The 42,657-nt window shown below is 58.3% G+C and carries 48 protein-coding genes and 1 pseudogene; 29 read left to right on the forward strand and 20 right to left on the reverse strand.

Annotation, left to right across the window (positions count from 1 at the left end; all coding sequences use genetic code 11):
• From VGK14_RS06925 to VGK14_RS06955, 7 genes and pseudogenes are all read left to right on the forward strand, one after another.
• Nucleotides 1–166, forward strand: a pseudogene (locus VGK14_RS06925) (bifunctional 3,4-dihydroxy-2-butanone-4-phosphate synthase/GTP cyclohydrolase II); the annotation flags it as partial.
• A gap of 184 nt (nucleotides 167–350) precedes the next feature.
• Entirely contained in the window at nucleotides 351–911 is a 561-nt protein-coding gene (locus VGK14_RS06930) for a YqgE/AlgH family protein (protein WP_331508240.1), read from the forward strand.
• Between the two features lie 6 nt (nucleotides 912–917).
• Nucleotides 918–1,385 carry a Holliday junction resolvase RuvX gene (gene ruvX, locus VGK14_RS06935; RefSeq protein WP_331508241.1) on the forward strand — a complete coding sequence of 156 codons (468 nt, stop codon included), beginning with the start codon at nucleotides 918–920 and terminating at the stop codon, nucleotides 1,383–1,385.
• A complete protein-coding gene (gene pyrR, locus VGK14_RS06940; protein ID WP_331508244.1) occupies nucleotides 1,372–1,869 on the forward strand; it encodes a bifunctional pyr operon transcriptional regulator/uracil phosphoribosyltransferase PyrR in 498 nt (165 codons plus the stop codon). The genes ruvX and pyrR overlap by 14 nt, the downstream gene beginning before the upstream one ends.
• Entirely contained in the window at nucleotides 1,866–2,819 is a 954-nt protein-coding gene (locus VGK14_RS06945) for an aspartate carbamoyltransferase catalytic subunit (RefSeq protein ID WP_331508246.1), read from the forward strand. Before pyrR ends, VGK14_RS06945 begins: the two co-directional genes overlap by 4 nt.
• A 10-nt stretch (nucleotides 2,820–2,829) precedes the next feature.
• Entirely contained in the window at nucleotides 2,830–4,113 is a 1,284-nt protein-coding gene (locus VGK14_RS06950; protein ID WP_331508247.1) for a dihydroorotase, read from the forward strand.
• A gap of 37 nt (nucleotides 4,114–4,150) precedes the next feature.
• Entirely contained in the window at nucleotides 4,151–4,552 is a 402-nt protein-coding gene (locus VGK14_RS06955; protein WP_331508249.1) for a DUF3617 domain-containing protein, read from the forward strand.
• A gap of 46 nt (nucleotides 4,553–4,598) precedes the next feature.
• On the opposite strand, the gene VGK14_RS06960 is transcribed toward VGK14_RS06955, so the two are convergent.
• The 3 genes from VGK14_RS06960 to VGK14_RS06970 form a co-directional block, all read right to left on the reverse strand.
• Nucleotides 4,599–4,787 (reverse strand): hypothetical protein, encoded by a 189-nt coding sequence (locus VGK14_RS06960; RefSeq protein WP_331508250.1) that lies wholly within the window; start codon nucleotides 4,785–4,787, stop codon nucleotides 4,599–4,601.
• 413 nt (nucleotides 4,788–5,200) lie between these two features.
• Nucleotides 5,201–6,337, reverse strand: a complete 1,137-nt coding sequence (locus VGK14_RS06965; RefSeq protein ID WP_331508251.1) for a PilT/PilU family type 4a pilus ATPase — start codon at nucleotides 6,335–6,337, stop codon at nucleotides 5,201–5,203.
• An 85-nt stretch (nucleotides 6,338–6,422) separates the two neighbouring features.
• On the reverse strand, nucleotides 6,423–7,466 hold the full coding sequence (locus VGK14_RS06970) for a type IV pilus twitching motility protein PilT (protein WP_331508252.1): 1,044 nt from the start codon (nucleotides 7,464–7,466) through the stop codon (nucleotides 6,423–6,425).
• 52 nt (nucleotides 7,467–7,518) lie between these two features.
• Here VGK14_RS06970 and VGK14_RS06975 point away from each other — a divergent pair, with 52 nt between their 5' ends.
• Genes VGK14_RS06975 through VGK14_RS06995 form a run of 5 tightly spaced genes read left to right on the forward strand, consistent with a single transcriptional unit; the run spans nucleotide 7,519 to nucleotide 11,960 of the window.
• Complete coding sequence (locus tag VGK14_RS06975; RefSeq protein ID WP_331508253.1) at nucleotides 7,519–8,223, forward strand: YggS family pyridoxal phosphate-dependent enzyme; 705 nt, start codon at nucleotides 7,519–7,521, stop codon at nucleotides 8,221–8,223.
• Nucleotides 8,224–8,279: 56 nt separating this feature from the next.
• Nucleotides 8,280–9,089: a pyrroline-5-carboxylate reductase gene (gene proC, locus VGK14_RS06980; RefSeq protein WP_331508254.1), complete on the forward strand. Its 810-nt coding sequence runs from the start codon at nucleotides 8,280–8,282 to the stop codon at nucleotides 9,087–9,089.
• Complete coding sequence (locus tag VGK14_RS06985; RefSeq protein ID WP_331508255.1) at nucleotides 9,089–9,664, forward strand: YggT family protein; 576 nt, start codon at nucleotides 9,089–9,091, stop codon at nucleotides 9,662–9,664. The genes proC and VGK14_RS06985 overlap by 1 nt, the downstream gene beginning before the upstream one ends.
• 10 nt (nucleotides 9,665–9,674) lie before the next feature.
• Complete coding sequence (locus VGK14_RS06990; RefSeq protein WP_331508256.1) at nucleotides 9,675–9,968, forward strand: DUF167 family protein; 294 nt, start codon at nucleotides 9,675–9,677, stop codon at nucleotides 9,966–9,968.
• Nucleotides 9,969–9,971: 3 nt separating this feature from the next.
• Nucleotides 9,972–11,960, forward strand: a complete 1,989-nt coding sequence (locus VGK14_RS06995; RefSeq protein ID WP_331508257.1) for a dynamin family protein — start codon at nucleotides 9,972–9,974, stop codon at nucleotides 11,958–11,960.
• 24 nt (nucleotides 11,961–11,984) lie between these two features.
• On the opposite strand, the gene VGK14_RS07000 is transcribed toward VGK14_RS06995, so the two are convergent.
• From VGK14_RS07000 to VGK14_RS07020, 5 genes are all read right to left on the reverse strand, one after another.
• On the reverse strand, nucleotides 11,985–12,350 hold the full coding sequence (locus tag VGK14_RS07000) for a tautomerase family protein (RefSeq protein ID WP_331508258.1): 366 nt from the start codon (nucleotides 12,348–12,350) through the stop codon (nucleotides 11,985–11,987).
• 45 nt (nucleotides 12,351–12,395) lie between these two features.
• The gene (locus VGK14_RS07005; RefSeq protein ID WP_331508259.1) at nucleotides 12,396–12,809 is read right to left on the reverse strand and encodes an SgcJ/EcaC family oxidoreductase; all 414 of its coding nucleotides are present in this window, start codon (nucleotides 12,807–12,809) and stop codon (nucleotides 12,396–12,398) included.
• A gap of 151 nt (nucleotides 12,810–12,960) precedes the next feature.
• The gene (gene rng, locus VGK14_RS07010; protein WP_331508260.1) at nucleotides 12,961–14,409 is read right to left on the reverse strand and encodes a ribonuclease G; all 1,449 of its coding nucleotides are present in this window, start codon (nucleotides 14,407–14,409) and stop codon (nucleotides 12,961–12,963) included.
• A gap of 10 nt (nucleotides 14,410–14,419) precedes the next feature.
• Nucleotides 14,420–15,007: a Maf family protein gene (locus tag VGK14_RS07015; RefSeq protein ID WP_331508261.1), complete on the reverse strand. Its 588-nt coding sequence runs from the start codon at nucleotides 15,005–15,007 to the stop codon at nucleotides 14,420–14,422.
• Between the two features lie 68 nt (nucleotides 15,008–15,075).
• On the reverse strand, nucleotides 15,076–15,633 hold the full coding sequence (locus tag VGK14_RS07020) for a DJ-1 family glyoxalase III (RefSeq protein ID WP_331508262.1): 558 nt from the start codon (nucleotides 15,631–15,633) through the stop codon (nucleotides 15,076–15,078).
• Between the two features lie 60 nt (nucleotides 15,634–15,693).
• On the opposite strand from VGK14_RS07020, the gene VGK14_RS07025 reads away from it, so the two are divergent.
• Genes VGK14_RS07025 through mnmA form a run of 3 tightly spaced genes read left to right on the forward strand, consistent with a single transcriptional unit; the run spans nucleotide 15,694 to nucleotide 17,903 of the window.
• On the forward strand, nucleotides 15,694–16,329 hold the full coding sequence (locus VGK14_RS07025; RefSeq protein WP_331508263.1) for a MarC family protein: 636 nt from the start codon (nucleotides 15,694–15,696) through the stop codon (nucleotides 16,327–16,329).
• 34 nt (nucleotides 16,330–16,363) lie between these two features.
• Complete coding sequence (locus tag VGK14_RS07030) at nucleotides 16,364–16,807, forward strand: NUDIX hydrolase (RefSeq protein WP_331508264.1); 444 nt, start codon at nucleotides 16,364–16,366, stop codon at nucleotides 16,805–16,807.
• A gap of 19 nt (nucleotides 16,808–16,826) precedes the next feature.
• Complete coding sequence (mnmA, locus tag VGK14_RS07035) at nucleotides 16,827–17,903, forward strand: tRNA 2-thiouridine(34) synthase MnmA (RefSeq protein WP_331508265.1); 1,077 nt, start codon at nucleotides 16,827–16,829, stop codon at nucleotides 17,901–17,903.
• Nucleotides 17,904–17,915: 12 nt separating this feature from the next.
• On the opposite strand, the gene VGK14_RS07040 is transcribed toward mnmA, so the two are convergent.
• From VGK14_RS07040 to VGK14_RS07085, 10 genes are all read right to left on the reverse strand, one after another.
• On the reverse strand, nucleotides 17,916–18,287 hold the full coding sequence (locus tag VGK14_RS07040) for a Rap1a/Tai family immunity protein (protein ID WP_331508266.1): 372 nt from the start codon (nucleotides 18,285–18,287) through the stop codon (nucleotides 17,916–17,918).
• Between the two features lie 78 nt (nucleotides 18,288–18,365).
• The gene (locus tag VGK14_RS07045; protein ID WP_331508267.1) at nucleotides 18,366–19,151 is read right to left on the reverse strand and encodes a radical SAM protein; all 786 of its coding nucleotides are present in this window, start codon (nucleotides 19,149–19,151) and stop codon (nucleotides 18,366–18,368) included.
• Between the two features lie 100 nt (nucleotides 19,152–19,251).
• Complete coding sequence (gene tpiA / locus VGK14_RS07050; RefSeq protein ID WP_331508268.1) at nucleotides 19,252–20,016, reverse strand: triose-phosphate isomerase; 765 nt, start codon at nucleotides 20,014–20,016, stop codon at nucleotides 19,252–19,254.
• A 209-nt stretch (nucleotides 20,017–20,225) separates the two neighbouring features.
• Entirely contained in the window at nucleotides 20,226–20,783 is a 558-nt protein-coding gene (locus VGK14_RS07055) for a hypothetical protein (RefSeq protein WP_331508269.1), read from the reverse strand.
• Between the two features lie 177 nt (nucleotides 20,784–20,960).
• Nucleotides 20,961–22,286, reverse strand: coding sequence for an ATP-binding protein (locus VGK14_RS07060; protein WP_331508270.1), 1,326 nt, complete (start codon nucleotides 22,284–22,286; stop codon nucleotides 20,961–20,963).
• A complete protein-coding gene (locus VGK14_RS07065) occupies nucleotides 22,286–22,942 on the reverse strand; it encodes a response regulator transcription factor (protein WP_331508271.1) in 657 nt (218 codons plus the stop codon). Before VGK14_RS07065 ends, VGK14_RS07060 begins: the two co-directional genes overlap by 1 nt.
• A 9-nt stretch (nucleotides 22,943–22,951) precedes the next feature.
• A complete protein-coding gene (locus VGK14_RS07070) occupies nucleotides 22,952–23,467 on the reverse strand; it encodes a diheme cytochrome c (protein WP_331508272.1) in 516 nt (171 codons plus the stop codon).
• 11 nt (nucleotides 23,468–23,478) lie between these two features.
• Nucleotides 23,479–23,886 (reverse strand): DUF1924 domain-containing protein, encoded by a 408-nt coding sequence (locus tag VGK14_RS07075; RefSeq protein ID WP_331508273.1) that lies wholly within the window; start codon nucleotides 23,884–23,886, stop codon nucleotides 23,479–23,481.
• On the reverse strand, nucleotides 23,879–24,508 hold the full coding sequence (locus VGK14_RS07080) for a cytochrome b/b6 domain-containing protein (RefSeq protein ID WP_331508274.1): 630 nt from the start codon (nucleotides 24,506–24,508) through the stop codon (nucleotides 23,879–23,881). Before VGK14_RS07080 ends, VGK14_RS07075 begins: the two co-directional genes overlap by 8 nt.
• Before the next feature lie 167 nt (nucleotides 24,509–24,675).
• Entirely contained in the window at nucleotides 24,676–25,281 is a 606-nt protein-coding gene (locus tag VGK14_RS07085) for a glutathione S-transferase N-terminal domain-containing protein (protein ID WP_331508275.1), read from the reverse strand.
• 139 nt (nucleotides 25,282–25,420) lie between these two features.
• Between VGK14_RS07085 and nadC the strand changes: the two genes are divergently transcribed.
• Both nadC and VGK14_RS07095 read left to right on the forward strand, forming a co-directional pair.
• The gene (nadC, locus tag VGK14_RS07090) at nucleotides 25,421–26,254 is read left to right on the forward strand and encodes a carboxylating nicotinate-nucleotide diphosphorylase (protein WP_331508276.1); all 834 of its coding nucleotides are present in this window, start codon (nucleotides 25,421–25,423) and stop codon (nucleotides 26,252–26,254) included.
• Between the two features lie 91 nt (nucleotides 26,255–26,345).
• On the forward strand, nucleotides 26,346–28,127 hold the full coding sequence (locus tag VGK14_RS07095) for a GspE/PulE family protein (RefSeq protein WP_331508277.1): 1,782 nt from the start codon (nucleotides 26,346–26,348) through the stop codon (nucleotides 28,125–28,127).
• Between the two features lie 6 nt (nucleotides 28,128–28,133).
• On the opposite strand, the gene VGK14_RS07100 is transcribed toward VGK14_RS07095, so the two are convergent.
• Nucleotides 28,134–29,819: a putative bifunctional diguanylate cyclase/phosphodiesterase gene (locus VGK14_RS07100; RefSeq protein ID WP_331508278.1), complete on the reverse strand. Its 1,686-nt coding sequence runs from the start codon at nucleotides 29,817–29,819 to the stop codon at nucleotides 28,134–28,136.
• Between the two features lie 125 nt (nucleotides 29,820–29,944).
• On the opposite strand from VGK14_RS07100, the gene VGK14_RS07105 reads away from it, so the two are divergent.
• The 6 genes from VGK14_RS07105 (at nucleotide 29,945) to VGK14_RS07130 (ending at nucleotide 36,494) form a co-directional block, all read left to right on the forward strand.
• Nucleotides 29,945–31,657, forward strand: coding sequence for an acetolactate synthase 3 catalytic subunit (locus VGK14_RS07105; RefSeq protein ID WP_331508279.1), 1,713 nt, complete (start codon nucleotides 29,945–29,947; stop codon nucleotides 31,655–31,657).
• 1 nt (nucleotide 31,658) lies between these two features.
• Nucleotides 31,659–32,150, forward strand: coding sequence for an acetolactate synthase small subunit (ilvN, locus tag VGK14_RS07110; RefSeq protein ID WP_331508280.1), 492 nt, complete (start codon nucleotides 31,659–31,661; stop codon nucleotides 32,148–32,150).
• 95 nt (nucleotides 32,151–32,245) lie between these two features.
• Entirely contained in the window at nucleotides 32,246–33,262 is a 1,017-nt protein-coding gene (ilvC, locus tag VGK14_RS07115; RefSeq protein ID WP_331508281.1) for a ketol-acid reductoisomerase, read from the forward strand.
• 69 nt (nucleotides 33,263–33,331) lie between these two features.
• Nucleotides 33,332–33,970 (forward strand): phosphatidylserine decarboxylase, encoded by a 639-nt coding sequence (locus VGK14_RS07120; protein WP_331508282.1) that lies wholly within the window; start codon nucleotides 33,332–33,334, stop codon nucleotides 33,968–33,970.
• 18 nt (nucleotides 33,971–33,988) lie between these two features.
• The gene (locus VGK14_RS07125; protein WP_331508283.1) at nucleotides 33,989–35,401 is read left to right on the forward strand and encodes an MBOAT family O-acyltransferase; all 1,413 of its coding nucleotides are present in this window, start codon (nucleotides 33,989–33,991) and stop codon (nucleotides 35,399–35,401) included.
• Complete coding sequence (locus tag VGK14_RS07130) at nucleotides 35,367–36,494, forward strand: hypothetical protein (RefSeq protein ID WP_331508284.1); 1,128 nt, start codon at nucleotides 35,367–35,369, stop codon at nucleotides 36,492–36,494. Before VGK14_RS07125 ends, VGK14_RS07130 begins: the two co-directional genes overlap by 35 nt.
• Here VGK14_RS07130 and VGK14_RS07135 read toward each other — a convergent pair.
• Nucleotides 36,473–36,976, reverse strand: a complete 504-nt coding sequence (locus VGK14_RS07135) for an RNA pyrophosphohydrolase (protein WP_331508293.1) — start codon at nucleotides 36,974–36,976, stop codon at nucleotides 36,473–36,475. The two genes, VGK14_RS07130 and VGK14_RS07135, sit on opposite strands and share 22 nt — an antisense overlap.
• A gap of 139 nt (nucleotides 36,977–37,115) precedes the next feature.
• Here VGK14_RS07135 and VGK14_RS07140 point away from each other — a divergent pair, with 139 nt between their 5' ends.
• The 6 genes from VGK14_RS07140 to VGK14_RS07165 form a co-directional block, all read left to right on the forward strand.
• Nucleotides 37,116–38,090 carry a YncE family protein gene (locus VGK14_RS07140; RefSeq protein WP_331508285.1) on the forward strand — a complete coding sequence of 325 codons (975 nt, stop codon included), beginning with the start codon at nucleotides 37,116–37,118 and terminating at the stop codon, nucleotides 38,088–38,090.
• A 42-nt stretch (nucleotides 38,091–38,132) separates the two neighbouring features.
• Entirely contained in the window at nucleotides 38,133–38,669 is a 537-nt protein-coding gene (locus VGK14_RS07145; RefSeq protein ID WP_331508287.1) for an SRPBCC family protein, read from the forward strand.
• Between the two features lie 195 nt (nucleotides 38,670–38,864).
• Nucleotides 38,865–39,320, forward strand: coding sequence for a pilin (locus VGK14_RS07150; RefSeq protein WP_414691707.1), 456 nt, complete (start codon nucleotides 38,865–38,867; stop codon nucleotides 39,318–39,320).
• A gap of 121 nt (nucleotides 39,321–39,441) precedes the next feature.
• On the forward strand, nucleotides 39,442–41,421 hold the full coding sequence (locus VGK14_RS07155; RefSeq protein ID WP_331508289.1) for a hypothetical protein: 1,980 nt from the start codon (nucleotides 39,442–39,444) through the stop codon (nucleotides 41,419–41,421).
• Nucleotides 41,418–42,278 (forward strand): glycosyltransferase family 2 protein, encoded by an 861-nt coding sequence (locus tag VGK14_RS07160; protein WP_331508290.1) that lies wholly within the window; start codon nucleotides 41,418–41,420, stop codon nucleotides 42,276–42,278. Before VGK14_RS07155 ends, VGK14_RS07160 begins: the two co-directional genes overlap by 4 nt.
• Nucleotides 42,268–42,657, forward strand: a 390-nt coding sequence (locus VGK14_RS07165; protein WP_331508291.1) for a hypothetical protein, incomplete at its 3' end; no start/stop codon positions are given. The genes VGK14_RS07160 and VGK14_RS07165, both read left to right, overlap by 11 nt.

A 42,657-nucleotide genomic window follows, 5' to 3' on the forward strand; every position in this document is an offset into this window, starting at 1 on the left:
TGCCGACGAACCGGTGCGTGCCAAGCAGGAACTGCGCGACTACGGCATCGGCTCGCAGATTCTGCTGGATGTGGGAGTCAGGAAAATGCGCCTGCTTGCGGTGCCGCGCAAAATGCCGAGCATGGCGGGCTTCGGACTGGAGGTTTCGGGCTATCTGGAAAGGTGAGAAACTGTTTCAAAGATTACTGCGGAGGCCATCTGCGGCATGGGGTGTGATTGTATGTCGCGGCCACTCGAAATCCTCATGTGCTTCAATGCGTTTCGGTTTCTGTGTGGCATGCACCTTGCTCTGGCCTTTCTCGCGACACTTTATTTAACAGTTTCTGAGCTACAAATGGGATAATGAAAGTATGGAAAACGTCAACCTTACCGGACATTTTCTGATCGCCATGCCCGCCATGGAGGATCCCAATTTTGCCAAGTCCGTCGCCTACGTCTGCGAGCACAACGAAAACGGCGCGCTCGGCATCGTCATCAATCGTCCCATCGACATGAAGCTCGACGACCTGTTCGAGCAGATCAGTATAGACCTCGAAAACAAGACCCTGGGCGGGACTCCGGTGCATTTCGGCGGGCCGGTACAGGTCGACCGCGGCTTCGTGCTGCACCAGCCGATAGGGCAATGGCAATCTACTATCGCCGTTACCGGTGATACTGCGCTTACTACCTCCAAGGACGTGCTGGAAGCGGTCGCCCGCGGCGAAGGGCCGAACAAGCTGCTGGTCAGCCTGGGTTACACCGGCTGGTCGCCGGGCCAGCTGGAGCAGGAAATTTCGCAGAATGCCTGGCTGACGGTTCAGGCGGCGGACGACATCCTGTTCGATCTGCCCGCCGAAGAAAAACTGGTCGCGGCGATGAGCCTGCTGGGCGTCGATTTCGCCACGCTATCGGAACAGGCGGGCCATGCCTGACGCGGCTTGCTTCTCCCGGAACGGCGCTCGCCGCATGCCGAGTTGAATGGCGCCGTGCTAGCTTTCGACTTCGGAGAAAAACGCATCGGTGTCGCTGTCGGCGACATCACCGTCGGCATCGCCCATCCCTTGCAGACCGTTTCCGGTGAAAGCAACGACATCCGTTTTGCCGCGATAGCCGCGCTGATCAATGAATGGCAGCCGTCGCAACTGGTGGTCGGCTTGCCGCTGTACCTGGATGGCGGCGAGCACGAGTTGACCAGGTTGTCACGCAAGTTCGCCCGCAGGCTGGAAGGCCGCTTCGGCCTGCCCACGGTGATGGTGGACGAGCGCCTGAGTTCGGCCGAAGCCAGCCAGACGCTCAACGAGATCGGCATCCGCGGCCGCAACCAGAAAGCCATGCTGGACCAGGTGGCGGCGCAACGCATTCTGCAATCCTTTTTTGATGGCCAGGCCTCTTATGCAGCTACCTGACGCTGAACAGCTGGCCGGCACCCTGGCCGAGCAGATCCGCCCCCTGCTCGATGACGGTGCGGCGCTGGTCGGTATCCACAGCGGCGGCGCCTGGCTGGCGCAGCGCATCCGTGACCTGTGCGGCGCGGACGTCGCCCTGGGCATGCTGGATATTTCCCTCTATCGCGACGATTTCAGCCGCATCGGGCTGCATCCGCAGATCAAGCCGTCGCATATCCCCTTCGATGTCGAAAACCGGCATATCGTGCTGGTGGATGACGTGCTGTATACCGGCCGCACGATACGCGCGGCGATGAACGAGCTGTACGATTACGGCCGTCCGGCCCGTGTCACGTTGGCGGTGCTGGTCGACAGGGGAGGGCGCGAATTGCCGATAGAAGCGCAGGTCGTAGGCGCGTGCTTGCCGCTGACACCGCAACAAAACCTGCAACTGCTGCGCGACGAAGGCGGCAAACTGAGTCTTAAACTGTACGAGGGCGCATGAACAATCCGCAACTCACCAAAAACGGCGAACTGAAACACCTGCTCTCGATCGAAGGGTTGCCGAGAGCCATCCTCAACCATATTCTCGATACTGCGGAATCCTTCGTCGGCGTTGCCGAACGCGAGGTCAAGAAAGTGCCGCTGCTGCGCGGCAAGACGGTGTGCAACATCTTCTTCGAGAATAGCACGCGCACCCGCACCACCTTCGAAATTGCAGCCAAGCGGCTGTCCGCAGACGTGATCAACCTCAACGTCAATACCTCGTCGCAGTCCAAGGGCGAAACCATACTTGACACCGTCGATAACCTCATCGCGATGCACGCCGATATGTTCGTGGTACGCCACTCGCAGTCCGGTGCCGCGCATCTCATCGCGCGCCATGTGGCGCCGCACATCCATGTGATCAACGCCGGCGACGGCCGCCACGCGCATCCCACCCAGGGGCTGCTGGACGTGTTCACGATACGTCGCTACAAGCCCGAGATGCACAACCTGCGCGTGGCGATCGTCGGCGACGTGCTGCATTCGCGCGTAGCGCGTTCCGAAATCCATGCGCTGACCACGCTAGGCGTGCCGGAAGTGCGCGTGATCGGGCCGCAGACCTTGCTGCCGCAGGATGTCGAGCGGCTGGGGGTGCAGGTTTACCACGACATGCGTGCCGGCCTCAAGGATGTCGACGTGGTGATGATGCTGCGGCTGCAGAACGAGCGCATGAACGGGGCGTTGCTGCCCTCCGCGCAGGAATATTTCAAATGTTTCGGCCTCACGCCCGAGAAGCTGGCGCTGGCCCGGCCGGATGCGATCGTCATGCATCCGGGGCCGATGAACCGCGGCGTGGAAATCGACTCCGCGGTAGCCGACGGCGCACAATCGGTGATCCTGCCGCAGGTCACCTACGGCATCGCGGTGCGCATGGCCGTGATGAGCATACTTGCCGGCAATACGGAATGAAAAAACCAGAATGAAAATCCATATCAAGAACGGCCGCCTGATCGACCCCAGGAACGGCATCGACGCCGTGCGCGACATTTTCATTGCGGCCGGCAAGGTGGTCGGCATCGGCGGGGTGCCGGCTGATATGGCCGATTTTCATGCCAGCCAGACCATGGATGCCACCGGTCACATCGTCTGTCCCGGGCTGGTGGATTTGTCCGCGCGGCTGCGCGAGCCGGGTTTCGAATACAAGGCCACGCTGGAAAGCGAGCTGCGCGCAGCAGCCGCGGGCGGCGTGACCAGCCTGGCTTGCCCGCCGGACACCGACCCGGTGCTGGACGAGCCGGGGCTGGTAGAAATGCTTAAGCACCGCGCCAAACTGCTCAACCTGGCGCATGTCTATCCGCTGGGCGCGTTGACGCGCCAACTCGAAGGCAGGAACCTGACCGAGATGTGCGAATTGACGGATGCCGGCTGCGTCGGATTTTCGCATGGCGATGCCGCACTGACAGATACCTTGGTGCTGCGCCGCGCGATGCAGTATGCCGCCACATTCGGCTTTACCGTCTGGCTGCGCCCGGAAGACGCCTATTTGGCCAAAAACGGCGTCGCGCACGACGGCGAGGTAGCCGCTCGCTTGGGGTTGGCGGGCATCCCCGCCAGCGCGGAGACCATCGCGCTGGGGACGATACTGACGCTGGCCCGTGAAACCGGCGCACGCGTACATTTATGCCGCCTTTCCACCCGCGACGGCCTGGAAATGGTGCGGCAGGCGCGAAGCCAAGGGCTGGTGGTGAGTTGCGACATCGCCGTCAACCACCTGCACCTGACCGAGCACGACATCGGTTTTTTCGATGCGCATTGCCATTTGCGGCCGCCTCTGCGCACGCAGCGCGATCGCGATGCGTTGCGCCAGGGGTTGGCCGACGGGACGGTCGATGCCATCTGTTCCGATCATACGCCGGTGGACGACGACGCCAAGCTGGCGCCATTTGCCGAAAGCGAGCCCGGCGCTACCGGCCTGGAACTGTTGCTGCCGTTGACGCTCAAATGGGCACAGGAAGCCGGCGCATCGCTGCCGGATGCGCTGGCCCGGATTACCAGCGAACCGGCAGGCCTGCTGGGCATCGATGCCGGCCATTTGACGGTAGGCGCAGCTGCCGACCTGTGCATATTCGACCCGGAGCAATACTGGAAAGTGGAACACAAATCGCTGCAAAGCCAAGGTAAGAATACGCCATTCCTCGGCCTGGAACTGGCCGGAAAAGTACGCTGGACGCTGGTCGGTGGGCATGTGGTGCATCAGGCATAAGAACGGTTGCGGAAATTACCTGCAAAGGTATCTGCAATTGCTGGGCGTATGCCTGGCGCTAGGGATACCGTTTGCTGCATTTGCCGTCGATGCGCAGGAAGGACTGTGGGAAATTGGCCTCGTAATGCGCGTAGAAGGCAAAGATTACGGACCGTATACCCGCCAACAGTGCGTTACCAAGGCTGACGCGCAGGATCCGTCCCGATTGTTCGCCGAAACTACCGGTAGCTGCGAATATACCAACAAGCGTTATTTCGGCAGCCAGTTCAGTTTCAACGTGCGCTGCAATACAGACATTCCGCTTTCCGGTACCGGCCAGGTGGAGTACGGTGCCGATTGGGTCAAAGGCAATATGGCGCTGAGCGCGCAGGTTGCCGACGGCCCGTCGGTTGAAACCGCCAGCGAAATTTCCGGGAAACGGCTGGGCAAGTGCCAGTAACTATACATCTGCCGGGCCCGCGATCCGGCACCCGGCGCTTGCAGCATCAATGCAAATGCTGGTACCTGGTCTCGGAGTAGATATCCCATTTGGTCGAATTGCTGCCGGCCTTGAACTCCTGTAGCGCCCTGGTGTTGCCGGATAAATAATCGATCACCTTTTTATCCCAGATTTTCACCTGCGCAGGGATGGCTTCCAGAAAACTGGATAACAGCGCCAAGACTTCCTTTTGCATGATTTTCCCCTGATGCACTGCCGGAACCGCCGGGCAAACCTTTAGGTTGCCGGGCAATCCGGTGGTTGCCGATAGCCGCTCAATCGTGTTCGACATGGCAAGCAACGTCTCGATCGAGCTGAAGCCGGCGTTGCCGAGTAGTTGTTATCAATTTTCATGCCAGGATATGAAATGGCTTTACGACGCCATTACGGAGGAGGGAGTGGGAAAATGGTTGCGGGCATATACTGGTATACGCGCACCATGATGTGGCCTATGCACGGTTCTGCACAGTCACGCGCGACTGCGCATCTTCCCGGAAATGCCAATACGGATTGGCCTAGGCATTTGAGAGGATCAATTCAATAAGGTTTCTGACCCTGATTTTTTAATTTGTGCAGGAGCGCGCCAGTGTCGTCTGATAATTTAACGCACTACACAATATCCAGATGATCCAGTCCTGCCGATAGATCCTTGTTTTTGGCTTCCTGGCCGTAGAGCTTGACCTTGAGGCGCAGGTCGTTGACCGAATCGGCGTTGCGCAGCGCGTCTTCGAAGGAAATGTGGCCGCCTTCGTAGAGATCGAACAGCGCCTGGTCGAAAGTCTGCATGCCGAGTTCGCGGGATTTGGCGATGATTTCCTTGATTTCGTGCACTTCGCCCTTGAAGATCAGGTCCGAGATCAACGGCGAATTAAGCATGATTTCCATCGCCGCCACGCGTCCTTTGCTTTCCTTCTTCGGGATCAGGCGTTGCGAGATGAAGGCCTTGACGTTAAGCGAGAGGTCCATCAGCAATTGCTGGCGGCGTTCTTCGGGGAAGAAGTTGATGATGCGGTCCAGCGCCTGGTTGGTGCTATTGGCGTGCAGCGTGGCAAGGCACAAGTGGCCGGTTTCGGCGAAGGCAACGGCATAGTCCATCGTTTCGCGGTCGCGGATTTCGCCGATCAGGATCACGTCTGGCGCCTGGCGCAGCGTGTTTTTCAAGGCGGCGAACCAGTTGTCGGTATCGACGCCGACCTCGCGCTGGGTGATGATGCAGTTTTTGTGCTCGTGCACGAATTCGACCGGGTCTTCGATGGTAATGATGTGGCCGTAGCTGTTTTCGTTGCGGTAACCCACCATCGCCGCCAGCGAAGTCGATTTGCCGGAGCCGGTGCCGCCGACGAAGATCACCAGGCCGCGCTTGGTCATCGAGACTTCCTTCAGCACTTCCGGCAGCCCCAGCTCCTCGAATTTCGGAATCTTGGTGGCGATGGTGCGGAACACCAAGCCCGTCGATCCACGTTGCACGAAGGCGTTGACGCGGAAACGCGCGACGCCGGGCAGCGCGATCGCGAAATTGCACTCCTTGGTGGCGTCGAACTCGCTGGCCTGCTTGTCGTTCATGATCGAGCGCGCGATTTCCTTGCTCTGCTGCGCGGTCAGCGACTGGCTGGTGACCGGCGTCATCTTGCCGTCGATCTTCATCGCGGGCGGAAAGCCGGCGGTGATGAACAGGTCGGACGAGTTCTTTGCGATCATCATCCGCAGCAGATCGAATACGAATTTTTCAGCCTGGCCTTGATCCATGATGGATGTCCTCTAAATGATTAAACCGTCGATGAAACCCTGGGAAGCGGTGCTCATTGCGGCCTCCGCCGTCGGCTAATATGTCTTAGCCGACGAAAGTTTCCTTGTTGGCGGCTTTGGAGCGCGCTTCCGGCAGCGAGATGGCGTTCTTGCGCACCAGTTCGGTGAGGTTTTGGTCCAGTGTCTGCATGCCGATATTCTGGCCGGTCTGGATCGCCGAGTACATCTGCGCGATTTTGGCTTCGCGAATCAGGTTGCGGATCGCCGGCGTGCCGATCATGATCTCGTGCGCCGCGACGCGGCCGGAGCCGTCCTTGGTCTTGCACAGGGTTTGTGAGATCACTGCGCGCAGCGATTCCGACAGCATCGCCCGCACCATTTCCTTTTCGGCAGCCGGGAATACGTCCACGATACGGTCGACGGTTTTGGCCGCCGAACTGGTGTGCAGCGTGCCAAACACCAGGTGGCCGGTTTCGGCGGCGGTCAGCGCCAAGCGAATGGTTTCCAGATCGCGCATTTCCCCCACCAGAATCACGTCCGGGTCTTCACGCAGCGCGGAGCGAAGTGCGTTGGCAAACGACAGTGTATGCGGCCCCACTTCGCGCTGGTTGATCAGGCACTTCTTGGATTCGTGCACGAATTCGATCGGGTCTTCCACCGTGAGGATATGGCCGTACTCTTCCTCGTTGACGTAATTAACCATTGCCGCCAGCGTGGTGGATTTACCGGAACCGGTCGGCCCGGTCACCAGTACCATGCCGCGCGGGTTCTGGGCGATTTCCTTGAAAATCGGCGGACAGTTGAGCTGCTCCAGCGTCAGCACCTTGGAGGGAATGGTACGGAATACCGCACCGGCTCCCCGGTTCTGGTTGAAGGCGTTGACCCGGAAGCGCGCCAGGTTGGGGATTTCGAAGGAAAAGTCGCACTCCAGGTTTTCTTCGTAGAACTTGCGCTGGCCGTCGTTCATGATGTCGTACACCATGTCGTGCACCTGGCTGTGGTCCATCACCGGCACATTGATCTTGCGCACGTCGCCGTGCACGCGGATCAGCGGGGGCATGCCTGCCGACAGGTGCAGGTCTGAAGCCTTGTTCTTGACCGAAAAGGCCAGCAAGTCGGAAATATCCATGGAACCCCCTGTTATAATTTTGCGAAGAGACGCTAAAGACCGATGGCAGATTATGACAACAATTGCAAAGCGCATGCAAGCGATCCAGGGCCGCATCCGCGACGCTGCTGAAAGCGCAGGGCGCGCCCCGGAATCGGTGCAGTTGCTGGCGGTGAGCAAGACGCATGCGGCCGACGAGTTGCGGCTCGCGTTCGAGGCCGGGCAGCGTGCTTTTGGCGAAAGCTATCTGCAGGAAGCGCTGGACAAGATCGCCGTGTTGTCTAATCTTTTGATCGAATGGCATTTCATCGGCCCCATCCAGAGCAACAAGACGCGTCCCATTGCCGAGCATTTCGCCTGGGTGCATGGGGTGGATAGATTGAAAATCGCCCAGCGTCTGTCGGAGGCGCGCCCGACCGGGTTGCCGCCGCTCAACGTCTGTCTGCAGGTCAACGTCAGCGGCGAGGCCAGCAAAAGCGGCTGTACGCCCGATGCCGTGCCGACGCTGGCGCATGCCGTCGCCGCGCTGCCGCGCCTCCGGCTACGCGGCCTGATGACGATCCCCGAGCCGACAAACGACATTGCATTGCAACACCGGCAGTTTAGAATGCTGTCTGGGCTGCAGGAGGCGCTGAAACGCGAAGGCCTGGCGCTGGATACGCTGTCGATGGGGATGTCGGACGATTTTCCGGCGGCGATCGCGGAAGGCGCGACCATCGTGCGGCTGGGGACGGCCATTTTTGGGCAACGGCAAAATAAAACAGCTATGGAAGATTGAATAGGTTTGTAGCTGCTGCCACTTTCTCGCGGCAGTCGGGCAATTAAAAGGGCTTTATGAAAATATCATTCATCGGCGGCGGCAACATGGCGCGGGCCATTATCAGCGGACTGCTCTCCCGGGGTTGCGCGCCGGCGGATATCGTGGTTGTGGAAATGGACCGCGAGCGCCGCGTCGCCTTGAGTGAGGACTTCGGCATCAACGTCGCCGGCGAACTGCCGGCCGCGGCGCGGGCGGACGTGATCGTGCTTGCGGTCAAGCCGCAGCAGCTGCGCGACGTCGCGATCTTTCTCGGCAGCCTGCTCGATACGCAGCTGGTGGTTTCCATCGCCGCCGGCGTGCGCTGTTCCGACCTCGCGCGCTGGCTGGGCAATTATCGCGCCGTGGTGCGGGTGATGCCGAACACGCCGGCGCAGGTGCAGGCCGGCGTGTCGGCGCTGTATGCCGCGCCCGGCACCAGCGTCGAGCAGCGCCAGCAGGCCGGCGCATTACTGGGCGCGGTGGGGGCCTGCGTATGGCTGGAAGACGAGGCGCAGATGGATGCCGTTACCGCGATTTCCGGTAGCGGCCCGGCCTACGTATTCTATTTTCTCGAAGCGATGCAGCAGGCCGGCATCGAACTCGGCCTGGCCCCGGAGCAAACGCGCGTGCTGGCGATGCAGACTTTTCTCGGCGCGGCGCAACTCGCGCTCGGCAGCGAACACGATTTCGCCACCTTGCGCGCGCAGGTCACATCCAGGGGAGGCACCACCGAGCAGGCGATACTGTCGATGGAAGCCGGCAATGTGAAAGGAAATATCGTGCGGGCAATTCATGCTGCCGCGCATCGTTCTGTCGAACTAGGCGACATCCTGGGGGAAAATTAATGCTCGTTCAAGCCGCTATTTTTTTGCTCGATACCCTGCTGGGGCTGTTCACGCTCTGCGTGTTGTTGCGTTTTTACCTGCAGCTTGTCGGCGCGCCGTTCCATAATCCGATTTCGCAGACCATCGTAGCCTTCACCAATTTCATCGTGCGGCCGACACGGCGCATCGTCCCGGCGTTGGGCGGGCTGGACATGTCCACGCTGCTGCTGGCTTTTGTCGCGCAGCTGCTGTTGCAGATCGCCACGTTGTGGCTGCATGAATATCCGATCCTGCTGGCTTCCGGCGCCGCCTATGCGGCGATTATCGGCCTGGTGCTGATGTCGCTTCTCCGGCTTTCCGTCTATATATTCCTGTATGCGGTGCTGATCCAGGCGATCCTGAGCTGGGTCAGCCCCCACACCATGGCGGCGCCGGTGCTGGATAGCCTGACGCGGCCGCTGCTCAAGCCGTTGCGCCGGCGTTTCGGCACCGGCAGCGGCATAGATCTGTCGCCGCTGGTGGTGTTCCTGGTGGCCCAGCTGGTGCTGATGCTGGTCATCACGCCCGTCGAGCTTCAGCTGCAGCGTCTGCTGTGAGCGGTCGCCGATGAGTCCCAGCTGGTACGCGCTCAAGGATGACGGCTGCAAGCTGGTGCTCAACCTGCATATCCAGCCCAATGCCAGCCGCACCGAAGTGGCTGGCCTGCACGGCGACGCGCTGAAGATCAAGGTGGCGGCACCGCCGGCCGACCACCAGGCCAACGATAAGTTATTGGAGTTTCTGCGGAAATCATTTAAAGTCGGCAAAAATCAGGTGGTGCTCAGGCACGGCGAGCATGCGCGCCAGAAAGTGGTCGAAATCCTGGACCCTCCCTGTCCTCCGGAAACGTTGCTTGCATAAGGCATGATCAATCAGCTCGAAAAACAGATCGGCGATTACCGGCAATGGCGCGAGCAGATTGCCGCGGCCATCGCCGATTATCGCGACTGGCTGGATCTTGCCGGCGCATCGGACGCGCTGCAGGATCTGCGCCTGTACGACATGGCGGAATCGGTCAAGCACGACCGGCTGGTACTGGCGTTCGTCGCCGAATTCGCGCGCGGCAAGACCGAAACCATCAACGCGCTGTTTTTCTCCGATTACAAGACCCGGCTCTTGCCCTGCGATGCCGGCCGCACTACGATGTGTCCCACCGAAATCTTCTGGGATGCCAACGAAGAACCCTACGTCAAGCTGCTGCCGATCGAGACGCGCAAGAATGACGACAGCATCGCGCTCTTGAAGCGCACCCCGGCCGCCTGGACCAAGCTGCGGCTCGATACCAGCTCCGCCGACGCGATGCAGCAGGCTTTCCACGCGCTGGTGCAGCAAAAGGAAGTCAGCCTGGACGAAGCCCGCGCGCTGGGCCTGTGGGACGACCAGGACGTGATGATGGTGCAGTCCATGCAGAGCAAGGGCAAGGTGGACGTGCCCTTGTGGCGCCACGCGCTGATCAATTTTCCGCATCCGCTGCTGAAAAGCGGGCTGGTCATCCTCGACACGCCCGGCCTCAATACCCTGGGTACCGAGCCCGAGCTGACGATCAACATCATCCCCAGCGCGCATGCGGTGATCTTCCTGCTGGCGACCGATACCGGCGTCACCAAGTCGGACATGACCATCTGGACCAGCTTCATCCGCGACCGGACCAGCCGCAAGCTGGCGGTGCTCAACAAGATCGACATCCTGTGGGACGACCTCAAGAGCCCGCAGGAAGTGCAGGAGATGATCCAGTCGCAGATCGAGTCTACCGCGCGCCAGCTGAGCATCCCGGCCGGCGACGTATTCGCGATTTCCGCGCAGAAGGCGCTGCTGGCGCGGGTCAGGGGCGATGCTGCCTTGCTGGCGAAAAGCGGGATCGACAAACTGGAGCAGACGCTGGCGCAGAACGTCATCGCCGGCAAGCATGCGATCCTGCGTGGCACCATCCTGGCGGAAACCGGCAATATGGTGAAATCCTCGCGCAAGACTTTTCAGCAGCGCGTCGCCGCCAGCCGCGCGCAGCTGGCGGAGCTGAACGCGCTGCGCGGCAAGAACCGCGATGTGGTGCAGAAACTGCTCGACAAGGTCAGCGCAGATCGCCGCGTTTACGAGGAGTCGATCCGCACTTACACGCAATCCAACCAGAAAGTCACGCAGATGGGGGAGGTGCTGATGCAGCAACTCAGCATCAACCGGCTGGACCAGATGCTGGATGCGAGCCGCGAGGAAATCGGCGATTCATGGACTACGCACGGGCTCAACCGCAGCATGAAAAGGCTCATCCTGCAGACTACAGAACTGGCCGAAGGCATTACGCGGCAGGGACTGGAAATCAAGCAGCTGGGCGACGAACTTTACCAGCTGTTCCATACGCGCCATGGTTTCGAGGCACGCACGCCGCCCAGGCTCGATATGACCGGCTTCCATCAAAGCATGCAAGCGCTGGTCAGAACCACCGACGAATTCTGCGATGACCCGCTGAATGTGGTAACGGAAAAGCATTTCCTGATACGTAAATTCTTTTTCAGCCTGGTGGCGCAGGCGCGAGCAGTGTTCGAAGTCGCCCACCATGACGTCAATCTCTGGCTCAAGGGCCTGCTGGCTCCGCTCAAGCTACAAATCGCCGAGCACAAGACGCAGCTCGACAAGCGTACCGAAGCGCTGATGAATGTCCACGAAAATCTGGATTCGCTGCAGAAAAGCATCGCTGAAGTCGAAACGCAATACGCCACGCTGCAAAGCCAGAGCGCGGCTCTCGACCAGATATTGCTCAAACTGATGAAAGCCTCCCAGACGGGTGCGGTGGCCCCGGAGGCGGCTATCGCCGCCACCGAGGGGCCTGATCTGGGCATGGCGCCGCTGCTTGCCTGATCCGGGAAGCGAGTCTTATCCCGGTCAAGCGACGAACTGCGCTACCCCATCCCGAAAAGACCAGTCTATATCGTGGTTTTCGGTGATCGTGATCAGAACGTTGGCTGGGTCCATGCCCGGGTTTCGCGACAGGTTTTCTACAGTTTTTTGGTAAAAAGCCTGTTTTGACTTATTGGAGCGCCCGGCCCGCATCACCAGATGCAGCATTACGCGATCGCCATCCCGCGTCTGTAGTTGCAGACACTCGGAGTCGAGTTGGTGAATAATCTGGTAACGATCGTCATCCGGAAACCCCATCGTCTCGATCACGGCCGAGTTGATGCCATCGGCGACTGCCTTGATGTATTCCGGGGACTTCCCTTTCAGCAGCGAAATGGTCACTAATGGCATGGTCTTCCTTTCAGTTCCATTGATGCCATGGCCTACCGAATTGAATCAATTGGAAGCGTTCCAGACATGGGAGCGTGACAGCCATGTGCCGTTGGCCTGCTTTTCCAGCACACTCATCAGGATGCCGCCGAAAGAGGGCGTTCTTCCGTCTTTCTCAGCTCCGTTCGCGCTCCATCTTGCCACCTGATAGGCCAGACGATCATTGCCGCCAACTTCGATGATTTCGATGGCGTGATTATGTACGCCGTTGTCGATAAAGCTCTGGAACAGTTTTTCAATTTCTGCGCGGCCGACAAGGGTGTTGCCGTTGCCCGGCGATAATTTGGCATCTTCCGTATACAGCGCGGCAAGTGCGGCAGCGTTGCCGCTATTCAGGGCCTGATTCCATGTCGAATTGATCGATTCGATGGTTGATCGGATACCGCCGGATAAAGGGGAATTGCTCAAGGCATGGTTCATTTGGTTTCTTTCTCTGATCGAAATTAAAGTGGAGTAGGTACTCTTGGGTGAATGTAGTATGGCGCATTATAGTAAGGCGGCTAATTATATGCAAATACCAATTCAAATCTCGAATAAACGATGAGTACTTTTAAGCCCTTGGCGGCAATTGTTACATCAGCACGATATCGAACGTCTCCTGCCCGTACTGGGCTTCCACCTGCAGTGAAACCGGCTTGCCGATGAAGTCCGACAGCATTGCCAGCGCCTGCGACTCTTCGTCGAGGAACAGGTCGATGACCTTCTGCGAAGCCAGGATACGGTATTCGCGGGCATTGAACTGGCGCGACTCGCGTAATAATTCCCGTAAAATTTCATAACACACCGTCTGCGCAGTCTTGAGCTCGCCGCGGCCCAAGCAGCATGGGCAGGGCTCGCACAGGATATGCCCCAGGCTCTCCCGGGTGCGCTTGCGCGTCATTTCCACCAAACCCAAGCCGGAGAAGCCGTGGATACTGGTTCGCGCCCGGTCGCGCGCAACGGTTTTTTGCAGTTCCTCCAGTACGGCGGTGCGGTGGGTTGCGTCTTCCATGTCGATGAAATCGATAATGATGATGCCGCCGAGATTGCGCAGGCGCAACTGGCGCGCAATGGTCTGCGCTGCTTCCAGGTTGGTCTTGAAAATGGTGTCGGCCAGCGTGCGGCTGCCGACGAAGCTGCCGGTATTGACGTCTACCGTGGTCAGCGCCTCGGTCTGGTCGAAAATCAGGTAGCCGCCGGACTTGAGCTCGACTTTCCTGGATAGCGCTTTCTCGATTTCCGCTTCGATGCTATGCAGATCGAACAGCGGCCGTTCGCCCGGGTAATGCTCGATGCGTTCGAGCGCGGCACCGGCATAGCGCTGGGCAAAGTCCTGCATTTTCTGGAAAGTCTCGCGCGAATCGACTGCGATGCGCGAGGTGTCGTCGTTGAGAAAATCGCGCAGCACGCGCAGAGGCAGGCTCAAATCCTGGTAAATCAGCGAGCGGTTGCCGGCGCTGCGGCTGGTCTCGCGGATGTTGGTCCAGGCCTTGTGCAGGTAGTCGAGGTCGGCTATCAGTTCCGCATCGGTCGCGGTTTCCGCCATGGTGCGAATGATATAGCCACCGGCCGCATTATCCGGTAACAATTTCAGCAGGCGGTCGCGCAAGGCCTCGCGTTCGGCCTCGTTTTCGATCCGTTGCGAGACGCCGATGTGCTCCTGCTCCGGCAAATACACCAGAAAACGCCCGGCAATGCTGATCTGCGTGGTCAGCCGCGCGCCCTTGCTGCCGATGGGCTCCTTGATCACCTGCACCATCAGCGGCTGGCCTTCATGCAGCAATTCCTGAATCTGTTTTTCCTGGTTGGAGCCGAACTCCAGCAGATCGGCAATGTGCAGAAACGCCGCCCGCGTGAGTCCCACTTCGACGAAGGCCGACTGCATGCCCGGCAGCACGCGGCATACCTCGCCCTTGTAGATGTTGCCGACCAGCCCCAGCGAGCTGGTGCGTTCGACGTGCAGCTCCTGCACCACGCCTTGCTCCAGCACGGCGACGCGGGTTTCCTGCGGGGTGACGTTGATCAGTATTTCTTCACTCATGTTTTTCTCTTCACAGCACGTTCAATCCGGATTTTTTCAGCAACTGCGCCGTTTCATATACCGGCAATCCCATCACTCCGCTGAAACTGCCTTCGATACGGCGGATAAACGCACCGGCCAGGCCCTGGATGCCGTAGCCGCCGGCCTTGTCGCGCGGCTCGCCGCTGGCGACATAGGCGGCGATTTCGGCTGCGGAGAGCGGCGCGACTTCTACCTGGGTGCTGGAAATCGCCACCTCGATGCGGCCCCGATGGGCCAGCGCGATGCCGGTATGCACGGTATGCCAGCGGTCCGACATGCGGCGCAGCATCGCGCAGGCGTCCTCGTCGCGCTCCGGCTTGCCGAGGATTTCGCCGTCGGCGCAAACCGTGGTGTCCGCCGCCAGGATCGGCAGGTCAGGCAGGCCATCGGCCGCGATGCGCTCGGCGCAGGCCTCGGCCTTTTCCCGTGCCAGCCGCAGTACGTAATGCTCGGGCGCCTCGCCTGGATGCACCGATTCATCGACGTCGGAGGGCAGCACGTCGAACGCCACGCCGATCTGCCGTAGCAATTCGCCGCGGCGCGGCGAGCGGGAAGCGAGATAAATTTTTAGTGTCATATTTTTTGAACCGCGAGCAGCGCGGGGAAGTATTTTTTGGTTTTCGCTTTCCCCGTAGTTTCCGGGGGTTAATGGGTTTTTGGCCGCTGCAACTGCGCTTCCACCGCATCGCGCTTCGCCTTGCCCGCCAGCAATTCCACCAGCGTCAATGCAAAGTCCATCGCCGTGCCGGGACCGCGTGAAGTGGCGATGTTGCCGTCCACTACCACCGCGTCTTCGAGGTAAACATGCGAACCCGGAAGCTCGTCCAGCACGCCGGGGTAGCTGGTGGCGCGCTTGTTGTGCAGTACGCCGGCCGCGTGCAGGGCCATGGGCGCGGCGCAGATCGCCGTCACAAACTTGCCGGCAGCGGCCATGCGTTGCAGCAGGGCGATGACGCGGCTGTCGTTGTTCAGATGCTCCGAACCCGGCATGCCGCCCGGCAGCACGACCATGTCGTAATCCTTCTTCAAAGCTTCATCCAGCGTGACGTCCGGCAGCAGTACCGTGCCGCGGCTGGCGCGCACTGCGCCGCTGGCCAAGCCTGCGGTGGTGACTTCGATGCCGGCGCGGCGTAAGATGTCGATCACCGTCACGGCTTCGATTTCTTCGCATCCCGGTGCGAGGGGAACCAATACGCTAGCCATTTCCGCCTCCGTTTGTTAAAAGAGATTTTCGATACTAACCCATTCATTCGGGGCCATCAAATGATCGACTGGAACTACCTGTTCAAGATTGGCATCGCCTTGTTCGCCATCGTCAACGCGATTGGCAGCGTGCCGGTGTTTATCAGCGCTACCGATGGCTGGCCGGACGCGGCGCGCGCTCATGTCGCCCGCACGATCGCGTTGACGGTGTTCACGGTGCTCACGCTGTCGGTGTTCATCGGCGACCGGTTGCTGGATTTTTTCGGCATCAGCGTCGCCTCGTTCCAGGTCGGCGGCGGCATCCTGCTGTTGCTGATCGCCATTTCGATGATGCACGCCAAACAAAGTGGCGCGCGCCAGACGGAGGAAGAGGCGCAAGCCGCTGCCGAGCGCGAAGCGGTCGCCATCGTGCCATTGAGCATCCCCTTGCTGGCCGGCCCCGGTGCCATCAGCAGCATGATTATCGCCGCCGAGCGTAGCGGCGGCTTCTGGGGCCATCTGAGCCTGGTTGCGCCGATTGCGGTGGTCTGCTTTCTGGTCTGGCTGATCCTATTGCTGTCCGCTCCCATCGCCCACCGCTTGGGCACTATAGGCATCAACGTCGTTACCCGGTTGATGGGGCTGATCCTGGCGGCGATGGCGGTCGAATTCATGGCGCGCGGATTGGGCAGCCTGTTCCCCGGTCTTCTATCCTAGTAGAATCGCGGCTTTTGCATTCAAGCCGAATCCCATGATCTGGAAACCCAATGTCACCGTCGCCGCGATAGTCGAGCGCGGCGGAAAATTCCTGCTGGTGGAAGAGGAAACTGCCGACGGCGTGATGTTCAACCAGCCGGCGGGCCATCTGGAAAAGGGCGAGACGCTGTTGCAGGCTGTGCAGCGCGAGACATGGGAAGAAACCGCGCACCGTTTCGAGCCTGCCGCATTGCTGGGCGTTTACCATTGGCAGCATCCGAAGAAGGACATCACCTATCTGCGCTTTGCCTTCATCGGCGCGGTCTCCGGGCATGACCCCGCGCAGCCGCTGGATAACGGTATCCTGCGTGCGGTATGGATGACGCCGGACGAGATTCGCGCCACCGCGGATCGCCATCGCAGCCCGCAGGTATTAACATGTATCGAACATCATCTGGCGGGGCGGCGATTCCCTCTTTCCGCACTGACCCATCTATGAAGTCGGTACTTACGCACCTATGAAAAAACAACGCGTAGTCGTCGGCATATCCGGCGGTGTGGATTCCTCGGTCGCCGCATTGCTGCTGAAACAGCAGGGCTATGAAGTGGTTGGCCTGTTCATGAAGAACTGGGAAGACGACGACACCGACGAATACTGTCCCGCCAGGCAGGACCTGATCGACGCGGCCTCGGTGGCCGACCTCATCGGCATCGATATCGAGGCGGTGAATTTCAGCAAGGAATACAAGGACAAGGTGTTCGCCAATTTTCTTGCCGAATACCAGGCCGGGCGCACGCCCAACCCCGATATCCTGTGCAACTCCGAGATCAAGTTCCGTGCCTTCCTCGACCATGCGCTGGCCATGGGCGCCGACAAGATCGCCACCGGCCACTATGCCAAGGTGCGCGAACGCGACGGGCTGTTCCAGCTGCTGAAAGCCGAGGACGGCAGCAAGGACCAGAGCTATTTTCTCTATCGGCTCAACCAGCAGCAGCTTTCCAAGACGCTGTTTCCGCTGGGCGACCTGTATAAGCGTGAAGTGCGCGAACTGGCGAGGAAAGCCGGCCTGCCGACCAGCGAGAAAAAGGACTCCACCGGCATCTGCTTCATCGGCGAGCGACCGTTCCGCGAATTCCTCAACCGCTACCTGCCCAAGGAGCCGGGCGAGATGCGCACGCCGGAAGGCAAGGTAGTGGGTACTCACCAAGGGCTGATGTATTACACGCTGGGGCAACGCCAGGGCTTAGGGATCGGCGGCGGCCGCGACAGCAGCGGCGAGCCGTGGTTCGTCGCCGCCAAGGATATGCAGAACAACGTACTGACCGTGGTGCAGGGCCACGAGCATCCGCTATTGCTGAAAGACGGCCTGCGGGCGGGCGACCTGCACTGGATCGCAGGCCGCGACCCGCACGAGCATTGGGTGTATTGCGCCAAGACGCGCTATCGCCAGCCGGATGCGCCGTGCGAGATCGATGCGATCAGCGGCAACCGCTGCGAAATCAAGTTCGCCGAGCCGCAGTGGGCGGTGACGCCGGGGCAATCGGTGGTGGTGTACGAGAGCAATGTCTGCCTGGGAGGCGGAATCATTGTTTAGGCATGAAGGCAATTACTTGGATTTTTCCGTCTCCGCCGAGCACGTCATCTTGTCCAGCAGCGCCCGGTACATCGCAATGCTCTTGAGTTCCTTCTGATCTTCCCGATGCTCCCCCAGATGCTCGACGACGGCCTTCAGCACCTGGCGGCGCGAGCGTTTCTCGATGTCGCTGCAGATCTGCGGGCTGCCTTCGATTTCCTTCTGGAAACGGTAGCCCGAGATGTAGCCGTCGATGTAGCCCATGCACAGGCCGAATGCGAGGTCGTTGCGCCTGGCGGGGTCGGCGGCTTGCTTGCACAGCGCGTACAGGTCCTGACCGGTCTCGAAATTGTCGGCCATGGCGGTCAGGGGCAGCAGGGGCAGCAGCAGAATCCAGCGTTTCATGGTGTCGTCTCGTAGCGCAGGCGGCCTCGCCTGCTGCTTTTATTGATGATCAATGCAGGCGAGGCCGCCTGCGCTACGTCATGGGTTTACCGTTACCGGCATGCCCAGCTTGCGTATCTCCTCGCCATAGGCCGACAGCACGGCCTCCGGCAGCGCCGATAGCCGTTCCGCGTCGGGCTGCATGGGCTGGCGGGCGATGCCGTAGAGGTGCACGCCCCGGATGAAGGGTTGCACTTCGCGGATCAGTTCCAGATAGGCGGAGACTTCCTCCTCCTGCGGCGGCGCCCCGTCTAGCGCAAACCAGCAGGTCTGGATCCACGTCGGGCAGCGTGCGGCGCAGGCGAGCAGGCGGCGCTTGACGCCGGCGATGCCGGCCTCGATCTGGTTGATGGCTGCCATGCCCCGGGGGGTGGCGCGGTCGACCTTGAACCAGACTTCGCCGTTCATCGCCGACAGCGCGGCCACGGCATCCAGCACGGGCTCGCGGTGCATGAGGCTGCCGTTGGTGATGAGCCGTACCTTGATCATGCCCAGCAGGCCGAGCTCTTCAAGCAGGCGGCCCACGAGATTCACCGTCTCGGGAAATTCCGCGGCGCTCGTGGGCTCGCCATTGCCCGAAAAAGCGATGTCCTGCAGCACGCGTGCGCCTTCCGGGGCATGTTCTTCAAGCCAGTTGCCATGCAGGACGCCGTCGAGGAAGCCGCGCAATTCTGCTTGCAACCGAGCGGTGTCGATAGTCGGCGCATTGCCGCGCACGAGGCCGGGCACCTGGCAATAGATGCAGGCCCAGTTGCAGGCGTTGTTGGGGTTGAGGTTGATGCCTACCGACACGCCGCCGGCGCGGCGCGATACCACGGGGTACACGTAGGTGTAACCGGCGACGTCGCGGCTGTGGTCGTGGACGGAAAGCGTGCTCATGGCGGCGAGGGATTTTAAAAGGGTATCTGCTGAATAGGAAGCCGGATCAGCTGCCCGGATTGGCCGCCCGGCAAATCGGCACGAAATCCTGCGCGGATAGCGAGGCGCGGCCGATGAGGCCGCCGTCGATATCCGGCATCGCGAATAGCTGCGCGGCATTGGCAGCGGTCACGCTGCCGCCGTAAAGAATGCGCACTGCCGTGGCGATTTGGGGGTCGCAGCGGGCGATGCGCCTGCGGATGAATTCATGCACTTCCTGCGCCTGTTGCGGCGTCGCCGGGTTGTCGCTGCCCACCGCCCATAGCGGCTCGTAGGCCAGCACGGCGTTGGCCAGCACATGCGGGCCGAAGCGGCGGATGATCGAATCCAGCTGGCGGCCGACAATATAGTCGGTCCAGTCCGATTCGCGCTCTTCGGCGGATTCGCCCATGCAAAAGATGGGGATGAGCCCGGCCTCGAGTGCTGCGGAGAAGCGGGCCGCGGCCGTGTCGTCCGTTTCATGGAAGAGATTGCGCCGCTCGGAATGCCCGATGATGACGTGCGTGCAGCCGTAATCCACCAGCATGGCCGGCGAAACCGCGCCGGTAAGGGCACCGTCCTTGGTGGAGCACATGTTCTGCGCGCCCCAGGCGACGTTGGTGCCCTGCAGCAGCGACTGCGCCTGGCCCAGATAAGGGTAGGGGACGCACACGACGGCATCGGCGTCGTGCAGGTCGCGCAGGCCCGCGACCACGCCTTCCAGCAGGGTTTTGTTGCTGGCGATACTGCCGTGCATTTTCCAGTTACCGACAACAAGTTTGCGACGCATCATTAATGATTTCTCAGCTATTTGGATTCCCTAGATGGTACTGGTCGGGGGCGTGCGGGTCAAAGTGAAGCGGGGGAAGTGTCGGCAGGGCGGTATCGAAGGGCGTGGTCGTGAACGTTCAAGTTGAGGCGCCTGCGCGGCTTTTCGCGCAGGTCGCCTCGAACGGATTGTTAGGCAATAACTTCACTTGGTTCTTTGACCCAACATTGAAATTACGCACACATGGGTGGAAACATGAGTTGTGATGAGTCAACTCCCCGAACTCTTGCTGAGCAAAGCGTGAGAGCAATTTTTTGATTAGGAAAATATTCGAGTGCGGACACGAATTCTGTGACAACTTGAAAGTTCTCACGTGTTAGGGTGTGTTTGGCGATGCTCTCTAGAAGATCTTGTTCTGATTGTCGATCAGTCATCCAAACGTCAAGCGCCAAAGTATCTTTGTCGTAGAACAAGCGCTCATCTAGAAGGACGATCGATTCTGTTCTTGCATCTCCGGTGTAGATCGTCTTTGCGTTAAACCAATTCCTGGTAAGCGAAAGACTAAGGTGCTCAAGTTGCCTAAAACCGGTATGTGAGGAAATTGGCACATCGCTAAACCGGTTGTGATACTCGGAACCCATCTTGGTGTGGCGTGTGCCGTCTTGATGGTATGAGATATGAGAGTCTTGTTCAGAACCCAAGACGCCGATGTAAATCCCTGCCTTACTTTCGTTAAGCCAGACGAGTCGATAGATCGTCTTTTCGTGCCGAACACATAAAGCAGTGCGCATGTTGGAGCCTAACAGTTATTATACGGACCACTGCGTCCGTATAATAATACGGGGGAAGTTGTAGTTTTCATGTGATTTCTCTTTTTACTTCTTAAGGTTAGCAAAACCCCTGTCCGCATAATAATAACCGGCAATTCCGGGCGCAACCTATCCGGATGATTTTGGCCGGTTCCTCTATCAGCGGAACCTTACCCTGACCGCCAACCCCTTGCCATCCGGCCCATCCGCGAACTCCAGCCGGGCGTCGTGCAGTTCGGCGATGCGCTGCGCGATGGACAGCCCCAGTCCGCTGCCTTCCGCGCCGCTGCCGGGCAGGCGGTAGAAGCGTTGCAGCACGCGCCCGCGCTCGGCTGGGGGAATGCCGGGGCCGGTGTCGCGGATTTCGAGCACGGTGCCGTTTTCGGGTTTGACTGCGACCGTCACGCTGCCCCCTGCCGGCGTGTAGCGCACGGCGTTGTCGAGCAGGTTGCGCAGCAGCACGGCCAGCTGCGCGGCATTGCCGGCGACGGTGCAGGCCGGGCCTTCCTCCAGCGCAAGTTCGACCTGGGCGGCGTGTGCCGGCGAAGCGAGCTCGGCCAGCACGCCGGCGGCGAGGCTGCGCAGTTCGACGGGCTCGTGGCCGGCTGCGACCGCTTCGGGATCGACGCGGGCGAGTGTCAGCAACTGTTCCACGAGGTGCGTGGCGCGGTCTACGCCGCGCAGCACGTTATCGAGTGCGGCCCTGCGTTCGGCAGTGTCGGACGCACGCAGGGCCACCTGCGCCTGCACCTTGAGCGCGGCCAGCGGCGTGCGCAGTTCGTGCGCGGCGTCGGCGGTGAAACGGCGCTCGCTTTCGAACGCTTGCTGCAGGCGTGTAAATAGATCGTTCAGCGCCTGCGCCAGCGGCGCGACCTCAATCGGCACGCCTGCCGTGCCTATGGGTTCCAGCCGTTCGGCGGTACGCTGTTTGACTTCGCGCTTGAGCCGCTGCAACGGCCGCAGCCCGGCGCCCACCGCAAACCAGATCGCCAGCGCCAGCGCCGGCAGCGCCAGCAGGCTGGGCAGCAGCATGCGGAACGCAATACGCCGCGCCAGATTTTCGCGTCCGGCCAGCGGTTCGGCCACCTGGATCATGAATTCATGGCGGGCATCCCAGCGCGTGAACACCCGCCAGGGCTCGCCGTTCACCACAGTCTCGCCATAGCCCGGCGCAGTCCCGCCCAGAGCCTCTGCCGGAGCCGCGGCAGAACGCATCAGCAGGTGGTTTTGATCCCATATCTGGAACGCCAGTTTCTGCTCGTATTCATGGGAAGGCGAGGTTTCATCATCGCCATGTTCGCTATGCTCATGCAGTTCGTGGCGCGTGGTGCCCAGCAGTACCTGGGCCGATTGCGCGAGCTGGGCATCGAATAATTTGTCGACCTCGCGGCGCGCCTCGCTATGGCTGAACCATGCGGCCACGCCCCAGGCCGCGCCGAGACCGATCGCAAGCAGCAAGATCAGGCGCAGGCGCAGCGAATTCATTATTTGTCGATCACGTAGCCGACGCCGCGCAGCGTGCGAATCAGCTCGGCCCCCAGCTTCTTGCGCAGGTGATGGATGTGCACCTCCACCGAGTTGCTTTCCACCTCTTCGCCCCAGCCGTACAGGCGCTGCTCCAGCTGCTCGCGGGACTGGACGCGGCCGGCGTGCAGCAGCAGTTCGTGCAGCAGGGTGAATTCGCGGGCGGAAAGTTCTATGGGTTGTCCCTGCCGGCGGACCTGGTGCGCGGCCGGGTCGAGTTCGAGATTGCCGTGCCGCAGCACCGGCGCTGCCTGGCCGCCGCCGCGCCGCAACAGCGCGCGCAGGCGGGCGGTCAATTCGTCCAGGTCGAAGGGCTTGATCAGGTAATCGTCGGCACCCGTATCCAGGCCGGCAACGCGGTCGGCCACGGTGTCGCGCGCGGTGAGGATCAGTACCGGCAACTTGCTGCCCCGGCCGCGCAGCCATTTGAGCAATTCCATGCCGGAGAGCCTCGGCAGGCCCAAATCCAGCACCATGGCGGCGTAATCCTCGGCCTCCAGCGCCAGCTTTGCGGCATGCCCGTCTTGGGCCCAGTCGGCGGCAAAGCCGGCCTGTTTCAGGCCGGCTTTGATCCCGTCGCCCAGCAGGGCATCATCTTCGACCAATAGGATTCGCATGGACGAATATTATCGCGGAATCCTGACCTTGTTTTCGGAAAAGTCGCCCCGTTCTGCGCCCTGATGGCAGGCGGCGCAGTTGGATGCGCTGCCGACGCTCTTGCGCTTGAACGTGGTCGCCGATATTTCGTCATGCTTGGCGGTGAAGTAAGCCGTTTCGCTGATGCGCAGCGGTGCGGCATCGGCGGGAATCGACTGGACGATGCGGCGCGAGCGGCGGTTGTCCAGTTTGTCCGCGCTGTTGGCGGTGAGGAAACGGCTGATCTCATCCCGCGTTGGCGCATCGAGCGCGGCGTTTTCGCCGAAATGCCTGTCGAGGCCGGCCATCAGTTTTTGCCAGGATTTTTCCGGCAGCAGCCCCGGATGATAGAGCATATGGCAGCTGCTGCATTCGGCTTTCCATTTGGCGTTGGCGACCGGCGGCAACTGGCGGCTGTCGCCTTCTTCGCCGCCGCCGCTGGCAAGCAGGGCGCCGGCCGATGACACGCTGGCGACGAGTAGCAAAAATTGCATCCACTTTTTCATGATATGGCTCCTTATTTAACATTGACCAGATACTGGATGAAGTCGCCCTTTTCCTGCGCGGTGCAGGCGCGCTCCAGCACGTCCTTGCAGTTGCGGCCGAACCACTTTTCCACTTTGGCCGCATCGGTGAAGCGCTGTGGGTTGGCGATTGGCGCCATCGGCTCGATCGCCTTGTTGGCGCGCGTCTTGCCCGGATTGCGCGGGTCGGCGGTATGGCAGGTGGAGCAACTCACCTGCCGGCCGCCGCTGTCGGCACGTTCGGTGCGGAAGAAACTTGCGCCGCGGTCCGCCGAAAACCCGGCAAATGCCGCGCTTTCCTGTTTTGCCTGAGCTCCATATTGCTGGAGCAGTTCTTGCGGCGTGGCGGCCAGCGCACTGATGGAGAACAGCAGGCCAAAAAGCAGCAGTGTGTTACGCATGCTCATCTCCTTTCGTCGAGTCAAGCTGATACTGATAGCCGCTGACCATCGCCTGCGCGAGCGGCGTGCGGTCGTGGCGTTCATGCCAGACCAGGGCGGCGATATGCACGAGGACAAAGGCGATCAGCAAGTTGTAAATGGCTTCGTGCGGTTCTTCGAACACTTCCTTCAGCCAGGCCATGTCGCCAAACCAGACATTGAACGGCCCCATGCTGTGCTCGACTGCAGCCAACCCCAGCCCGGTGACGGCCATGACGGCGAGCAGGAGATAGACCAGCAGATAGACGCCGCTGGCCAGCGTGTTATGCCCGAAGCGCGGTGCGGCTTGCAGATTTAAATGACGCACGGCGTTCCACCATGCGGCCGGATGCCACATGTCGGAAAAGCGCGCATGGCGCGGCCCGGCAATGCCCCATGTCAGGCGTGCGACAACGCCGACCACCAGGGCGTAGCCCAGATAGATGTGCATTTGCCACAGCGTTTTTTCGCCGACACCCTGGCCGAACAGTTCGGACAGCCATACGGTGGCCATCAGAAACAGGATGGATAGGCCGTTCCAGGCGTGGATGATGCGCAGAACCGGGTCGTAGACCTTTTGTCTGCGGTAGCTGAATGTTTCCATCGTTTGCCTCCTTTCAGTAAGTGAGGCAAACGATAGGCCGCTATTCTTAAACCAGGCTTAATAAAAACGGAAGGATAAAATTTCTTGCACAATGGACTATGCAATATCTGGCGTACAAAATAAAAATGCCCCGCAGGCGGGGCACCGGATTGGTGGCGATTATTAAATCAGCCGGGTGGAACCGTATTCTGGAACGACGGTCGTTTCATCAGTTGTTCGTATAGGCGGGCCAGATTGGGATATTGCTCCTGCCACGCCAGGGCCGGCATGCGCAAACTGATATAGCCCAGCGTGCAGCCGACCGCGATATCGGCTAGGCTGAAGGCTTCGCCCAGGCACCATTTGCTGTCGCCCAGATCGTGCGCCATCACGCGCAAGCCACGCTCCACCTTGAGCTGCTGGCGTTCGGCGGCGGCGCTGTCCTGCTTTTCCGGCATACGCCGGCCTTCCATCACAACGGCCACGGTGGCATCGCAAATGCCGTCGGCCAAGGCTTCCCAGCGCTTGACCTCGATATGGCTCGCCTGCGGAATCAGGTGCGCTACCGGGGTTTTGCTGTCGAGGTAGGCCGCAATCACCGGCGAATCGTACAGGCCGCTGCCGTCGTCCAGCACCAGGGTAGGCACCTTGCCCAGCGGGTTGAACGCGGGTAGCGGAGAATCCGGGTCGGAAAGATTGGCCAGCATGACGATTTCGCAGTCGATACGTTTCTCGGCAAGCACTACGCGGATCTTGCGGGCATAAGGGCTGCCTTGAGTGACGAAAAGCTTCATACGTGAAGGAACATTGAACGAAGGGAAGCGCATTATAATCCCAGAAATGAATGTTTACCGCTAATCTGCAAACAGATATGCGGACTTTGCAGCGAAACAATTTCGTACTTTTAACTCCCGATTTTCAGGATCAAAGCAGATGCTTCCTCCCATCGAAACCATCGGTCGCAGCGTTGCCGGCGCGCTTGCCGAAGACGTCGGCAGCGGCGACCTTACGGCGCAGCTGATCCCCGCCGACAAAACCGCCAGCGCGTATGTCATCAGTCGCGAACAGGCCATCATGTGCGGCGCGGCATGGTTCGAGCAATGCTTCCGCCAGGTCGACCCCGGCATCAAGATCGAATGGCTGGCGGTCGACGGCGATCCGATACAGCCGAACCAGTGGCTGTGCACGATCGCCGGCAACGCGCGCGCGATGCTGACGGCCGAGCGCTGCGCACTGAACTTCCTGCAGACGTTGTCTGCCACCGCCACGCAGACCAGGCGCTATGTCGATGCCGTCAACAGCACGCGCGCGCAAGTGATGGATACGCGCAAGACCTTGCCCGGTCTGCGCCTGGCGCAAAAATATGCGGTCACCATAGGCGGCGGTTTCAACCAGCGGGTGGGGCTGTTCGACGGCATCCTGATCAAGGAAAACCATATCGCGGCAGCCGGCGGAATAAGCCAGGCATTGGCTGCCGCCGCAGCTTTCAATCCCGGCGTGCCGGTGCAGATCGAAGTGGAAAACCTGGCGGAACTGCAAGCTGCGCTTGCGGCCGGCGCCACGCTGATTCTGCTGGATAATTTCAGCATCGAACAATTGCAGGAGGCGGTGACAATCTGCGCCGGCCGCGCCCGGCTGGAAGCCTCCGGCGGCATCACATTGGCGACCATCCGTACCGTCGCGGAAACCGGGGTCGACCGTATTTCCATCGGCAGCCTGACCAAGGATGTAAACGCCATTGATTTTTCGATGCGGTTCGAATCTTGATCCAGCACGGTTGACCGCGGGGGAGTCGGGATGACATCATGGACCAAATGAAAATTGGCGCGAATTATCCGCATCCCGATACGGTTCAATCATGAGCAAAGTCGCCACTATCAAACCCCATGAGCACAAGCTCAGTCTCGGCGAAATCCTGCGCTGGCTGGTGCAGGACGGCCTGGTGGCCAAGGACGCGGCCGAAAGTCTCTACCAGGACCACAGGCAGGAACGTTCCAGCCTGCATCCGCTGGTGATTCTCGGCGAGCAGAAATGGACCAATCGCAAGGCGCCGCATAAACGGCTCACCACTGAAGCGCTGACTGAATGGCTGGCGGAGAAGGTGGGGCTGCCGTATTTCCATATCGACCCGTTGCAGCTCAATTTCGGCGCTATCGCCAACATCGTTTCCAAGGCCTATGCCGATCGCCTCAAGATCATGCCGGTCAAGGTCAGCGGGCGCGAGGTGACGATCGCCACGGCCGAGCCGTTCCTCACCGAGTGGGTGGTCGAACTGGAGCGCATGGTCAACATCCGCATCGTGCCGGTACTGGCCAATCCGGTGGAAATCAATCGCTATCTGCCGGAAGTCTACAGCCTGGCCAACTCGGTGCATCTGGCAAGCGAAGCCAGAGCCGGCCAGATGGTCGGGGTACAGAATTTCGAGCAACTGATCGAACTGGGCAAGAACAAGAACCTGGATGCCAACGAGCAGCATGTGGTCAACATCGTCGACTGGCTGTTTCAGTATGCGTTCGAGCAGCGTGCCAGCGATATCCACCTGGAGCCGCGCCGGGACATCGGCCTGGTGCGTTTCCGCATCGATGGCGTGCTGCACCAGGTTTACCAGCTGCCGTCCTCGATCATGAATGCGATTACCAGCCGGATCAAATTATTGGGGCGCATGGACATGGTGGAAAAACGCCGGCCGCAGGATGGTCGGCTGAAAACCCGTTCCATCGAGGGCGAAGAGGTCGAGCTGCGCTTGTCGACGATGCCTACCGCGTTCGGCGAAAAGCTGGTGATGCGTATCTTCAACCCGGACATCCTGGTCAAGAATTTCACCGATCTCGGCTTCAGCCGTGCACATGCGAGCATGTGGAACGGTTGGGTCAAGCAGCCCAACGGCATCATTCTGGTCACCGGTCCTACCGGCTCGGGCAAGACCACGACGCTGTATTCCACGCTCAAGCAACTGGCTACGCCGGAAGTCAACGTATGCACGGTGGAAGACCCGATCGAAATGATAGAGCCGGCATTCAACCAGATGCAGGTACAGCACAATATCGACCTGACGTTCGCCGACGGCGTGCGCACCTTGTTGCGGCAGGACCCGGACATCATCATGGTGGGCGAGGTGCGCGATATGGAAACCGCGGAAATGACGATACAGGCTTCGCTCACCGGCCACCTGGTGCTGTCTTCGCTGCATACCAACGACGCGCCTTCTGCGGTGAGCCGCCTGCTCGACCTTGGCGTGCCGCCTTATTTGCTGAACTCGTCGCTGCTGGGTGTGATGGCGCAGCGCCTGGTGCGCACCTTATGTCCGTTTTGCAAATCGCAGGGCGAGATCAGCGATGCCTTGTGGCAGGAATTGGTGGCCCCCTGGAAATTGCCCAAGCCGGCGCAGGTCGGCATTGCCGTGGGCTGCCTGGAATGCCGGATGACAGGTTACAAGGGGCGTACCGGCCTGTACGAGATGCTGTCGATGTCGTCCGGGCTGAAACAGCTGGTCACCCGCGAAGCCGACCTCGGCAAGATCAAGGCGCAGGCCTACAAGGAGGGCATGAACCCGCTGCGCATGAACGGCGCGGAAAAGGTCATCGCCGGCCTGACGACCGTGGAAGAAGTGCTGCAGGTGGCGCCGCCGGCACTGACCTGAAGCGCATCAGGCGAGGCTCTCCCGCAGCAGCGCCTCGAATTCCCCAACAGGCATCGGCCCCCCGAACAGGTAGCCCTGAATTTCGTCGCAACCGCTTTCCCGCAGTATCTCCAATTGTTCTTCGGTTTCCACCCCTTTGGCGATGACGCGCAAATGCAGGCTTTTTCCCATGCTGATGATGGCGTGGACGATCTCCCGGTAGCCGCTGTCGGTGCAGATGTCGCGGACGAATTCGTGCGCGATTCTGAGCCGCTGCAGCGGAAACCGCCGGAAATGCGTCAGGCAGGAAAAGCCCATGCCGAATTCGTCGATGGTAATGTTCACGCCTATGCTGTGAAAGACGTTCAGCATCGCGATGGCATCTTCGCTGTTTTCCGTTATGCTGATTTCAGAAACCTCCAGTTCCAGCCATTTGGGCGCGAGGCCCTCCTCCGCCAAGGCTTCGGCGACCAGTCTGGGCAGGTCGCCCTGCCGGAATTGCTGTTTCGCCAAATGGAGGGCCACCGGCATCGACGGCAATCCGGCTTTTTGCCAGGTGGCATTCTGCCTGCAGACTTGGCGCAGCATCCAGACGCTGATGTCGATAATGAGGGCGCTATCTTCGGTGACGGCGATGAACTTATCCGGCGTATAAAGGCCCAATTCGGGGTGCTGCCAGCGCAGCAGCGCCTCCGCGCCTATTATCCGGCCGCTGGCGGCGTTGACCTGCGGCTGGTAATACATCATCAGTTCGCCCTTGTCGATTGCTTGGTGCAGTGCGTTTTCCAGAGCCAGGCGTTCCAGCACATCGCTGTTGAATGCGGCAGCAAAAAACCGGAAGTTGCGGGAGCCGCCATGATCTCCGGCGCTTCGCATTGCATTTTCCGCATATTTGAGCAGCGTCTCTACATCTTCCGCATCGTCCGGATAGATGCTGATGCCTATGCTTGGCTGGGCGACGAGTTGCTGTCCCTTGACCATGCAAGGTCGAGCGATTGATGCATTCAGCCTGGCTACCGCATAGGCGGCATCGGTGGCATGTCCGATATCGGTCAGGATGACGGTGAATTGGCGATTGCCCTGCCGGCAAAACGTATCCCAGCCGCGCAGCGACTTTTTGATGCGGGCGGCCAGTTCCTGCAGCAGGCCTTCTTCGATGTCTCGCTCCGGGCCGTCAGCCGGCGTCTGGACAGCAACATCGATAAGCAATACCGCGACCTTGCTGCGGCTGCGCTGTGCCGCAGCCAGCGCGTGATCCAGCCTGTCGTTGAGCAGGACGCAGTTCAGGGCATCCTGGTAACCCGGCAGCTGGTTTTTCCCTGTCCGTGATTCCCGCAGCGCCGCTTCGATACGCTTAATCAGGCTGGCTTGATGGACAGGTTTGGCAAGATAATCGTCCGCGCCGGCGGCAAGAATCTGTTCCAGAGCGGAAGCGTCGTTGGAGGCAGTCAGCGCAATGATGGGAATGCGGCCGGCGAATGGGCCAAGTTTGAGCTCGCGACAGAAGGCGAGGGCTTCGGCCATCGCCGTGTTGAGCAATAGCAGGTCGATCGCCGATTTGCCTTGTAACGCGCGCCGTGCCGTGTCTATGGAGTCTGCCTCGACGATCCTGTCATACCCGGCGCGCGCCAGCAGGCCGACTGTCAGCATCCTGTCCTGCCTGATGTCGTCAACCACCAATATCGTGCCGTCCGATGTCATCGTATGACCCATGCGAAATAATAGACCTAATTGGGCATGTCAAAAACCACAAACTGAACTGGGCCGACCTTGACCAAAATTGCACGAACCATTACTGTTCAGGGTTTCGCAACAAATCCCAAATTTTTGAATTTTTTATGGAATTAACTGGCGCAGAAATTGTTATCCGCTGTTTGCAGGAAGAGGGCACCAAGTTTTTATTTGGTTATCCCGGCGGCGCGGTGCTCAACATTTACGATGAGATATTCAAACAGGACAAGTTCAAGCATGTCCTCGTGCGCCATGAGCAGGCGGCCGTGCATGCGGCGGATGCCTATGCCCGCGCCACCGGCGAGGTCGGCGTCGCGCTGGTGACTTCCGGCCCGGGCGCCACCAATGCGATTACCGGCATTGCGACTGCCTACATGGATTCGATTCCGATGGTGGTGCTCTCCGGGCAGGTATCGACGCCCGCGATCGGCATGGACGCCTTCCAGGAAGTGGATATGGTGGGCATCACGCGCCCCTGTGTGAAGCATAATTTCCTGGTGAAGGACGTCAAGGATCTGGCCGTGACGATGAAAAAGGCGTTCTACATCGCCGCGAGCGGCCGCCCGGGTCCGGTAGTGGTGGATATTCCCAAGGACATAACCCAGCACTCGACCAAATTCGAGTACCCCAAGTCGGTGCATATGCGTTCTTACAGCCCGGTGCTGAAAGGCCACACCGGCCAGATCAAGAAGGCATTGAAGTTGTTGCTGGAGGCTAAGCGGCCCATGGTCTACGCCGGCGGCGGCGTGGTGCTGGGCGATGCCGCGCCGGAACTGACAAAATTTGTCAGGAAGCTCGGCTACCCGGTGACCAACACCTTGATGGGGCTGGGCGGCTATCCCGCGACCGATAAACAGTTCGTCGGCATGCTGGGCATGCACGGCACCTTCGAAGCCAATATGGCGATGCAGGAATGCGACGTGCTGATCGCGATCGGCGCGCGGTTTGACGATAGGGTTATCGGCAACCCCGAGCATTTTTTCCAGAATCCGCGCACGATCATTCACATCGACGTGGACCCGTCTTCGATCTCCAAGCGCGTAAAGGTGGACGTGCCCATCGTCGGCGACGTGAAAAACGTGCTGGCCGAGATGAACGAGCTGCTGGAGGCCGAAGACAGAAAAGCCGGTACTGGCGCGCTCAAGGCATGGTGGAAGCAGATCGAAGAATGGCGCGGCAGGAACTGTCTTGGCTATGCCCATGGCGGCAGCATTATCAAGCCGCAATTTGTCGTCGAGCAGCTATACGAGGCGACCAAGGGAGATGCGTTCGTGACTTCCGACGTCGGCCAGCACCAGATGTGGGCGGCGCAGTATTACAAGTTCGACAAGCCGCGCCGCTGGATCAATTCCGGTGGGCTGGGCACGATGGGCGTGGGCTTGCCTTACGCGATGGGCGTGCAATTGGCGTATCCCGATGCGCAGGTGGCCTGTATCACCGGCGAGGGCAGCATCCAGATGAATATCCAGGAGCTGTCCACCTGCAAGCAGTTCCATATGCCGGTCAAGATCGTCCTGCTCAACAACCGCTACCTGGGTATGGTGCGGCAATGGCAGCAGTTCTTCTACGGCAACCGCTATTCGGAATCCTACATGGACAGCCTGCCGGATTTCGTCAAGCTGGCGGAGTCTTACGGCCATGTCGGCATGCGCATCGAAAAACCGGAGGATGTGGAGGGCGCGATGAAGGAAGCGTTCGGCCCCAAACTCAAGGAGCGCCTGGTGTTCATGGATTTCATCACCGACCAGTCGGAAAACGTATTCCCGATGGTGCCGGGCGGCAAGGGCTTGTCCGAGATGATACTGGCGGAGGATCTGTAACATGCGCCATATCATTTCATTGCTGATGGAAAACGAGTCCGGCGCGTTGTCGCGCGTAGCCGGCCTGTTCTCGGCGCGCGGTTACAACATCGAGTCGCTGACGGTGGCGCCGACCGAAGACCCCACGCTGTCGCGCATGACCATCGTCACCTCGGGTTCGGACGATGTCGTCGAGCAGATCGTCAAGCAGCTCAATAAGCTGGTGGACGTGGTCAAGGTGCTGGATCTCAACGACGGTCGCTATATTGAACGCGAGCTGATGCTGGTCAAGGTCAAGGCGACCGGCAATTACCGCGAGGACATGAAGCGCATGTCGGATATTTTTCGCGGCCGCATTATCGACGTCGCCGACGATGCCTATACGATAGAACTCACCGGTACCGGCGCCAAGCTCGACGCCTTCCTGGAGGCGCTGGACAAAGGCGCTTTGCTGGAAACCGTGCGTACCGGCGCCTCCGGCATCGGCCGCGGCGACAGGATTTTAAAAATATAGCTGTCAGCCTCAGCTTTCGGCGGTCAGCATAACCCCGCATTGAAAGCTGAAGGCTGATTGCTGACCGCTGATAGCTATTAACAAAGGAAATCTGTATGAAAGTGTATTACGACAAGGACGCCGACCTCTCCATCATCAAAGGCAAGAAGGTCACCATCGTGGGTTATGGCTCGCAAGGCCATGCCCACGCCCAGAACCTGAAGGATTCCGGCGTCAAGGTCACCGTCGGCCTGCGCAAGGAAGGTTCTTCCTGGAAGAAGGCGGAAACCGCCGGCCACAAGGTCGAGGAAATCGGCAAAGCCGTCAAGGGCGCCGACGTGGTGATGATCCTGCTGCCTGACGAAACCATGCCGCAGATTTTCGACGCCGACGTCGCCCCCAACCTAAAGAAGGGCGCGGCACTGGCATTTGCCCACGGCTTCAACATCCATTACAACCAGATCACCCCGCGCGCTGATCTGGACGTCATCATGATTGCGCCCAAGGGCCCCGGCCACACCGTGCGTTCCGAATACTTGAAGGGCGGCGGCGTGCCGTCGCTGATCGCGGTGTACCAGAACGCCTCCGGCAAGGCCAAAGAAATTGCGTTGTCCTATGCGGCTGCCAACGGCGGTACCAAGGGCGGCGTGATCGAGACCAATTTCCGCGAAGAAACCGAAACCGACCTGTTCGGCGAGCAGGCCGTGTTGTGCGGCGGCGCAGTGGAACTGGTCAAGGCCGGTTTCGAGACGCTGGTGGAAGCCGGCTATGCGCCGGAAATGGCCTACTTCGAGTGCCTGCACGAGCTCAAGCTGATCGTCGACCTGATGTACGAAGGCGGCATCGCCAACATGAACTATTCGATCTCCAACAACGCTGAATATGGCGAATACGTTACCGGCCCCAAGGTCATCAACGAAGAGTCGCGCTGGGCGATGAAGGAAGCCCTACAAAATATCCAGAACGGCGACTACGCCAAGCGCTTCATCCTGGAAGGCCGCACCAACTATCCTGAAATGACCGCCCGTCGCCGCCTCAACGCAGCTCATCCGATCGAGCAGGTCGGCGGCCAGTTGCGCGCGATGATGCCGTGGATCGCCAAGAACAAGCTGGTCGACCAAAGCAAGAACTAACGTTGCGGCAATGCAAGGGGGCAGGGTGCGATGCGCCTTGCCCTTTTATTTTTGATTGGAAACCAGACCTTGAGTAATTATCCCCACCCCATCATCGCCCGCGAAGGATGGCCTTATCTGGCCGTGCTGCTGGCGCTTTCCCTTGCCGCTACCGCATTTTGCGCGCTATGGTCCATCCCGTTGTGGGGCGCCACGCTATTCGTGCTGCAGTTCTTCCGCGACCCGCCGCGGCATATCCCGGAGCAGCCCAACGCCGTGGTTTCGGCCGCCGACGGCCGGGTGATCGTCGTGGGAAAAACGCATGATCCCTATCTGCAGCGCGAGGCGCTCAAGATCAGCGTGTTCATGAACGTATTCAACGTGCACTCCAATCGGGCGCCGGTGGGCGGGTTGGTGAAACAGCGCTGGTATTTTCCCGGCACGTTCCTGAATGCGTCGGTGGACAAGGCATCGCTGGAAAACGAACGCAATGCGCTATGGATCAGAACCCGGGACGGATATGACGTAACCTGCGTGCAGATCGCCGGCCTGATCGCCCGCAGGATTCTATGCTATGTGGATCAGGGCGCCGGGTTATACAAGGGCCAGCGCTACGGCTTCATCCGCTTCGGTTCGCGCGTCGATATCTATCTGCCGCTGACCGCCAAGCCTAAAGTCAGCCTGGGCGACAAGGTCAGCGCCAGCAGCACGATACTCGCGGAATTGTAATCACTCTGGATAAGAGTAGTGCTGTTCAATTCACTCACTTTTCTTATCTTTTCTATTTGTGTTTTTGGCCTATTCTGGCTGATACCAAAATGGCCGCATAAAAAATGGTTGCTGCTGATAGCCAGCTACCTTTTTTATGCGGCATGGAATCCCCCGTATATCCTTCTGCTTTTTTTATCCACAACAGCGGATTGGTGGCTGGCCAGGCTGATCGGGAACACGGAAAATTCGACAAGGCGACGCGCACTATTGTTTTGTAGCCTCACCACTAATCTCATTGTTCTTGGGTATTTCAAGTACGGCAATTTCCTGCTGGAAAACTTTAATCGGTTGCTCGCTCCCTTGGGCCTGATGCACACTCCACCACAATTTGATATTGTCCTTCCCATCGGGATATCGTTTTACACTTTCGCGTCACTCTCTTATACGATTGATGTATATCGCAAGCAAATACGTCATGATTGGCGACTTGTGGACTATGCATTGTTTGTAAGCTTTTTCCCTCATCTTATGGCTGGCCCCATCGTTCGCGCAAGTTGTTTGCTACCGCAGATAGAAAATCCAAAATTGCCGACCCAGAATCAAGTTGGCTGGGGGCTGGCTTTCGTTTGCATGGGACTATTCGTCAAAGTAGTGCTGGCCGATGCAATTTTTGCTCCTGTGGTAGACGAAATCTATGCCGCGCCATCCCATTATGGGGCGTTTGATGCATGGGCTGGCTTGTTCAGTTTCTCCGGGCAAATCTATTATGATTTTAGCGGATACTCGCTATGTGCCATTGGGCTGGCCTTGTGTTTTGGATTTTCCTTCCCGGACAACTTTCACCATCCTTATGCCGCTAAAGGCTTTTCAGACTTTTGGCGGCGTTGGCATATTTCCCTTTCTACCTGGCTGCGCGATTATCTCTATATACCCATGGGTGGAAATCGGTATGGCGAGTTTCGAACAATAGGGAATCTATTGATCACGATGCTAATCGGCGGGTTATGGCATGGGGCTTCATGGATGTTTGTGCTTTGGGGTGGACTTCATGGTGTTTATCTCTTCATCGAGCGACTTCTGAAAAAAATGCTGGGAAATGCTGCGGTGCCGATTGCTGGGGAAGGGCGGTTAATCGAGATCATCACATTCATTGTGATTACGGTAACTTGGATACCTTTCCGAGCAGAAACACCTAATGAAGCCATTGCAATTGCCAAGGCGCTCATGAACACAACTATCCCGCCCGTACCGGATATTCAGCATATGATCGCAGTGGTAGCCATGCTTGCCACGCTGCGGTGGCACATAGCTCTGCGCAATACCCGGCTTGAAGATATTGTCGCAGGGCGCGGTCTCTTCGCCCAGGTCGCTATAATGTCTACCTGTTTAATCGGATTGTTTCTTTGTTCCGGCAATGACCCGCGCTCCTTTATCTACTTCCAGTTTTGAACGGCAACTACCGGGTGTCTCGTGGATCCCGATTCTCGGGGCAGCGTTACTGATATTTGCTGTATTCATGTCTTTCATGGAAATTCGCCTCGTGACGCTGGGCTACCATCCAACTATTCTGGATTCCCAGGCTAGTTGGATGAAAGAGCGGGCACGCGCAAGCCGTCTGGGCGAGCGCGCACTCATACTGATCGGGGCATCCCGCATTCAGTTGGGCATTGATCTTGACGTGCTTCGGGAAAAAACAGGGTTGGAGCCTGTGCAATTGGCTATTGATGGAAGCGCATCTACGCCGATACTGGAAGGTTTGGCCGCCGACCAGACAATTCGCGGAACGATTCTGGTGGATTATTATGACCACAATGTTGGTTCCCATGATGGGGCAGCACCCACCTTTCAAAAAAATTACGAAAAAAATAAGCATGCACGAGTAGCATTGCCACTCGGCAGAACATCAGAGAATTCCCTGTCTCAAATGCTGCATGAATCATTCAGAGTCTATGCGGATGGGGCGAACCCTTTATTTACGCTGTTAACCAGAATTATCCCGGCGGAGCGGTCTCGCCAATATCTTGTTACCTATTTGGACCGTTCCAGAACAGCCGATTACAGCCTAGTGAAACTGCCTGAGTTCTACCACCAACGTGTGATCCGGAACTTGGGATTGGAGAAGAGTCTGAGCCCGGCCTCGAAAAATCTGAATACAATCTTGCCTCAGGAAATCAATAAGCTAATGCCGTTGGATAACCGTGACTTCATGCTAAAAACCCAAGCGACTAAACAGCTGGTGGAGGCTATCAAGGCACGCGGGGGGCAAGTCATATTTGTCGCTATGCCATCCAGTGGGATGGTTCGTGACATTGAAGAGAGGCGTTATCCACGCTCAAGGTTCTGGGATTACTTTACAGAGAATATTGGGGTGCCGGCAGTGCATTCAGCATATAGCCCCGCACTCAAGGATTTCACCTGCCCTGATGGATCACATCTTGATGTCAAGGATCGCGCCAGATTCACGGGGGTACTGGCGGATGTTTTAGAGCCGATTTTGCAGAAACAGGCTCCGAATAAGGATTATGCCGCGTCGCGCCGATGATGATGGTGATCGGTGTGCAGGTGCGGCTCCAGTTCGCTCAGTGCGCGCTTGTACACATCGCGCTTGAACTCGATCACTGCTTCCATCGGCACCCAGTATTCGCTCCAGCGCCAGGCGTCGAACTCCGGATGCGAACTGGCGCGTAGCGACACATCGGTGTCGCGCCCCGTCAGCCGCAGCAGGAACCAGATCTGCTTCTGCCCGCGGTAGGAGCCGCGCCATTCGCGTTTGACCCAGTGCGTGGGTACGTCGTAGCGCAGCCAGTCGCGGGTGCGTCCCAGAATGCGGACGTGCTCCGGGTGCAAGCCGACTTCCTCTTCCAGTTCCCGGTACATGGCCTGCTCCGGGCTTTCGCCCTGTTTGATGCCGCCTTGCGGGAACTGCCACGAGTGCTCGCGGATGCGCTTGCCCCAGAACACCTCGTTGCGGGGGTTGCACAGAATTATGCCTACGTTCGGGCGATAGCCGTCCCGGTCGATCATGATGTAGAAATCCTTGAAAGTTAGTGCAATTCTGGCATATTTCCGCATCAATTTGAAGCCTGGTGCGGTTGCAACAGCGCGCATCGCCCCTTATACTGCGCCGTCAACCATTCCCCGCAACGATGCGTTGCTGGGCCTTATGATTCAAATCGACTTCATGAAACGCATCCTGCATCTTTTCCTATTGCTGATGGCTGGCTTGGCAGGGACGGCGCATGCATCGTTTGCCTACATCACCAATCAAGGCAGCAATAGCGTTTCCGTCATCGATACCGCCCGCGATCAGGTGGTGGCGACAATCGCCGTCGGTAAAGGTCCGGTCGGCATCGCGGTTTCCGCCGGTCAGCAACGCGCCTATGTTTCCAATGTCGATAGTCAATCAATCTCGGTAATAGATACGCAACACAATCGCGTGGTCCGCGAGTTTGCGCTGGGCGGTTCCCCGGTCGGCTTGGCGCTGAGTCCGGATGGCAAAGACCTGTATGTGACCGACTGGTTCAGCAATCGGGTTGTGGCCGTGGATACTGCCAGCGGCGAACAGCGCTATTCAATTGCCACCGGTGAAGCGCCCGCCGGTCTGTTGACGAGTAGGGATGGTCGTTTCTTGTATATAGCCAACCGCGACAGCAATGATATCGCTGTGGTGGATCTGCATGAGCGCAAGGTTGCGCGCCATATTGCCGTGGGCAAACATCCTTTCGGTATCGTGCTGAATCCGCAAGGCACGCTGTTATACGCAGTGAACGTCTACGCCAACAGCGTTTCCGTCATCGATACCAATACCAATGCCGTTACCGCGACCGTCGGTGTTGGCGACCACCCCTATTGCGTCGCCGTCGGCCGCGACGGCAGCCGGGTGTATGTCACCAATACCCAGGGCGACAGCGTTGCCGTGATTGACGCGCATTCCAATAAGGTCATTGCCACCATAGCCGTCGGCAGCGTTCCCGAAGGCATCGCCTTCGATGCCGGCACCAACAAGATTTATGTCGCCAGTTGGGGCGACAACGCCGTTTCAGTGATCGATGCCGCCAGCAACAAGCTGGCCTCAAGCATAGCAACCGGCAGTCAAAGCCGCGCTTTTGGCCAGTTCATCGCCCAGGCCTCGCATTGAAGTTTTTTTGAAATATAGATAATTTAACCAGGAGAATTTTGCATGAAGAAACTGCTCGCAATCATCGCCGTTGCCTTGTTGCCGTTGACCGCCTTCGCCCATGGCCCGTCCCCGCAGAAAGTGGAAAAGGAAGTCGTCATCAAGGCCGAACCGGCCAAGGTGTGGGCGCTCGTCAAGGACTTCGGCAATATGCAGAACTGGCACCCGGCCGTGGCCAGCGACAAGCTGGAAAACAAGAAGGATGAAAACGGCCAGGACGCGACTTTCCGTCTGCTGACGCTGAAGGACGGCGGCACCATTTACGAAAAGCTGAAATCGAGCAGCGATGCCGACATGAAGCTCAAGTATGAAATCGTCGAAGGCGTGCTGCCGGTGGGCGACTACAACTCCGTCATCACCGTCAAGGCCGGCCCGGGCGCAGGCGAGACCACCGTCACCTGGATGGCCCGCTTCTACCGCAAATACCGCCTCAACCCGCCGATTCCGGAAGGTCAGGACGACAAATCCGCGATCAAGGCTGTCACCGGGGTGTTCGACAGCGGTTTGGCCAACCTGAAGAGGGTTGCGGAAGGTAAATAATTGACAGCATGTGACGATTTTTGTCACTCATGAGTCAGATGAAAAGCGGCAACTGCCGCTTTTTGTTTTTAAATATGCTAAAAATCAATAGATTATTGTTTAATGCCTGATCGGGCACATCATTTGCTGCTATATTGCTCGAACGCGAGCTATCCGTTCGTTTGAATTCAAACTTTCAAAGGGGTCTTAATGATGATGAAGAAAGCACAACAGGGTTTCACCCTGATCGAACTGATGATCGTGGTCGCGATTATCGGTATTCTGGCTGCGGTGGCGATTCCGGCTTATCAGGATTACACCATCAAGGCTAAACTTCAAGAAATGACCAGTCTTGCCAGTCCGGCGATGACGGCGTTGGGTGTAGCTTGCAGCGACGGCACTCTTGCCACCGCAGGCAACAATACCGCCGCGAATGGTACTCTTGGCCTTAGTGCTTCTAATACAATTACAGGCAAATACACTGCAAGCGTCCTGGCGACAGGTGTTAGTGCTACCTCAGGGACGGTTTTAGCTACTGTGGGTGGCACTACTCCGATAGCGGGAGTTTCAGGAGGCGTGCTATGGACTGGTACGTGCCAAGCTGCGACCGGCATGACATGGGTACCTTCCGTATCTGGTGCCTTCCCGACGAAGTATCTGCCTAAGTCTTAAAGCGATAGCTGAGAAGGCTTAACTTAAAAAGGGGGCTGTTGCCCCCTTTTTATATCAATCGCAACCTTCCGAAATAACCCTTCCCGTGCAGGTTCGTAAAGCCGTTACTTGGGACTAATGAATGCCAACAACCCTATACGCAGGATCGAGACCTTTAATCCTCGCCGTATTACTGTTGTTTATCCTGGCTCTAACATTTGTTATTTATTACCCCGGCCTGTCCGGGCCATTCGTATTTGACGACATACCAAATATAGAGCGCAACAGCTACATTGCGATTCAGGATGTCAAGCCGCACACTCTCATCAAGGCAGGAGTTTCAAGCGCCAGCAGCGCGTTAGGGCGGCCTCTTAGCTTGGTTAGCTTCGCCCTCAATTATCATGCGGCCGGGCTCAATCCGTTTTATTTCAAGCTCACCAACCTGATTATTCACCTAGCCAATGGGCTGGGAATTTTTATCCTGACGTTGCTATTGCTGGATTTTTACCGGAAACAATTTCAGCCTGGTCTTGCCGCCACACACATACAGGTGATCAGTTTGGCAGTGGCCGCCGCATGGCTTTTGCACCCATTCAACCTCACTGGCGTACTGTATGTCGTACAGCGAATGACCAGCCTGAGTGCGTTTTTTAGTATTTGGGGGTTGGCACTTTTCTTTTGGGGCAGAATCCGCCTCTATGAAGGGGCGGGCGGAGCTGTTCCGGTTTTTGCAAGTTTTCTGCTGTTCACACCATTAGCCATATTAAGCAAGGAGACTGGCGCACTACTCCCGGTGTTCATGCTGGCTGCGGAAATTGTATTTTTTAATTTCTATGCCGAAAAGCCTGTTGCACGCAACATTCTTCTGGGTTTTTATATTTGCTTTGCCGCCATTCCCATAGTTGCCATGCTCGTTTATATCGTGATGCATCCGCAGTGGCTCCTGGCCGGGTACAGCAACAGGACTTTCTCACTCATTGAGCGCTTGATGACCGAGGCGCGCGTATTGTGGTTTTACTTGTGGCAAATCATTCTTCCAAGTAATGCTCAAATGGGCCTGTATCACGACGATATTGTCAATTCACGCGGGCTGTTCAAGCCGGTTAGCACAATATTTTCGCTCGCCGGAATTCTGACTCTTCTGGGGTTGTCATTTGTTATTCGCAAAAAGGCACCTCTCATTGCGTTTGGCTTACTGTTCTTTTTTGCTGGGCACACTCTTGAATCGACGATATTTCCATTGGATATTGCTTACGAACATCGCAACTACCTTCCGATGTATGGCATTCTGCTTATGCTGTTTTTTTATTTGCTCTACCCGTTGCGCTACTTGAATATCCTGCGTTTACGACAAATAGTTGCCATACTACTCATCAGTCTTTTTTCTTTTAACACCTTTTCCCGCGCAAATGAATGGTCGAATCCATATGATCTTTTTCACGCACAAGTGGAGCATCATCCCAATTCAGTCAGGAGTAATGTTGAAATGGGGTCTATTTACAGCAACATGACCGCGAACGACCCGGCTGGAACAGAAATGTATTATCAACTTTCTCAGCAATACTATGAAAATGCAGTGAAACTTGATATTAATGACGTTGGCGGACTGTTTGGGTTGATCATGTTGAATGCGAGCACCGCCAGAATTATTGATTCCAATTGGCTTAAAGATATGGCATATCGGCTTGAGCATGCCCCCTATGCTGCGATAACGAGTGACAAGCTTATCAGTCTCACCAATTGCCAATTGCAAGGACGCTGCAAGTTGCCCGATATAGAAATTGAGGCATTGTTGATGGCTGCTTTGCGCAATCCAACGGCAACCGGCCAAAATCGATCCAAAATATTGTTTGCGCTGAGTTCATATTTGATCAATGTAAAGCGTGACTACCCGGGGGCGCTTGCTGTCATGCATGAAATGGCGGATTTATCGCCTTATGATTTGGAATACCGCTTCGCTCTAATAAAATTTCTGACCGCATTGCAGCGACCTGATGAAGCGGATATAGAAATTCAGAAAGCGCGCACGATGGATACACAAAGAAAGCACACAACAACAATTGCTGAGCTTGAAAAGCAACTTGCCGACATCAAGGCACGGCAAATCACCAAAGAAAAATGACCGCTAAAATTTCCATCGTCATTCCGGCGAAAAATGAGGCTCATGGCTTGCAAAGCTTGCTGCCCGCTATCGGCGCAATATGTCCGGAAGCCGAGGTTGTCGTCATTGACGACGGATCGCATGACGAGACCGTGGCAATTTGCCGCCAGAACAATGTCAGAGTGATCTCTCATCCTCACAGTCTGGGTAACGGCGCAGCCGTTAAAACAGGAGCGCGTGCTGCACAGGGAGCTATCATGCTGTTCATGGATGCTGACGGCCAGCACCAGCCGCAGGATATTCCCCGCCTGCTGGAAAAGCTCAACGCAGGCTACGATATGGTCGTCGGAGCGCGTGGCAATGGCTCCCAGGCCGGCATGCACCGCTCTCTTGCCAATGGCTTCTACAATCGGTTGGCAACCTGGATGGTGGGGCATAAAGTGGCTGACCTTACCTCGGGCTTTCGTGCCGTGCGGGCGGAGAAATTCCGCAAATTTCTCTATCTGTTGCCGAACGGATTCTCGTATCCGACCACGATTACCATGGGTTTTTTCCGGGCTGGCTATCCAGTGGCGTATGTCCCTATCCATGCGCCAAAGCGAATTGGCAAAAGTCATCTGCGTATCGCGCGAGATGGAGTGCGATTTCTGTTGATCATCTTCAGGGTGGGCACGCTTTATTCACCGCTCAAGATATTTTTCCCCATTAGTCTACTGTTCATGCTGCTGGGACTCGGCAACTATCTGCATAGTTTTCTTACCATTCATCGGTTTACCAATATGAGTGCCTTGCTTTTCATCGCCTCCATATTGATTTTTCTGATCGGGTTGGTGTCGGAACAGATTACCTCGTTGAATTACCGGGACAGTGAGCGATAAAAAACGGCTCTTGGTACTGACTTCCACCTTCCCGCGCTGGCAAGGCGACAGGGAGCCACCATTTGTTTTTGAACTCTGCCGGCGTCTGGCGGATCAATTCCACGTTATCGTGCTGGCTCCTCATGCGGCGGGTGCTCAGTGTCATGAAATCATGGACGGCGTCGAGGTGGTGCGCTTTCGTTATTTCTTCTCTCGCTGGGAGCGGCTGACCTATCAAGGCGGCATTCTGCCCAATCTCAAACAAAATCGCTGGCGTTACTTATTGCTGCCCTGTTTCTTTGTCAGCCAATTAACGGCGATATGCCGAGTACTGCGGCGAACCCATATTGATGTCATCCATGCTCACTGGCTAATCCCGCAGGGGCTGACTGTCGCCGTC

It is taken from the genome of Novimethylophilus sp. (assembly GCF_036504375.1).
Classification (GTDB): Bacteria; Pseudomonadota; Gammaproteobacteria; order Burkholderiales; family Methylophilaceae; genus Novimethylophilus.

Coding starts and splice junctions, on each gene's coding strand:
- VGK14_RS06985 (WP_331508255.1), top strand. CDS start 9,089: ATGCTCGTTCAAGCCGCTATTTTTTTGCTCGATACCCTGCTGGGGCTG.
- rng (WP_331508260.1), bottom strand. CDS start 14,409: ATGAGTGAAGAAATACTGATCAACGTCACCCCGCAGGAAACCCGCGTC.
- VGK14_RS07145 (WP_331508287.1), top strand. CDS start 38,133: ATGAAGAAACTGCTCGCAATCATCGCCGTTGCCTTGTTGCCGTTGACC.
- VGK14_RS06995 (WP_331508257.1), top strand. CDS start 9,972: ATGATCAATCAGCTCGAAAAACAGATCGGCGATTACCGGCAATGGCGC.
- VGK14_RS07000 (WP_331508258.1), bottom strand. CDS start 12,350: ATGCCATTAGTGACCATTTCGCTGCTGAAAGGGAAGTCCCCGGAATAC.
- VGK14_RS06945 (WP_331508246.1), top strand. CDS start 1,866: ATGAACAATCCGCAACTCACCAAAAACGGCGAACTGAAACACCTGCTC.
- VGK14_RS07005 (WP_331508259.1), bottom strand. CDS start 12,809: ATGAACCATGCCTTGAGCAATTCCCCTTTATCCGGCGGTATCCGATCA.
- VGK14_RS06975 (WP_331508253.1), top strand. CDS start 7,519: ATGACAACAATTGCAAAGCGCATGCAAGCGATCCAGGGCCGCATCCGC.
- VGK14_RS06960 (WP_331508250.1), bottom strand. CDS start 4,787: ATGCAAAAGGAAGTCTTGGCGCTGTTATCCAGTTTTCTGGAAGCCATC.
- ilvC (WP_331508281.1), top strand. CDS start 32,246: ATGAAAGTGTATTACGACAAGGACGCCGACCTCTCCATCATCAAAGGC.
- VGK14_RS06965 (WP_331508251.1), bottom strand. CDS start 6,337: ATGGATCAAGGCCAGGCTGAAAAATTCGTATTCGATCTGCTGCGGATG.
- VGK14_RS07130 (WP_331508284.1), top strand. CDS start 35,367: ATGACCCGCGCTCCTTTATCTACTTCCAGTTTTGAACGGCAACTACCG.
- VGK14_RS06990 (WP_331508256.1), top strand. CDS start 9,675: ATGAGTCCCAGCTGGTACGCGCTCAAGGATGACGGCTGCAAGCTGGTG.
- VGK14_RS07030 (WP_331508264.1), top strand. CDS start 16,364: ATGATCTGGAAACCCAATGTCACCGTCGCCGCGATAGTCGAGCGCGGC.
- pyrR (WP_331508244.1), top strand. CDS start 1,372: ATGCAGCTACCTGACGCTGAACAGCTGGCCGGCACCCTGGCCGAGCAG.
- VGK14_RS07060 (WP_331508270.1), bottom strand. CDS start 22,286: ATGAATTCGCTGCGCCTGCGCCTGATCTTGCTGCTTGCGATCGGTCTC.
- VGK14_RS07135 (WP_331508293.1), bottom strand. CDS start 36,976: ATGATCGACCGGGACGGCTATCGCCCGAACGTAGGCATAATTCTGTGC.
- VGK14_RS07100 (WP_331508278.1), bottom strand. CDS start 29,819: ATGGGTCATACGATGACATCGGACGGCACGATATTGGTGGTTGACGAC.
- VGK14_RS07140 (WP_331508285.1), top strand. CDS start 37,116: ATGATTCAAATCGACTTCATGAAACGCATCCTGCATCTTTTCCTATTG.
- VGK14_RS07020 (WP_331508262.1), bottom strand. CDS start 15,633: ATGGCTAGCGTATTGGTTCCCCTCGCACCGGGATGCGAAGAAATCGAA.
- VGK14_RS07015 (WP_331508261.1), bottom strand. CDS start 15,007: ATGACACTAAAAATTTATCTCGCTTCCCGCTCGCCGCGCCGCGGCGAA.
- VGK14_RS07025 (WP_331508263.1), top strand. CDS start 15,694: ATGATCGACTGGAACTACCTGTTCAAGATTGGCATCGCCTTGTTCGCC.
- VGK14_RS07075 (WP_331508273.1), bottom strand. CDS start 23,886: ATGCGTAACACACTGCTGCTTTTTGGCCTGCTGTTCTCCATCAGTGCG.
- ilvN (WP_331508280.1), top strand. CDS start 31,659: ATGCGCCATATCATTTCATTGCTGATGGAAAACGAGTCCGGCGCGTTG.
- nadC (WP_331508276.1), top strand. CDS start 25,421: ATGCTTCCTCCCATCGAAACCATCGGTCGCAGCGTTGCCGGCGCGCTT.
- tpiA (WP_331508268.1), bottom strand. CDS start 20,016: ATGATGCGTCGCAAACTTGTTGTCGGTAACTGGAAAATGCACGGCAGT.
- VGK14_RS07085 (WP_331508275.1), bottom strand. CDS start 25,281: ATGAAGCTTTTCGTCACTCAAGGCAGCCCTTATGCCCGCAAGATCCGC.
- VGK14_RS07150 (WP_414691707.1), top strand. CDS start 38,865: ATGAAGAAAGCACAACAGGGTTTCACCCTGATCGAACTGATGATCGTG.
- mnmA (WP_331508265.1), top strand. CDS start 16,827: ATGAAAAAACAACGCGTAGTCGTCGGCATATCCGGCGGTGTGGATTCC.
- VGK14_RS07040 (WP_331508266.1), bottom strand. CDS start 18,287: ATGAAACGCTGGATTCTGCTGCTGCCCCTGCTGCCCCTGACCGCCATG.
- VGK14_RS07080 (WP_331508274.1), bottom strand. CDS start 24,508: ATGGAAACATTCAGCTACCGCAGACAAAAGGTCTACGACCCGGTTCTG.
- VGK14_RS07065 (WP_331508271.1), bottom strand. CDS start 22,942: ATGCGAATCCTATTGGTCGAAGATGATGCCCTGCTGGGCGACGGGATC.
- VGK14_RS06970 (WP_331508252.1), bottom strand. CDS start 7,466: ATGGATATTTCCGACTTGCTGGCCTTTTCGGTCAAGAACAAGGCTTCA.
- VGK14_RS07105 (WP_331508279.1), top strand. CDS start 29,945: ATGGAATTAACTGGCGCAGAAATTGTTATCCGCTGTTTGCAGGAAGAG.
- proC (WP_331508254.1), top strand. CDS start 8,280: ATGAAAATATCATTCATCGGCGGCGGCAACATGGCGCGGGCCATTATC.
- VGK14_RS07070 (WP_331508272.1), bottom strand. CDS start 23,467: ATGAAAAAGTGGATGCAATTTTTGCTACTCGTCGCCAGCGTGTCATCG.
- VGK14_RS07155 (WP_331508289.1), top strand. CDS start 39,442: ATGCCAACAACCCTATACGCAGGATCGAGACCTTTAATCCTCGCCGTA.
- VGK14_RS06930 (WP_331508240.1), top strand. CDS start 351: ATGGAAAACGTCAACCTTACCGGACATTTTCTGATCGCCATGCCCGCC.
- VGK14_RS07055 (WP_331508269.1), bottom strand. CDS start 20,783: ATGCGCACTGCTTTATGTGTTCGGCACGAAAAGACGATCTATCGACTC.
- VGK14_RS07160 (WP_331508290.1), top strand. CDS start 41,418: ATGACCGCTAAAATTTCCATCGTCATTCCGGCGAAAAATGAGGCTCAT.
- VGK14_RS06950 (WP_331508247.1), top strand. CDS start 2,830: ATGAAAATCCATATCAAGAACGGCCGCCTGATCGACCCCAGGAACGGC.
- VGK14_RS07095 (WP_331508277.1), top strand. CDS start 26,346: ATGAGCAAAGTCGCCACTATCAAACCCCATGAGCACAAGCTCAGTCTC.